Raw genomic sequence first — 51,028 nt, 5'->3', positions numbered from 1 at the left:
AAACGCCCGGTTACATTCCGAACCCGGAAGCTAAGCCTTACAGCGCCGATGGTACTGCAGGGGGGACCCTGTGGGAGAGTAGGACGCCGCCGAACTCCTTTTAGAGCTCTGGCTCTTGGGCAACAAGCCCAAGGGCCAGAGCTTTTTTGCGTTGAGGTAGGGTCAGGGAGCAAAGTTGGCTCGTTTACCACCACAGGAGGCCCCCGGGTGGAGGTCCAGGAGACGCGTGTCCAGACGGACCGGGTCCTCACCATCCCGAACATCCTCAGCATGGCGCGCCTGGTCGGCGTACCCGTCTTCCTGTGGTTGATCCTCAGGCCCGAGTTCGGCGGGCCGAAGAGCGACGGCTGGGCCCTGCTGGTGCTGCTCTTCAGCGGCATCAGCGACTACCTGGACGGCAAGCTCGCCCGGCGCTGGAACCAGATCAGCAGCCTGGGCCGGATCCTCGACCCCGCCGCGGACCGGCTGTATGTGCTGTCGACGCTGGTCGGACTCACCTGGCGGGAGATCCTGCCGCTCTGGTTGACGGCAGCGCTCCTGCTGCGAGAACTGATGCTGTTGGTGATGGTGGGGATTCTCCGCCGGCACGGCTATCCGCCGCCGCAGGTGAACTTCCTTGGCAAGGCCGCCACGTTCAATCTGATGTACGCGTTCCCGCTCCTGCTGCTGAGTGACGGAAGCGGCTGGATCTCGTCACTCGCTGCTATTTTCGGATGGGCGTTCGCCGGATGGGGTACAACGCTGTACTGGTGGGCAGGAGTGCTCTACGTGGTGCAGGTCCGCCGCCTGGTTCGCGCGGACGCCACAGCCGATTGAGCTCGGCGATTGTCCGGACGTAGTGACCTCGATTGCTCTCCATGGTGCTCTCGATGGCCCACGGCGGAAAAGTGCGGGACAATCTGGACGGGTGAAGTCGGCTAGACCGTCGTCTCTTAGAGGAGGACGCTTCCGACATGAAGGCCGTCGTGATGGCCGGTGGTGAAGGCACACGCCTTCGCCCCATGACCTCAAGCATGCCCAAGCCGCTCCTGCCGGTGGTGAACCGACCGATCATGGAGCACGTGCTGCGGCTGCTCAAAAGGCATGGGCTCACCGAGACCGTTGTCACCGTTCAGTTCCTGGCATCACTGGTCAAGAACTACTTCGGGGACGGCGAAGAGCTCGGCATGGAGCTCACCTATGCCAACGAGGAGAAGCCACTCGGTACTGCCGGAAGCGTCAAGAACGCCGAAGAGGCGTTGAAGGACGATGCTTTCCTCGTCATCTCCGGCGATGCGCTGACCGACTTCGACCTCACCGAACTGATCAACTTCCACAAGGCGAAGGGCGCGCTCGTCACGGTCTGCCTGACGCGTGTGCCCAATCCCCTGGAATTCGGCATCACCATCGTCGATGAGGAGGGGAAGGTCGAGCGGTTCCTCGAGAAGCCGACCTGGGGGCAGGTCTTCTCCGACACGGTGAACACGGGCATCTATGTCATGGAGCCCGAGGTATTCGACTATGTCGAGGCCGATGTTCCGGTCGACTGGTCCGGCGATGTCTTCCCGCAATTGATGAAGGAAGGCAAGCCGATCTACGGCTACGTCGCCGAGGGCTACTGGGAGGACGTCGGTACCCACGAGTCGTATGTGAAGGCACAGGCCGACGTCCTGGAGGGCAAGGTCGACGTCGACATCGACGGCTTCGAGATATCCCCGGGCGTGTGGGTGGCCGAGGGCGCCGAGGTGCATGCGGACGCCGTGCTGCGCGGGCCGCTGTACATCGGCGACTACGCGAAGGTCGAGGCCGGCACGGAAATCCGCGAGCACACCGTCGTCGGGTCCAATGTCGTCGTGAAGAGCGGCGCCTTCCTGCACCGGGCCGTCGTCCACGACAACGTGTACGTCGGGCAGCACAGCAACCTCCGGGGCTGTGTCGTCGGGAAGAACACCGACATCATGCGGGCCGCCCGGATCGAGGACGGCGCCGTCATCGGTGACGAGTGCCTGATCGGTGAAGAATCGATCGTTCAGGGAAATGTCCGGGTCTATCCCTTCAAGACCATCGAGGCCGGCGCGTTCGTCAACACGTCGGTGATCTGGGAGTCCCGCGGGCAGGCGCATCTGTTCGGTGCCCGGGGCGTGTCCGGGATCCTGAACGTCGAGATCACGCCGGAGCTGGCGGTCCGGCTGGCGGGCGCGTACGCGACCACGCTGAAGAAGGGCTCGACCGTCACGACGGCCCGAGACCACTCCCGCGGTGCCCGTGCGCTCAAGCGGGCGGTCATCTCCGCGCTCCAGGCCAGCGCCATCGACGTACGCGACCTGGAGAACGTGCCGTTGCCCGTGGCGCGGCAGCAGACCGCCCGGGGCAGCGCCGGCGGGATCATGATCAGGACCTCGCCCGGGGTGCCCGACTCCGTCGACATCATGTTCTTCGACGGGCAGGGCGCGGACCTCTCGCAGGCCAGCCAGCGCAAGCTGGACCGGATCTTCGCGCGGCAGGAGTACCGGCGCGCGTTCCCCGGTGAGATCGGCGACCTGCACTTCCCCGCCAGCGTCTTCGACTCTTACACCGGGTCGCTGCTGCGCAACGTCGACACGACCGGGATCGCCGATTCGGGCCTCAAGGTCGTCGTGGACGCCTCCAACGGCAGCGCCGGGCTGGTCCTGCCCAGCCTGCTGGGCAAGCTCGGGGTGGACTCGCTGACCGTCAACCCCGGTCTGAACGAGGCGAGGCCCACGGAGACGGCCGATCAGCGCCGATCCGGCCTGGTGCGGCTCGGCGAGATCGTGGCGTCCTCCCGGGCCGCCTTCGGCGTGCGGTTCGACCCGGTCGGTGAGCGGCTCTCGCTCGTCGACGAGAAGGGCCGCATCATCGAGGACGACCGGGCGCTGCTGGTGATGCTCGACCTGGTCGCCGCCGAGCGGCGCAGCGGCCGTGTGGCGCTGCCGGTCACCACGACCCGGATCGCCGAGCAGGTGGCCGCGTACCACGGCACCCAGGTGGAGTGGACGACCACCTCGCCGGACGACCTCACCCGCGTCGGGCGTGAGGAGGGCAGCATCTTCGGCGGTGACGGCAAGGGCGGGTTCATCGTCCCCGAGTTCAGCAGTGTGTACGACGGTACGGCGGCCTTCGTACGGCTCATCGGTCTGGTGGCGCGGACGCAGCTCACGCTGAGCCAGATCGACGCGAGGATCCCGCGGGCGCATGTCCTCAAGAAGGACCTGGCGACTCCCTGGGCTGTCAAGGGCCTGGTCATGAGGCGTGTCGTCGAGGCGGCCGGTGATCGCTTCGTCGACACGACCGACGGGGTGAGGGTCGTGGAGACCGACGGGCGCTGGGTGATGGTGCTGCCCGACCCGGCGGAGGCGGTCACCCATCTGTGGGCGGAAGGGCCCGACGACGCCTCCGCGCAGGCGCTGTTGGACGAATGGTCGGCGATCGTGGACAGCGCCGGACGGTAAAACCGCTGCACGCGTGCGTGCCGGACAAGTGTCCCCCAGGGGGCCGGTCCGGCACGCCGGTGGGGCCATTCGGAGGTACCGGTCGCAACGTGCGACGATGTGCGGCATGCCGCAGCAACCCCCCGTTCGGAGCAGCGCCTCCCGGCCGTCGCGCCCGGACGCCTCCATGTCGTTGATCACCAACGTCATGGACCACAGCCTCGACGACGGGTACGCCGAGGCGGCGGCGCGCAAGCGGGCCCGGGGCGAGGGCGGCGGCATGCCGAAGACCCTCCGGGCCAGGCTGGGCCTCGCCGGCGGTCTGGTGCTGGCGGCGCTCGTGGTGACCGTGGGAGCGGCGCAGGCGCGGGTGACGGCGCCCGTCGTGGCCAAGGAGCGCCAGGAGCTCATCGACCGCATCGACCGCGAGACGGCGAGCGCCGACAAGCTGGAGACCAGCGTCGACAAGCTGCGTGACGACGTCAGCGCCCGCCAGCGCGCGGCGCTGAAGGAGAGCGGCGGCAGCGGCCGGGCGGACCTGGTGGGCATCCTGTCCGGCGCCACCGCGGTGCACGGCCCCGGGGTGAAGCTGGTGGTGAACGACGCCAAGGAGGCGTCCTCCGGCGGGGACGGCAGCAACCCCCGTGAGACCTCCGGTTTCTCCGACACCGGCCGGGTCCGTGACCACGACATGCAGCGCGTCGTGAACGGGCTGTGGGCCTCGGGCGCCGAGGCGATCTCCATCAACGGGCAGCGGCTGACGGCCCTGTCCGCGATCAGGGCCGCGGGAGACGCGATACTGGTCGACAACAGGCCGCTGGTACCGCCGTACACGGTGCTGGCGGTGGGGGACGGGGAGAGGCTCGGCTCCAGGTTCCAGGACAGCCCGGACGGGCTCTACCTGCACGCGCTGGAGCAGAACTTCGACATCAGGGCGACGATCTCCACGGAGAGCGACGTCCGGCTGCCCGCCGCACCGAGTGTGATCGTACGTACGGCAGAGCCGTACACGGAGAAGACTGAGAAGGGCACATCGTGATCGCCGTACTTGGCCTCGTCGTGGGCGTCGTGGCCGGACTGTTGGTCCGTCCTGAGGTTCCGGCGGTCGTCGAGCCGTATCTGCCGATCGCCGTCGTCGCGGCGCTCGACGCCGTCTTCGGCGGGTTGCGGGCCATGCTCGACGGGATCTTCGACGACAAGGTATTCGTGGTGTCGTTCCTGTCGAACGTGGTGGTGGCCGCGCTGATCGTCTTCCTGGGCGACAAGTTGGGCGTGGGCTCGCAGCTGTCCACGGGCGTCGTCGTGGTCCTCGGTATCCGTATCTTCTCCAACGCCGCGGCGATCCGGCGGCACGTCTTCCGGGCATGAGTGGCATGAGCGAGCACGAGAAGCGGCCGGAGAACGGGCTGCGCAGAGAACTTCCCGCCGAGGTGGCCCCTACGGTGCCGGAGCCCGACGGCACCGCCGAGACGCGGCCGGACGCCGGGCTCACCGGCCGGCGCCGGCTGGTCCAGGGGCTGTGGCCGCCGCGGGTCAGCCGCGCGCAACTGATCGTCGCCGTGCTGCTGTTCGGGCTCGGATTCGGGCTCGCCGTGCAGGTGGCGTCGAACAGTGACAGCGACAGCGCGCTGCGCGGGGCCCGTCAGGAAGATCTTGTCCGCATTCTCGATGAACTGGATTCGCGTACTCAACGTCTTGAGGACGAGAAGACAGGACTCGAGAAGCAGCGCCAGGAGTTGCAGAGCAGCTCCGACCAGGCGGCGGAGGCACGGAAGCAGACGGCCGAGAAGGAGAGACAACTCGGCATTCTGGCGGGCACCGTCGCGGCGCAGGGTCCTGGCATCACGATGACGGTCGACGACCCGAAGGGCACGGTGCAGGCGGACATGCTGCTCGACGCGATCCAGGAGCTGCGCGCGGCCGGCGCGGAGGCGATCCAGGTCAACGGGGTGCGAGTGATCGCCGGCACCTACCTCACCGACTCCGGGAAGAGTGTGAGTGTCGACGGGAACAAGATCACCCAACCGTTCGTTTTCAAGGTGATCGGCAAGCCGCAGGATCTCGAACCGGCTCTCAACATCCCCGGAGGCGTGGTGCAGACCCTTGAGAAGGAACAGGCGACTGTGACCGTCGAGCGGTCGGCCAGGATCGTCGTGGATGCCTTGCGACCGGCGAAGCAGCCTGACTACGCTCGGTCGTCCTCACAGTGAACCGGCGGTGCATGGGGGACATCCGGTGGGGGCATGAGGATGCGGGGGGTCGGCGCACCGGGGAGCCGGTGCGTGGTGGAAACTGTCTGGTGGATACGGACGTTGTGTGGTTGTCCGGGTCGGCCGGTTTATTCAGTCAGGGTTCGTCCTGCCCCACGGGCGGGTCTGTTTCGGTCAAGGGGAATCGCCCGTGAAGTTGTTTGCGAAGTTGTTCGGCAAGAGCGCGCGAGAGGACAGCGACAACGCGACCGCTCGCCATCGGGCACAGCCCGACGCGGAGGGCCAGCGCCCGCTGTTCCGGGACCAGGTGGCTGGTCCGGGGGGTGACATTTCGGGAGGTCAGGGCGCGCCGTCAGTTGACCCGTCCCAGTCCGGCGGCATAGGTTTCGGGCAACCGTCAACCTCAGGTGCGGGTGGAGGGTTTGCCTCCGACCCGTACGCGTCCAACGCCCCGGCGGGGCAGCCGCGGCAGGAGGATCCGTCCATGTCGGCCCTGGTTTGTACGAGGTGCGGTAACCGCAACGCGGAGAACGCCCGCTTCTGTTCCAACTGCGGTGCCCCGCTGCGCGCGGGCGCTGTCCCCGAGCGGGCGTCGGAGACGACGTCCACGATCTCGATCTCCGGCCTTGAGGCCTACGACGCCGAGGTCACCGGGCAGACCCAGATGCCGTCGCTCTCGCCCGAGGCGCAGGCCGCGGTCGACGCGCTGCCGCTCGGCTCCGCGCTGCTGGTCGTGCGCCGCGGTCCCAACTCGGGCAGCCGCTTCCTCCTGGACAGCGACCTGACCACGGCCGGCCGCCACCCGCAGAGCGACATCTTCCTGGACGACGTGACGGTCTCCCGTCGCCACGTGGAGTTCCGCCGCCAGCCGGACGGCTCGTTCACGGTGGCCGACGTGGGCAGCCTCAACGGCACGTACGTCAACCGGGAGCGCATCGACCAGGTCGCTCTGTCGAACGGCGACGAGGTCCAGATCGGTAAGTACCGGCTGGTCTTCTACGCGAGCCGGCAGGGCATCTGACCCTCCGGACCTCGTCCGGGGGATCCCAGGGGAGAAGGTCCATGCTGCACACACCGAGCGGCGGTACCGGTCACGGCACCGCCGCCACGGAAACCGGGCTGGTGAGTATCGGCACGGTGCTGAACGTGCTGCGCGACGAGTTCCCCGAAGTCACCATCTCCAAGATCCGCTTCCTGGAGTCGGAGGGGCTGATCGAGCCGCGCCGGACCCCTTCCGGGTACCGGAAGTTCAGCGCCAAGGACGTGGAACGCCTCGGACACGTCCTGCGGATGCAGCGGGACCACTATCTGCCGCTCAAGGTCATCCGGGAGCATCTGGACGCCATGGAGCGCGGTGAGGCCGTCCAGCTGCCCGTCGTGGGGCGGCAGCGGGACGGCGAGGCCGTGCCGATGGTTCCCGAGGTGCCGGCGGTGGCGCGGATCGGGCGGGACGAGCTGCTCGCGGCCGCCGAGATCGACGAGAGCTGTCTGGTGGAGTGGGAGTCGTACGGGCTGATCGCTCCCCTGGAGGACGGCGTGTACGACGTCGAGACGGTCACCGTGGCCGTGCTCGTCGCCGAGCTGGGCCGGTTCGGGATCGAACCGCGCCATCTTCGGGTGATGAAGGCCGCCGCCGACCGCGAGGCCGGGCTGGTGGACCAGGTGGTGGCTCCGCTCAAACGCCACCGCAACCCGCAGACCAGGGCCCACGCCGAGGCCCGTACGAAGGAGCTGGCGGTGCTCACGGTGAAGCTGCACGCCGCACTGGTGCAAACGGCACTGGGGGTGCGGCTGCCGTGAGTACCACGACAGGACCCGGGCGGAGGCCGGATCGGGCGCGCGTTCCGGGCCCGACTACCCAAACGTCCCGGGCACGGCCTAGGGTTGCTGTGTGAACGAGCTCGATGTCGTAGGTGTCCGGGTGGAAATGCCCTCCAACCAACCGATCGTGCTCCTGCGCGAAGTGGGAGGCGACCGCTACCTCCCCATCTGGATCGGGCCGGGGGAGGCGACGGCGATCGCCTTCGCCCAGCAGGGCATGGCCCCCGCGCGACCGCTGACCCACGACCTGTTCAAGGACGTGCTGGAGGCCGTCGGCCAGGAGCTCACCGAAGTACGCATCACGGACCTGCGTGAGGGCGTCTTCTACGCGGAGCTGGTGTTCGCCAGCGGCGTCGAGGTGAGCGCCCGCCCGTCCGACGCGATAGCGCTGGCGCTGCGCACCGGAACGCCGATCTACGGCAGTGACACGGTGCTGGACGACGCGGGCATCGCGATTCCGGACGAGCAGGAGGACGAGGTGGAGAAGTTCCGCGAGTTCCTCGACCAGATCTCGCCCGAGGACTTCGGCACCAGCAGCCAGTGAGGCACTGGGAGCGGCCCGTTACCTACCGGAAGGTCGGTGACGGGCCGGTTCGTGACTGGTCACGGCCGTGATTCATGGGCAATTGCCAGCGGCCATTGAGAGCGTCCTACGGCTTCCCGCCAGAGCATTCGGCTAGCCTTTCCCCGCGGTGGGGCACGGGAAACCACTCCTAGGGTGATTATCACTCGGCGTGCCGAGTGTGGCGATCGTTGACGCACCCCTGGTGACTGCCTACCGTCGAGAAGGCAGGTCAAGGACGGAGGTCGGCGTGAGAAGCAGCGGCGACGGTACGGCTGGGGGTGCCCCGGGACACGGTCTCGGGGAGAGTGGTCCGTACCCGCTTCAGAGCAGCACCGCCGGTCACGCTCCGCAGCGGCCGACGGCAGTGCCGAGCGGCGGAGGGGCGGCGTCCATGGCGACCGAGGAGATCGGCTACCGCGGGCCCACGGCCTGCGCGGCGGCCGGCATCACCTACCGGCAACTCGACTACTGGGCCCGCACCGGCCTGGTCGAGCCCAGTGTGCGGCCCGCCTACGGGTCGGGCACGCAGCGTCTGTACAGCTTCCGGGACGTCGTCGTCCTGAAGATCGTCAAGCGCTTCCTGGACACCGGGGTGTCGCTCCAGAACATCCGCACCGCGGTCCAGCACCTTCGGGAACGCGGTTTCCGGGACCTGGAGCGCATGACCCTGATGAGCGACGGCGCCACGGTGTACGAGTGCACCTCCCCGGACGAGGTGCACGCCCTGCTCCAGGGCGGTCAGGGCATCTTCGGGATCGCGGTCGGCGTGGTGTGGCGGGACGTGGAGAGCGCTCTCTCCCAGCTGCACGGCGAGCGCGTCGACACCGGCGAGACACTTGTCGGGCACAACCCCGCGGACGAGCTGGCCCGGCGGCGCAACCGGGCGGTCTGAAAGCCTGGCCCGAAGGCCCTTCAGCCCGCTGGGCCCTCTGAGCCCCTTGTGATGCCCCGGTACGGGTCCGTGCCGGGGCATTGTCAGTGGTGTGGTGCAGCATCGGAGATGTGAGAAACGCGCCCACAATCCTGCATCTCGACATGGATGCCTTCTTCGCCTCGGTGGAGCAGGCATCCAAGCCGAGCCTGCGCGGGAAGGCCGTGGTCGTGGGCGGGCTCGGACCACGCGGTGTGGTGGCCACCGCGTCGTACGAGGCCCGGGTGTTCGGGGTGCATTCCGCGATGCCCATGGCCCAGGCGCGGCGGCTGACGCCGAACGCCGCGTATCTGGTGCCGCGCTTCGCCCTCTACCGGTCGATCAGCGAGCAGGTGATGGGGCTGCTGCGCGAGCTGTCGCCGCTGGTGGAGCCCTTGAGCCTGGACGAGGCGTTCGTGGACCTGGAGGCCGGTGAGGCGGCCTCGGACGCCGCGTCGGCACGCCTGGCGGGGGAGAGGCTGCGCGCGGACATACGGGCCGTCACGGGGCTCTCCGGGTCCGTCGGGCTCGCCGCCTCCAAGATGCTCGCGAAGATCGCCTCCGAGCAGGCCAAGCCGGACGGTCTGGTGCTGATCGAGCCCGGTACCGAGCGGGCCATGCTGGGGCCGATGCCGGTGCGGACCCTGCCGGGGGTGGGGCCGGCGACGGGGGACCATCTGCGGCGGGCCGGGATCACCACGGTCGAGGAAATCGCCGAGGCGGGGGAGGACGAGCTGGTACGGCTGCTGGGCAAGGCCCACGGGCACGCGCTGTACGCGATGGCGCTCGCGCACGACAAACGGCCGGTGGTGGCCGAGCGGGAGACCAAGTCGGTGTCGGTCGAGGACACGTACGACGTGGACATCCATGACCGGATGCGGGTGGGTCTCGAGGTGCAGCGGCTGGCCGACCGGTGCGTGCGGCGGCTGCGGGGGGCCGGGCTCTCCGGGCGGACGATCGTGCTGAAGGTGCGGCGGTACGACTTCTCGACGCTGACCCGGTCCGAGACGCTCCGGGGGCCCACCGACGATCCGGCGGTGGTGCGGGAGGCGGCCGCCCGGCTGCTGGACTCGGTGGACACGACGGGGGGCGTGCGGTTGCTGGGGGTGGGGGTGTCGGGGCTGGCCGACTACACCCAGGAGGACCTGTTCGCGCAGGCGGCGGCCGGGGAGGCGGGGGAGCCGGTGCTGGAGGAGGACGTCGCGGAGCCGGTCGCCGAGCAGGAGGCGGCGGCCGAGCGGCGGTGGCCCGCGGGGCACGATGTGCGGCATGCCGAGTACGGGCACGGATGGGTGCAGGGGAGTGGGCTGGGGCGGGTGACGGTGCGGTTCGAGACGCCGGCGTCGGTGGGGCCGGGGAGGGTGCGGACGTTTCGGGTCGACGATCCCGCGCTGGAGCCTGCGGAGCCGTTGCCGTTGGTGGCGGGAGGGGAGGGGGTTCCCGTGGACGGGGTCGGGGCGTGACCGGGGTGGGGGTGAGGCTGGGGCCGGGGTTTCGCTCGCCCGCGCTCGCGGGGTGCCGCTGCGCCCACCCGTGCCGCCCCTAGCGGCACGCATGCCCGCAGCTGGGTTCCGGTGGTAGCGCGGCACGCGTGCGCGCAGCTGGTCTGCTCCTACGCGTCGGCGTCCTCCGTGCCTGCCAGTTTGCCGAAGTGGTGGTCGGGGTGGGGTGGGGGTGGGGTGGTCGTGTCGAGGCCGTAGTGGTGGTAGAGCTGGAGTTCCTGTTCGGGGGAGAGGTGGCGGCCGACGCCGAAGTCCGGGGCGTCTTTGATCAGGGCGCGGTCGAAGGGGACCTGGAGGGTGCCCTCGACCAGTTCGCTGGGCTCCAGGGGCACGAAGGCGTCCCGGGAGAACAGGCCGGTGCGTATGGCCGCCCACTCCGGCACGCCCGTCGCGTCGTCGAGGTACACCTCGTCGATCGTGCCGATCTTCGTGCCGTTGCGGTCGAACGCCTTGCGGCCGATCAGGTTGCGCGGATCGATGTCGGTCTCCACGGGCCCTCCACTTGGTCGCAACTCATCCGTAAGCACTACAAAAGAGCACATTCAAGGAGGCGGCCACTCGAAGGCCCTGGTGTTGCCCTCGCTGGTAGGCTGGCAAGCGGCTGCTGACCCCGTGCGGGAGAGTCCTCCGGACATCCCGGAGGCGCCGAAGGAGCAACTCCTCCCCGGAATCTCTCAGGCTCACGTACCGCACGGACGAGGTCACTCTGGAAAGCAGGGCGGATGCCGACGCATTCGCTCTCACCGACGGTGAAAGCCGGGAGTCCGCAGGGCGCCCGGTGAAGCTCTCAGGTTGAGATGACAGAGGGGGAGGCCGTCGGGGTACCCGCGCCGGGGTACCCCTCGAAGGTCGCTTCAGACCAGGAGGCCTCCGCAATGACCGTCCACCGCCCTTCGCTCTCCGAACTCGAACAGGGGATTCCGTTCGAGCAGCGTCACATCGGGCCCGACCAGGAGGCGCGGGCCAAGATGCTCGCGCAGGTCGGGTACGGCTCGCTGGACGAGCTGACGGCCGCCGCCGTGCCGGACGTGATCAAGAACGCCGACCGCCTGGAGCTGCCGGGCGCCCGCACCGAGGCCGAGGTACTGGCCGAGCTGCGCTCGCTGGCCGACCGCAACCAGGTGCTCGGCTCCATGATCGGACTGGGCTACTACGGCACCTTCACGCCGCCCGTCATCCTGCGCAACGTGATGGAGAACCCCGCCTGGTACACGGCCTACACGCCGTACCAGCCGGAAATCTCGCAGGGCCGCCTGGAAGCGCTGCTGAACTTCCAGACCGTGGTCGCCGACCTCACCGGGCTGCCCACCTCCGGCGCCTCGCTGCTCGACGAGGGCACCGCCGCCGCCGAGGCCATGGCCCTGTCGCTGCGCATGGGCAAGAACAAGAAGGGCGTCTTCGTCATCGACGCGGACGTCCTCCCGCAGACCATCGCCGTGATCCGGACGCGTGCGGAGCCGACGGGCGTGGAGGTCGTGGTCGCCGACCTCACCGACGGCATTCCCGCGGACCTCGCCGCGCGGGAGATCAACGGCGTGCTCGTCCAGTACCCGGGAGCCTCCGGGGCCGTACGCGACATCAAGGCGCTCGTCGAGCAGGCGCACGGGCTGGGCGCCCTGGTCACCGTCGCCGCCGACCTGCTCGCGCTGACCCTGCTGACCTCGCCGGGCGAGCTGGGCGCCGACATCGCCGTCGGCACGACCCAGCGGTTCGGCGTGCCGATGGGCTTCGGCGGGCCGCACGCCGGGTACATGGCGGTCCGCGAGAAGTTCGCCCGCAGCCTGCCCGGGCGGCTCGTGGGCGTGTCCGTGGACGCGGACGGGAACAAGGCGTACCGGCTGGCGCTGCAGACCCGTGAGCAGCACATCCGCCGGGAGAAGGCCACCAGCAACATCTGCACCGCACAGGTGCTGCTCGCCGTGATGGCCGGTATGTACGCCGTCTACCACGGGCCCGAGGGGCTGCGGGCGATCGCGGGGCGGACCCACCGGTACGCCACGATCCTCGCTGCCGGGCTGAAGGCCGGCGGCGTCGAGATCGTGCACGGCGCCTACTTCGACACCCTCACCGCGCGCGTGCCCGGCAAGGCCGCCGAGATCGTCGCCGCCGCCCGTGCGGGCGGCGTCAACCTGCGGCTCGTCGACGCCGACCAGGTCTCCGTGGCCTGCGACGAGACCACCACCCGCGCCCAGCTGGGTGCCGTGTGGACGGCGTTCGGGGTCGGGGGCGATGTCGAGGCGCTGGACGCGGTCGCCGAGGACACGCTCCCGGAGGCGCTGCTGCGCACCGACGGCTACCTCACCCACCCCGTCTTCCAGCAGCACCGCTCCGAGACCGCGATGCTGCGCTACCTGCGTCGGCTCGCCGACCGGGACTACGCCCTGGACCGGGGCATGATCCCGCTCGGCTCCTGCACCATGAAGCTCAACGCGACCACCGAGATGGAGCCGGTCACCTGGCCCGAGTTCGGTCAGCTGCACCCTTTCGCGCCCGCCGAGCAGGCCGAGGGCTATCTGACGCTCATCCGTGAGCTGGAGGAGCGGCTCGCCGAGGTCACCGGGTACGACAAGGTGTCCCTGCAGCCCAACGCCGGGTCGCAGGGCGAGCTGGCCGGGCTGCTCGCCGTACGCGCGTACCACCGCGCCAACGGCGACGCGCAGCGGACCGTGTGTCTGATTCCGTCGTCCGCCCATGGCACCAACGCCGCCAGCGCGGTGATGGCGGGCATGAAGGTCGTCGTCGTGAGGACCGCCGAGGACGGCGAGATCGACGTCGAGGACCTGCGGGCGAAGATCGAGCAGCACCGGGACGAGCTGGCGGTGCTGATGATCACCTACCCGTCCACCCACGGGGTGTTCGAGGAGCACGTCGCGGACATCTGCGGCCAGGTGCACGAGGCCGGCGGCCAGGTGTACGTCGACGGCGCCAACCTCAACGCGCTGGTCGGACTGGCCAAGCCGGGGCACTTCGGCGGGGACGTCTCGCACCTCAACCTGCACAAGACGTTCTGCATCCCGCACGGCGGCGGCGGTCCGGGCGTCGGTCCGGTCGCGGTGCGCGCGCACCTGGCGCCGTACCTGCCGAACCACCCGCTGCAGCCCGCCGCCGGGCCGGAGACGGGCGTCGGACCCATCTCGGCCGCGCCGTGGGGCTCCGCCGGGATCCTGCCGATCTCCTGGGCCTACGTCCGGCTCATGGGCGGCGAGGGGCTGAAGCGGGCCACGCAGGTGGCCGTACTCAGCGCCAACTACGTCGCCAAGCGGCTGGAGCCGCACTTCCCCGTGCTCTACACCGGGCCCGGCGGGCTGGTTGCGCACGAGTGCATCATCGATCTGCGACCGCTGACCAAGGCGACCGGGGTGAGCGTCGACGACGTCGCCAAGCGGCTCATCGACTACGGCTTCCACGCGCCGACGATGTCCTTCCCCGTGGCCGGCACGCTGATGATCGAGCCGACCGAGTCCGAGGACCTCGGCGAGCTGGACCGGTTCTGCGAAGCGATGATCGCGATCCGCGCGGAGATCGACAAGGTCGGTGCGGGGCAGTGGGCCGCCGAGGACAACCCGCTGCGGGGCGCGCCGCACACCGCGGCCGCGCTCGGCGGGGAGTGGAAGCACGAGTACACCCGTGAGGAGGCCGTCTTCCCGGGCGGGGTCTCCGCCGCCGACAAGTACTGGCCGCCGGTGCGCCGGATCGACCAGGCCTTCGGCGACCGGAACCTGGTCTGCTCCTGCCCGCCGCCGGACGCGTACGAGGACTGACGCGCCACGTACGGCAGAGGCCCCGCTTCGGCGGGGCCTCCCGTGTGTCTACGCCGGGTACGCGTGCGTCTGGGTCGCCTTCACCGTCGCCCAGACCGGGGCGCCCGGGTGCAGCTCCAGGTCGGCGGCGGCGACCGTGGTGAGGTCGGCGGCGAGCGGGAGGTCGCCGGTCAGGTCGGCGCGGATCTGGTCGCCGTGGATCTCCAGACCCGCGACCTCGCAGCGCCAGAGGTTGCGGGCGCTGGCGCCGGTGGGGCGGTCCCGGAAGAGGGTGACCGCGCTCGGCGGGAACGCGACGAAGACCTCGCCGGAGAGCTCTTCCGTGGTGGTGATCGCGGGGCCCGTGTCCAGCTTGACCGTGTGCCCCTCGGCCCGGCCCCGGTAGAGGTTCAGGCCGACCAGGTGGGCGATGTAGTCGGTGCGCGGGTGGCGGGCGATGTCGGCGGGGGTGCCCTCCTGGACGACCCGGCCCTCCTCGATGACGATCAGCCGGTCGGCCAGCACCATGGCGTCCAGCGGGTCGTGCGTGACCAGGACGGCCACCGCCTCGAACTCGGCCAGATGGCGGCGGAGTTGGGACCGTACGTCCAGGCGGGTGCGGGCGTCGAGGGCCGCGAGCGGCTCGTCCAGGAGGAGCAGCCGGGGGCGGGTGGCCAGGGCGCGGGCCACGGCGACGCGCTGCGCCTGGCCGCCGGAGAGGCGGCGGGGTTTGACGCCGGCGTGCTCGGTGAGGCCCATGCGATCCAGCCATACGGCCGCCTGCGCGCGGGACTCGGTCTTCGTGGCGCCGTGGCAGCGGGGGCCGAAGGCGACGTTGTCGAGGGCCGTGAGGTGGGGGAAGAGGAGGTAGTCCTGGAAGACGACGCCCACCGGGCGGGATTCGGGGGGTGTGCGGTCGAGTTCCGTGCCGTCGAGGTGGAGATGGCCGGCGGAGAGGTCGGTGAGGCCGGCCAGGGCGCGCAGGGCGGTGGTCTTGCCGGCGCCGTTGGGGCCGAGGAGGGCGACGACCTCGCCGGGGGCGGCGGTGAGGGTGATGTCGAGGTGGAAGGCGGGGCGGGTGACGACGAGGTGGGCGTGCAGGCCGGTGGGGTGTGCGTGCGGGTGCGGGTGCGTGGGGGGTACCCGGCCTTCGGCCGGGTTCGGGTTCCCACCCGCACCACCCGTGCGGGTATCAGGGGCGGGTGCGGGTGGCCCCTGTGGGGGCTGCGCGCCGTCGGCGGCCGCGGGTAGTGCGCGGGAAGGGCGTGCGCCGTCGGGGGCTTCGGGTTCGGGGCGTGTCATCGGGTGGATGTCCAGCGGGAGGTCGTCGAGGGTGCCGTCGTCCGGCGGATCGTGCTCATGATGCCGTCATCCATCGGTCGCGCAACCCCGCGAGGACCGCGATCGACACGGTCAGGAGGACCAGGCTGAGGGCGATGGCCGCCTCGGGGTCGTTCTGGAGGGCGAGGTAGACGGCGAGGGGCATGGTCTGGGTGCGGCCGGGGAAGTTGCCGGCGAAGGTGATGGTGGCGCCGAACTCGCCGAGGGCGCGGGCCCAGGCGAGGACCGCGCCGGCCGCGATGCCGGGGGCGATGAGGGGGAGCGTGACCCGGCGGAAGGCCGTGAAGCGGGAGGCGCCCAGGGTGGTGGCCGCCTCCTCGTAGCGGGGGTCGGCGGCCCGGAGCGTGCCCTCGACGCTGATCACCAGGAAGGGCATGGCCACGAAGGACTCGGCGACCACCACACCGGCCGTGGTGAAGGGGAGGGTGATGCCGAACCAGGCGTCCAGCCACTGGCCGACCACCCCGTTGCGGCCCAGGGCGAGCAGCAGGGCCACGCCGCCGACCACCGGGGGGAGGACCAGCGGGAGGGTGACCAGGGCGCGGACGAAACCCCGGCCGGGGAACTCCGTGCGGGCCAGCAGCCAGGCCAGCGGGACGCCCAGCACCAGGCTCACGGCCGTCGCCGCCGTCGCGCTGAGCAGGGAGAGCTGGAGGGCCTGCCACACCTCCGTGCTGGTCAGCAGGGACGGCAGGCTGCTCCAGGGGGCCCGCACCAGCAGGGCGACCAGCGGCAGCAGCAGGAACGCCAGAGCTGCCGCCCCGGGGAGGAGGAGCGGCAGCGGCACGGACGTGCGGACGCGCCGGCGCCGGGGGCCGCCCGTGAGGGTGTCGGCCGGGGCGCCGGGCGCGTCGGACTTCGTCACGGCTTGAGGAAGCCCGCGTCGGTCAGGACCTGCTGGCCCTCGGCGGACTGGACGAGGGCGATGAACGCCTTGGCCACGGCCGGGTTCGGGGCGTCCTTCAGCAGGGTGATCGGGTAGTCGTTGATGGCGTTCGCCGACTCGGGGAACTCCACGCCCTCGACCTTGCTGCCCGCGGCCTTCACGTCGGTCTTGTAGACGACCGCCGCGTCGGCCTCCTTGAGGACCACCTTGTTGAGGGCGGACTTCACGTCCTCCTCGTAGGAGACCGGGGTCAGCTTGAGCTTGCTGGCGTCCAGCGCCTTCTGCGCGGCGGCGCCGCACGGCACCGTCTTGTCACAGAGGACGACCTTGAGCGAGGACTTGGTGAGGTCCTTCAGGGAGGAGATCTTGTCGGGGTTGCCCGGCAGGGTGGCGATCTCCAGCTGGTTGCGGACGAAGGTGGCCGGGGCGGTGGCGTTGTCCTTCTTGTCCGTCACGATCGCCATGGTCTTGGGGCTCGCGGAGGCGAAGACGTCGGCCGGGGCACCGCTGGTGATCTGCGCGGCGAGGGTGTCACTGCCGCCGAAGCTGAAGTTGACCGTGGTGCCGGGGTGCGCCTTCTCGAAGTCGGCCTTCAGGGTGGTGAAGCTCTCCTTGAGGGAGGCCGCGGCGAACACGGTGATCGAGCCCGACAGCTTGGGCGAGGCGGACGACGAGGTGTCCGACTTCGTCTTCGCGGACGAGTCGTCACTGGAGGACGAGCAGGCGCTCAGGGCCAGCAGGGCCGCGACCGAGGCACCGGCCAGCTGGAGCGTCCGCCGGGTCCGGCGGACGGAACGGGTCATCACGAGTGAACTCCTCTGAATCCATGGGGAAAAGCTGTCGCGCCCTGCTGCGACCTGTGTATCAGCCGCCAGGCGATGATACTGCCGCATTTGCCAGGCGTAAGTCTTCTGTCACATCGCATGAGCTGCATACTTATGACTTGAGCCTGGCATGTGCGTTTGTACGGTGAGGCGCGGTGGGTACCGTCATCCGGGAGGTGGCCGCACATGACGCTCGCCGAACTCGCGCTCACCGGAGATCTGGCCCGGCCGGCCCGGCTCACCGTGCCCGACCTCCTGCGCTGGCCCCAGCACCGGGTGCGGGTCAGCTTCGACTGCGCGACCAGCGGCACCCAGCACCACGGCTTCACCGGACCGCGGCTGTACGACGTCCTCACCGACGCCGGCCCCGGCTTCGACCCCGTCCGGCGCAAGGACCGGCTGCGCTTCCTCATCGCGGTCACCGGCGCCGACGGCCACCACGCCCTGCTCTCCTGGGCCGAGATCGACCCCGATTTCGCCCATGCCCCGGTTCTGCTCGGCATCAGCATCGACGACACCTCGCTGGACCGGGCGGGCCCGCAACTGGTGCTGCCGCAGGACCGCTGCGGGGCCCGGCACATCAGCGGCATCACGGCGATTCGGGTGGACGGGGCCTACGGCGGCTGGCATCCAGTGCCCGCCACACCCGGTCGCGCGTCAGCGGCAGCTCCGTGAACCGCACCCCGGTCGCGTCCCGCAGCGCGTTGGCGAAGGCGGGAGCGACGGGGTTGAAGGGGCTCTCGCTCATCGACTTGGCGCCCAGCGGGCCGATGGCGTCGGCGGTCTCCATGAAGTGCACCTCGGTGCGCGGCACGTCCGCGTACTGCGGGAGCCGGTAACGGCGGAAGGCCGCGGTCTCGACCGCGCCGCGCGCGTCCAGTCGTACGTTCTCGAAGAGGGTCGCGCCGAGAGCCTGGGCGATGCCGCCCTCGACCTGGCCGCGGCACTGCATCGGGTTCATCACCTTGCCCGCGTCGGCCGCGTGCACGCTGCGCAGGATGCGGATCTCGCCCGTATCGGGGTCGACGGCCACCCGGAACCACTGGGCGTTGAAGGCGACCGAGCGCGGGGTGCCGCCGAAGTGGCCGTCGGCGGCGCACTCGACGCCGACCGCGCGGGCCGCCGCGTACAGCTCCTTGAGCGGCAGCCGCCCGCCGGGGTGCAGCACGGCCTCCTCGGCGAGCCGGCAGTCGGCGCGCGGGACGCGCAGCTGGGCGGCGGCGAAGTCGAGCAGCAGGTCGGCCAGGGCGCGGGAGGCGCGGAGGGTGGCCTTGCCGGCGACCACGGTGCCCGTGGAGGCGAAGGCGCCCGTGTCATGGCGTACGACATCCGTGTCGGACTGGCGGACGGTGATCCGGTCGACGGTGGTGGCGAGTTCGCCGGCCGCGATCTGGCGGTGCACGGTCGTGGTGCCGTTGCCGAACTCGGCGGTGCCGACGGCCAGATCGAAGGAGCCGTCGGGCAGCAGCGAGGCCTTCGCGTCGGCGATGTGGCCGCCGGGCGGGCCCGTCGCGATCATCGCCAGGGCCGCGCCCTCGCCGACCAGCCAGCCGTCGGGCGCCGGGTCGCGGGGCTCCGACCGGGCCCGGCGCACGATCGACACGCACTGGTCGAGGCCGTAGCTCGCGATGTGCAGGTCCTCCTCGTGGCCGCCGGGGGTGAGCATCGACTCGCCCGGCCCGATGACGTTCCGTGCCTTGAACTCCAGGGGATCCAGGCCCAGTCGGCGGGCCAGCTCGTCCAGCGCGGACTCGACGGCGAACATGACCTGGCCCAGGCCGTAGCCGCGGAAGGCGCCCGCCGGGACGGTGTGCGTGTACACGGAGTACGCGTCGACCTTCTTGTGCGGGGCCCGGTACATCGCCATCGACTCGCCGACGCTGTGGAACATCACCGCCGGGCCGTGGTTGCCGTACGCCCCGGTGTTGGAGACCACCCGCAGCTGGAGCGCGGTCAGGGTGCCGTCGCGGCGGGCGCCCGCCTTCACGCGGACGGTGAAGGGGTGCCGGGTGGTGGCGCCGTAGAACTGCTCGGCGCGGGTGTACTCCAGCTTCACCGGGCGGCGCAGCCGCAGGACGGCCAGCGCGACGATGTCCTCGACCAGCATCTCCTGCTTGCCGCCGAAGCCGCCGCCGACCCGGCCCGCGACCACCCTGACCTGCTCCGGCGGCAGGTCGTGGAGCGCGCACAGGGCGCGCCGGGTGAGGAACGGGGTCTGCGAGCTGGTGCGGACGGTGAGGCGGCCGTCCTCGTCGATCCAGGCGAGCGCGCCGTGCGTCTCCAGGCTGGCGTGCTGGACGCGCTGGGTGCGGTAGGTGTCCTCGTGGACCAGGTCGGCCTCGGCGAAGCCCGCCTCGACGTCCCCGATCTCGCCGTGCGCCTCTCCGACGACGTTGGCCCGGGGACGGGAGATGCGGGCGGTGGCGGGGTCCTTGTCGTGGACGACGGGGGCCCCGGGGCGCATCGCCTCCTCGGGGTCCAGGACGGCGGGTGCGATGTCATATACCACCGAGACGCGGCGGCAGCCCTCCTCCGCCGCGGCCTCGCTGTCCGCGACCACCGCCGCGACCCGCTGGCCGATGTAGCGGACGGTGTCGTCGAGGAGGCGGGTGTCGTCGGGGTCCTCCTCGGGGTGTTCGTGGCGGGCGGTGGAGTAGTGGCGTTCGGGGGCGTCGTGGTGGGTGAGGACCGCGTGGACGCCCGGCACGCGCAGGGCGTCCGAGGTGTCGATCGCCGTGATGCGGGCGTGGGCGTGCGGGGAGCGGAGCAGCTTCATGTGGAGCAGGCCGGGCACCTCGATGTCGAAGGTGTAGCGGGCGGTGCCGGTGACGACCTGCGGTCCGGCGGGGGCGGGCAGGTTGCGGCCCACGGACTCGCCGGCGTCCGGCTCCTCGACGTGTGTGACCCCGCGGACGGCGTCCTCGATGGCCCGGTAGCCGGTGCAGCGGCACAGGTTGCCCTTGAACGCCCTCGGGAGGTCGCCGAGTTGGTCCGCGTCCAGGGCGGCCGTCGTCATCAGGAAGCCCGCGGTGCAGAAGCCGCACTGGAAGCCCTGGGCGTCCAGGAACCTCCGCTGCAGCGGGTGGAGTTCGCCGTCGGGGGCGGCCAGGCCCTCGACGGTGGTGACGGTGCGGCCGTCGGCGCGGAAGGCCGGGTAGAGGCAGCTGTGCACCGGTTCGCCGTCGACGTGCACGGTGCAGGCGCCGCAGTCGCCCGCGTCGCAGCCCTTCTTCACACCGAACCAGCCGCGGTCGCGAAGGTAGGTGCGCAGGCACTGGCCGGGGCGGGCGTCCTCGTCGTGGGACCGGCCGTTGACCTCGATCCTCACCGGGTCATCTCCCGTCGGATCTCCTCCGCGAAGTGGAATGTCATATGACACCGCCACTCCGGCAGACCGTGGATGTCGTCGAACCACTCGTCCTCGGCCACGGCGGAGCCGATCGCCGCACGCAGCGCCCCGGCCGTCGGCGGGAGCGGGAACCACAGCCGCACCGGGCGCACGGTGGACGCGGTGACCGTGAGGGCGAAGGAGTGGTCGACGGGGTCCAGGGTGCCGATGACCAGGACGCCGGAGCGGCCGAGGCCGTAGAGGGAGGCCTGGCGGAACGCGGTGCGGCGGCCGAGCGCGCGGGCGGGCAGGGTGACGGAGCGCAGGAGTTCGCCCTCGGCCAGGTCCTTGCGGCCGGCGCCGGTCACGAAGTCGGCGACCGGGACCCGCCGTCGTACCCCGTCCTGGGCGATCAGCAGGCACTCCCCGTCGAGGGCGGCCGTGAGGGAGATCATCGGGCCGGCCGGGAGGGCGTTGCAGAGGTTGCCGCCGACCGTGGCCATGTTCCAGATCTTGAAGGAGGCGAGGAAGGCCCGGCAGCACTGCTCGACGAGCGGAGCTGCCGGGACCTGCCAGGTCCTCGCGTGGCGCGAGAGCTGGGCGACGGTGCAGGTGGCGGCGATCTCCAGGGCGCCGTCCGCGGTGCGGCGCAGGGGCGGCCAGCCGGTGCGGCTCAGGTCGACCAGGCGGCACAGGTGCGGCTGGGGTTCGGAGAAGAGGTACGTCCCGCCGCCCAGCCAGGCGTCGCCGGGGCGCCAGGGGGCCGGGTCCCGGGCGTCGCGGATCTCCACCACCGTGTTCAGGTCCATGACGGTCAGTGAAGCAACGCGCGGGTGCCTCGCACGACTGGTGCGGGGCACGGAAAAAACGAGCCGGGCGGGGCCGGTCCTGGATGATTCACCAAAGGGCGTTCCGTCAGCGAAAGACTTGCATTTACGATGCCGTAACTCGCACTCACCTGGTGAATGCGAGGCTGGCGCGAGGAGTCTGAGTACATGCACGTCGAACACCTCCTGAAGGACGTCTCCCTGGGGCTGCGTCTGCTGTGGGCGCGGGACGCCTTGCTGGCGCGCGAGATCACCGGAGTGACGGTCACCGACCTGGAGGACCCGGCCCGCTTCGTACGGCCGGGGGAGGTGGTGCTCAGCGGGCTGGTGTGGTGGTCACCGGGGAAGGCGGAACGGTTCGTGTCGGGCCTGCGGGAGGCCGGGGCCGCCGCGCTGTTCGCGGGGGAGGAGACCCATGGAGCCGTGCCCGGGGAGCTGGTGGAGGCGTGCGAACGGCACTCCGTCCCGGTCGCCGGGGTGCCCGCGCACATCATGTTCCGGGCGATCACGGACACCGTGTACCTGCGCCAGTGGGGCGAGCTGAGCAGGCGGCAGGCGCTGCCGGAGAACGCGCGGGTACGGCTGAGCCGGCTGCTGGCCCAGGAGGCGGGCCCGGCGGAGATCCTCGCGGCGGCCTTCGCGCATCTGGACCGGATCGCCGCGTATGTGTTCACGGCGTCGGGGCGGACCGTCGCGGCCACGCCGGCCGCGGCGGGACTGCCCGCGCGGGAGGCGGCGGCCCTGGTCGCCGACGGGCGCGGGATGACCGTGTCCGTGGCCGCCGACAGCGTCTCGCCGTACGAGCGCTGGCTGCTGTACCTGCCGGACCCCGACGGCGCGCCGGCCGGGATGCTGCACGAGGTGGCCGCCGCGCTGGGGCGCTGTCAGGAGACGGTGGTCCGGCGCCGGGCGGCCGAGCACCAGGCGGCCGACGAACTGGGCGCGCTGCTGGCCGGGCCGGGCGCGGGGGAGGCGGCCGTCGAGGCCGCGGTGCGGGAGTGCGGGCTGCCGGGCGAGGGGCCCTACCGGGTGATCGTCGCCGCCACCGGGGCGCGGCGGCCGGGGCTCGCCGAGGGGGCGCTGACGGAGGTGGCCGGGCACGCTTCGGCGACGGCGGCGGTGGGCCGGCTGCCGGACGGGACCGCCTTCGCCGTGCTGCCGGCGGGCGACCTCGGTGACGTCTGGGCGCTGGTCGCCGGCTGTGAGCCCGGCGTCCCGCTGCACGGCGGTACCGGTACCGCGGCGGCCGGGACCGCCGGCCTGACCGGCGCGCTGGCGCAGGCGCGTTACGCGCTCGCCTCCGCCCGCACCACCGCCCCCGACGCCTCCGGCCTGACCGACGCGGCCGCGCTCACCAGCCTGGCGGCGCTGCTCACCGGGGTGCCGGCCGAGGTCCGCGAGGCCTACCGCCGTACCGTGCTCGGCCCGCTCCTCACCGGCGAACGGGCCGCCATGGCGGCGCTGTTGAGCACCCTGGAGACCTTCCTGGCCTGCGACGGCTCCTGGGCGCGGACCGCCGAGGCGCTGCATCTGCACGTCAACACCGTGCACTACCGGATGCAGCGGGTGGCCCACTTCACCGGGCGCGACCTGTCCCGGCTGAGCGACCGGCTGGACCTGTCAGCGGCGCTGCTCTGCCGCTGACACACCCCGGTCGGACCTGGCCGGAAACGGTCAGACCCGGTCGATGTGCACGTTCGTGGACTTCACCCGGGCGGTGGCCTCCATGCCGACCTCCAGGCCGAGTTCCTCCACGGCCTCCCTGGTCAGCAGGGAGACCAGGCGGTGCGGGCCGGCCTGGATCTCGACCTGGGCGGCGACATCGCCGAGCTTGATCGCGGTGACGATGCCCGGGAAGGCGTTGCGGACCGAGGTGTAGGAGGCGTCCTCCTCGCCCGAGCCCGCCTTGGCCAGTTCGACGGAGAACGCGGCGAGGTCCGTGCCGTCGATGAGCCGCCGGCCACCCTCGTCGCGGTGGGTGGCCATCCGGCCGGCGTCGGCCCAGCGGCGGGCGGTGTCCGGGCTGACGCCGAGCAGCCGTGCCGCCTGGCCGATCGTGTAGGAAGGCATGCGCTCACGATAGGGCCAGGTGGCAGGGGGCACGGACGGGGGCCCGCGGTCAGGTGAGGCCGGACGCCTCCAGGACCGCGCGGGCGTTCGTGTCGTCGATCTCGTGGCCGAGCTGTGCGAGCACCTCGGCGCCCCGGCGCAGGGTGCCGCGCTCCTGGGAGCGCCGGACCCCGGTGTCCAGTTCGTGCCAGAGCAGCGGGTTGGCGTGCAGGACGGCCGGGTCCAGCTCCAGCCGACTGCCGTGGCTGTCGCGCAGCACCAGATGCGCGGAGACATCGCCGTACTGGCCGACGTAGACGAGGGAGTCGGTACGGACGGTGCGGCGGCGGAACGGGCCGCGTACGGCCAGCCAGCCGGGGCCCGCCGTGACGCGGGCCGGCAGCAGCATGCTGAGGATCACGGCCGACAGGGTGATCCAGAGCAGGGCGCGGGCCGGGCTGAGGGTGCCGGCGTCCCAGTCCACCAGGAAGGTGAGGCCGCCGAAGCCCAGGGCGGCGCCCACGGCCAGGCGGGCGCTGCCGCGCCAGGTGCGGTCACCGGCCGCCCGGCCCCTGCGTCTGCTGTCCTGCACGAGGTCCCGCATGAGGCCGACGGTAGGGGCCGGTGGGCGCGCCGGGGCCGCCGCTGACGGGGTTCTTATGCGGACCGAGCGGTTATTGACGGGATTCTTACGAGGCGGCCGGTCCCCGGGCCCGGGGCGCTCAGCCGGTGTGGACGCGGGGCCGCCGGGAGCGGTCCGGCTCCGCCTCGCGCAGCACCTCCCGGGTGACCGGGGCGACCTCGCCCTGGCCGAAGAGGAAGAAGCGCAGGAAGTTGGCGAACGGGCTGCCCTCGGTCCACTCGAAGTAGATGTGCGGGATGCAGCCGGTCTCGTCCCGGACGTGCAGCAGCAGGGCGGCCAGGGCGTTGGGGATGGAGGCCGACTCCAGGGTGAGGATGCGGTAGCGGTTGTGCAGCACCTCGCCGCGGACGGTCAGGCCGGCCTCGAACTCGGAGGGGTCGGTGACCGTGACCTCGACGAAGACGAAGTCCTCCTGCTCGGGCATGTCGTTGTCGGCCCGGATCTGGTCGATCTTGTCGCGGTACTCGGCCTTGTCGCGCCGGTCCGGCTCGTTGGCGATGAACCGTATCTTGCGGCTGGCCATGTCGCGGATGAATCGTTCAGCCATGTCGTCGAGGGTCACGCTGGTCACGCGCAGCTCGAAGGCGCGGGCGAGGCGGGAGAGCAGCGAGACCAGGATGATGCCGACGATGAAGCAGGCACCGATCTTCACACCGTCGGGCCGCTCGATGACGTTGACGACGGTCGTGTAGAGGAAGACCGCCGAGATGATCCCGAACCCGATCGTCCACTTGCGCTGCCCTGCCTTGCGGGCGGCGATGGTCACCGCGACGGCGGCGGAGCTGATCAGGACCAGCACGCCGGTGGCGTAGGCGCCGCCCTGGGCGTCCACGTCCGCGTCGAAGATCCAGGTGACCAGGAAGGCGATCAGGGTGAAGACGATGACCATCGGGCGGACGGCACGGGCCCAGTGCGGGGCCATGCCGTAGCGGGGCAGGTAGCGGGGCATCAGGTTGAGCAGGCCGGCCATCGCGGAGGCGCCGGCGAACCACAGGATGCAGATGGTCGAGACGTCGTAGACCGTGCCGAAGGCGTTGCCGAGATACTCGTGCGCGAGGTAGGCGAGGGCACGGCCGTTGGCGTCGCCGCCCGACTTGAACTCGTTCTCCGGGATCAGCAGCGTGGTGATGAAGCTGGTCGCGATCAGGAAGCAGCTCATGATCAGGGCGGCCGTGGTGAGCAGCTTCTTGGTGTCCCGGATCCGGCCCGTGGGCCGCTGCTCGGTGTCCTCGGGGTCGCCCTTGACATGCGGCATGACGGCGACGCCGGTCTCGAAGCCGGACAGGCCCAGGGCGAGCTTGGGGAAGACGATCAGGGCGACGCCGATCATCACGAAGACGTTGCCGTGTTCCTGGGTGAGGGCGCTGGTCCAGTCGGTGATGACGTGCTCGGCGGTGATCACGTGGTAGAAGCCGACGATCACGACGACGACGTTCAGCGCGAGATAGATGCCGACCAGGGCGACCGCGACACCGATCGCCTCCAGGAAGCCCTTGAGGAAGACCGCGCCGAGCAGGGCCACCAGGAACAGCGTGATGACCATCTGGTGGCCGTGCAGGGTGCTGGTCAGATGCGGGTTCTCCACCAGGTGGGTGGAGGCGTCGGCGGCCGACAGGGTGATGGTGATCAGGAAGTCGGTGGCGGCGAAGCCGAGCAGGGTCAGGACGAACAGCTTGCCCTGCCAGAAGGAGAGCAGCCGCTCCAGCATGGCGATGGAGCCCTCGCCGTGCGGGCTCTCCTCGGCGACGCGGCGGTAGACCGGCAGGGCGCCGGCCAGGGTGACGATCACGAGCACGATGGTGGCGATCGGCGAGAGCAGACCGGCCGCGAGGGCGGCGATGCCCGGCTGGTAGCCGAGGGTCGAGAAGTAGTCCACACCGGTCAGGCACATCACCCGCCACCAGCGCTGGCCCTGGTGCGCGGGTTCCGGCTCCGCGTGGGAACCGGCGTGGCCGCCGCCCTTGCCCATGTCGGACAGCCCCTCCAGCATCCAGGCGCGCAGGCGACTGGGAGGGGGATGTTCGGTCGTGGCCATGCGGTGGGCTCCTGGTGTCCGGCGCGGTCTGGGTGCGGCGCAGTTCGATTCCGGCCATCACGCGGACGGCGGCACCAGCGTAAGCAGAGAGTGACGCGTGGGCCCACGGATAGGCGCGGGCTGGGCGTCAAGCTTGCGTTAAGAACAGCCTGGCAGGCGGTGGCCGAGCATCAGGAAAGGGTGGCCCGGAGGACGTGACGAGGCGTTCGGCTGTACGGGGGACGGCGAACAGGCGCGGGCAGCCGGACACCGAGCGTTATCGCCTACGACGGTCACGCGCTCCGCCGTTCCCCCACGAACGGGCGCTGTCGTCAGGCGTCCGCCAGCCGCGCCTCCTCCAGGTCCAGGGAGCGCTGCAGCCGCCGTCGTGTCGTGTCGCTGATCGTGTGTGCGTCGTACAGCCGCCGCAGCTCCGCCGCCTCCACCGCGATCAGGTCGCGGCGCAGCTGCCGGTAGACCAGGTCGGCCGACTCGGACGACTCGGCCCCGCGGTCGGCCAGCCGGTCGCGGGCGTCGTCGAGGCGGGCGTGCAGACCGCGCCGGAGCCGGTCGAGGACCACGTCCGGTACCGCCTCCAGTTCGGACAGCTCCTCCAGGCGCCGGATGCCCGCGTCGGCCAGCCGGCAGCGGGCGGCGGCCTCCTCGCGCTCGGTGTGGTCGGGCTCCAGGGCGATGCCGGAACGGCGCACGACCGGGGCCAGGGTGAAGCCCTGCACGACCAGGGTGACGACCACGACGGAGGTGGTGAGGACCAGGACGAGCGGGCGTTCGGTGAGCACGGAGCCGTCCTTCGCCGCCACCGGGATCGACAGCGCGGCCGCCAGCGGCACCACGCCCCGGGTGCCGGCCCAGGTCAGCACCACCGGCACCCGCCAGTTCGGCCGCTGGACGCCGCCCTTGCGCTGCACCACCGCCGACAGCGGGGCCAGCCACAGCAGCCGTACCGCGATCAGCGTCCCGGCCACGGCGAGGGCGTACAGCGGCCAGGCCCGGTCGCCGTCGGACAGCGCCCGCACCTGGGCGGGCAGCGCCAGCCCGATCAGGCTGAAGACCACGCTCTCCAGCAGGAAGACCACCGTGCCGTAGACGGCGTGCAGCTGGAGTCTGATCCGGGCGTCGGTGAGCCGGTCGCCGCGGCCGCCCAGGACCACGCCCGCCACGACCACCGAGGTGACGCCGGAGGTGTGGGCCGCCTCCGCGAGGACGTAGGCCGCATACGGCGTCACCAGCGATATCACCGTCTCCAGGACCGGGTCCTCGGTGCGCCTTCTGATCAGCGCGACGACGGCGGCGACGAGCCCGCCGATCAGCGTGCCACCGCCGGCGAGCAGCAGGAACTCGCCCCCCGCGGCTCCCCAGTTCGCCGCCGCCGAGGCCACCGCCACGCTCACCGCGACCCGGTAGAGGACCAGGGAGGTCGCGTCGTTGAAGAGGCTCTCCGCCTGCACCAGCATCTGCACCCGCGGCGGCAGCGCCAGCCGGCGGCCGAGCGCGGTCACCGCGACCGGGTCGGTGCTGGCCAGGATCGCGCCGAGGACCAGCGCCATCCGCCAGGACAGCGGGGTCACCAGGGAGGCCACCGCGCCGACGGCCGCCGCCGAGGCCAGCACCAGGCCGACCGCGAGCACCCCGACCGGTTTCCAGACCGCGCGCAGCTCGCGCCAGGAGAGCTCCTCGGCGCTGGCGTAGAGCAGCGGCGGGAGGACGACGAGCCCGATCACCTCGGGGCTGATCCGGATCTGCGGGGTGCCCGGCAGCAGGGCCACGGCCAGGCCCGCGACCACGAGGAGGGAGGGGGCCGGTATCCGCCACCTCCGGGCGAAGGTCGCCACGACCGTGGCCAGTACCACGAGAGCGAGAACCGTACCCACGCCGCGCATGCCGTCCCCCAGGGGTCCGACGGGAGCCACCCTGACTCCCGGCCGACCAGACTTCCCGGCACACCGCCTTCACCCTATCCGGCCCAGGAGCCGTCAAGACAGTGTCAACGTCGTCGGCGGCGGCGCCAGAGACGCGTCAAGACGGGCTACCCGGGGCGGTGCCGCGCGCTTCTCTTTGAGGTGATGAACGACGTACCGCGCGGACGACTGAAGGTCTACCTCGGGGCCGCCCCAGGGGTCGGCAAGACCTACCGCATGCTCGACGAGGCCCGGCGCCGCGCGTCCCGGGGCGCGGACGTGGTGGTGGGGTTCGTGGAGTGCCACGGGCGCCCGCGGACCGAGGCCATGACCGGCGGGCTGGCGGCCGTGGGGCGGCTGCGCTGCGGCTACCGGGGCGGCGAGTTCGAGGAGATGGACGCCGCCGCCGTGCTGGCGCGCCGCCCCCAGGTGGCGATCGTCGACGAGTTCGCCCACACCAACGTCCCCGGTGGCGGCCGGCACCCCAAGCGCTGGCAGGACGTCGAGGACCTGCTCGCGGCCGGCATCGACGTGATCACCGCCGTCAACATCCAGCACCTGGAATCCCTCAAGGACGTCGTCGAGAAGATCACCGGGGTGCCGCAGCACGAGACGGTGCCCGACGAGGTGGTCCGGCGGGCCGAGCAGATCGAGTTCGTCGACATCCCGCCCGAGGGCCTGCGCCGCCGGATGGCGCACGGCAACATCTACGCCCCCGAGAAGATCGACGCGGCCCTCGCCAACTACTTCCGCCCCGGCAACCTCACCGCCCTGCGCCAGCTGGCCCTGCTCTGGGTCGCCGACCGGGTCGACGAGGCCCTCCAGTCCTACCGCGCCGAACACGCCATCGGCGGGGTGTGGGAGACCCGGGAGCGGGTGGTGGTCGCGCTGACCGGCGGCCCCGAGGGCGACACCCTGGTACGACGGGCCGCGCGCATCGCCGACCGGTCGGCCGGCGGCGACCTGCTCGCCGTGCACGTGGCCCGCAGCGACGGCCTGGCCGCCGGGGTCTCGCACGCCTCGCTGACCCGGCAGCGCAGGCTGGTCGAGGACCTCGGCGGCAGCTACCACTCGGTGGTCGGCGACGACGTGGCCACCGCCCTGGTGGAGTTCGCGCGCGCCGAGAACGCCACCCAGCTCGTTCTCGGCACCAGCCGCCGGGGCCGCCTCGAACGCTTCCTGACCGGGCCCGGCACCGGGGAGACCGTGACCGCGCTCTCCGGGGACATCGACGTCCACCGGGTCACTCACGAACGCGCCGGACGCGGCACCCTGCTGCCCTCCCGCCGCCGGACCCTGTCGACCCGGCGCCTGATCGCCGGTCCGGTCGCCGGGCTCGTCCTCCCCGTGCTGCTCACCGTCGCCCTCGCCCAGGTCCGCGGCAGCGTCAACCTGACCAGCGAGGCCCTGCTGTTCCTGCTCGCGGTGGTGGGCGTGGCCTGCATAGGCGGGGTGACCTCCGCCCTGATCGCCTCCGTCACCGCGTCCCTGCTGCTCAACTACTGGTTCATCCCGCCCATCGGCGCCTTCACCCTCGACGATCCCAACGCCCTGCTCGCCCTGGGGGTGTTCGCGGTGGTGGCCGCCACCGTCGCCGGGGTCGTCGACCGCTCGCTCAGGCTGTCCCGGCGGGCGGCGCGGGCCACCGCCGAGGCGGAGACCATGTCGTCGCTGGCCGGGAGCATCGTGCGGGGCGGTCAGACCATCCCGGCCCTGCTGGAACGCACCCGCGAGACCTTCGGCATGGACTCCGCCGAACTCGTCGACGAACCGCCGGACGGCGCCGACGCCACCGCGGTGCCGGCCGGACCCGGCAACCACCTGGTCCTGCGCGGCCGTACGCCCTCCGCCTCCGAACGGCGGGTGCTCGCCGCGTTCGCCGCGCACGTCGGCTCGGCCGTCGAACGGGCCCGGCTCGCCCAGGCCGCCGCCGAGGTCGAGCCGGTGCGCGCCGCCGACCGGATGCGCACCGCCCTGCTGCGCGCCGTCGGCCACGACCTGCGCACCCCGCTCGCGGCCGGCTGGGCCGCGGTCACCTCGCTGCGCAGCCGGGAGGTGGAGTTCACCCCGGAGGACCGCGACGAACTCCTCGCCACCGCCGAGGAGTCCATGGCCCGGCTGAGCCGGCTCGTCGACAACCTCCTCGACCTCAGCCGTCTGGAGGCCGGGGTCCTCACCCTCAACCTGCGGGCCACCGCTCTGGAGGAGGTGCTCCCGGCGGCTCTGGCGGACACCCCGGCGGTGGACGTCCACGGCGAGCTGGAGAACCTGCCGCCGCTGTTGGCCGACCCGCCGCTGCTGGAGCGGGTGATCGCCAACCTGGTGGGCAACGCGGCCCGGTACAGCCCGCCCGGCGCGCGGGTGCTGGTGACGGCGAGCGCGCTGGGTGACCGCGCGGAGCTGCGGGTCGTCGACCGGGGCCCCGGGCTTCCGGCGAACGGCCGGGACCGGCTCTTCGAGCCCTTCCAGCGGCTCGGCGACACCGACAACACCACCGGTCTCGGCCTCGGCCTCGCCCTCGCCCGCGGGCTCACCGAGGCGATGGACGGCACCCTGACGCCCGAGGACACCCCGGGCGGCGGACTGACCATGGTCGTCTCGCTGCCGCTGGCCGACCGGGCGCGAACCGTCCGCACACCGCAGCGCGTGGCAGGCGCCTCATGAGCGGGGAAGCCGCTTCCGCCGGTGGCGGTCGCGCCTTCTTGGCATGTTCTTGACGGATATTTGAACGGGTGTCAGCGGCCCGGCAGGAACCGGCGTCACGGCCGGTGCCGTTCTGGCTGATGTGACGTCAACCCTGCCCGCACCAGCGGTATCCGCAGAGCGCACCGGGCACATGGTGATCTGCGGCGACGACGGACTCGCGCACCGGCTCGCCGTCGAACTGGACGCCGTCTGCGGGGAGGTCGTCACCGTCGTGCTGCCGTCCGCCGACGACGTGCACGGCGCCCAGGTCGCCGCCCTGCACCGCGACCCGGACTCCGCCGTCCGGCTCCATGTCTCCGCCCGCCCGGACGAGGCCACCCTGCGCGCGGCCGGCGTCGAACGGGCCGCCGCGCTCGCCCTCACCTACCGCGACGACCAGGTCAACGTCACCGCGGCCCTGCTGGCCCGCGCCGTCAACCCCTCCGTACGGCTGGTGGTGCGCATGTTCAACCGGGAGCGCGGCCGCCATCTGGAACGGCTCCTGGACCGGGCGGCGGGCCTGTGCGACGCGCCCGCGGCGGACACCTCGACCACCGTCCTCTCCGACGCCGACACCGCCGTGCCGGAGCTCGTCGCGGCCGCCGCCGTCGGCCACGGCCACACCCTCCAGGTCGAGGGCAAGGTCTTCCGCGGGGTCGTCCGGCCGGCGGGCACCCCGCGGCACGCCACCGACCTCGCCACCCTCGCCGTGCTCTCCGGCGCCCACGAGGACGACCCGGCCAGCCAGGACAGCGCCGAGACGGCCGGCGAGGACGGGACCCAGCTGCTGCCGGACGACCACACCGCGTACCACCGGCAGTTCACCCACGGCCGGCTGACGCTGGAGGAGGTCGTCCACCTCCACCCGGCCCAACCGGCCCGCCGCAGCTGGCGTTTCCGGCCGGTGCGCTGGGTGCGGGCGCGGTTCGCCCATCTGCCGTGGCGGGTCTTCCTCTCCCGCCAACTGGCCGCCGTCTACGGCTCGCTGGCGGCCGTGGTCGTCGCGCTGACCACCGCCACCGCGCTCTTCGCCGACGAGCACCCCTGGTGGAAGAACGTCTACCTGCCGCTCCTGGACATCTTCACCATGGGCGACCCGGCCACCGAGGAGTCGCCCGCCCGCCGCATACTCCAGCTCGTCGCCGGTTTCGTCGGACTGGCCGTACTGCCCCTCGTCGTCGCGGCGACCATGAACGCCACCGAGGCGTTCCGCACCGCCTCCGCGAACCACCCGCCCGGCGAGGACGTCAGCGGCCACATCGTCCTGGTCGGCCTCGGCATGGTCGGCACCCGCGTCCTGGACCGGCTGCGCACCACCGGACACCGGGTCGTCGCCATCGAGCGCGACCCGCGCGCCCGGGGCGTCGCCCTCGCCCGCGAACTCGGCGTCCCGCTGATCCTGGAGGACGCCGCCGCCCCCGGCGTGCTCGAACTCGCCCGGGTCCGGCAGTGCCGCTCCCTGCTCGTCCTCACCCGCGACGACGGCCAGAACCTCGACATCCTCATGGCCGTCCGGGAGTACAACCCCGGGGTACGGGTGGTGGCCCGGCTCTACGACGACGACTTCGCCGCGACCGTCCAGCGCACCCTGCGGGCGTCGTATCCGGACGCGCTGACCCGGAGCAGGAGCGTTTCCGCGCTGGCCGCGCCCTCGTTCGCCGCCGCCATGATGGGGCGCCATGTGCTGGGCGTGATGCCGGTGGAGCGGGGGTCGCTGCTGTTCACGTGCGTGGACGTGGCCGGGCATCCGGAGCTGGAGGGGCGGTCCGTGCACCAGGCGTTCCGGCGGCGGGAGTGGCGGGTGCTGGCGGTCGGGCCGGTCGGCGGGGACACGGGGGCCTCGGGGACGGGGGCGTTCGACTGGCGGCCGGCTCAGGGGCGGGTGCTGGCGGCGGGGGACCGGGTGGTGATGGCCACCACCCGGCGGGGGCTCGACGTGCTGACGGGGTCTACTCCAGGCCCGACGCCTTGAACACGCCGAGTGCGTTCTCCCGCTCGACCTGTTCGCCGAGGCGGCTCAGCGCGAGCGAGCCGCAGAGCAGGGTGCCGGCCGTGGCGGCCCTGCGGGCGCCCTCGTCCACGCGCAGCCAGAGTTCGGGGTTGTCGACGAGGACCTGGGGGTCCAGGGCGAGGCGGTCGCCGCAGGTGTCGCGGAACAGCAGCCGGGGGGAGATGCCGTCCAGGGGGCGGACGGAGACCAGGCGGTCCGTGCGGACCCTGCGGGTGCGGAGCAGCCGACGGGAGGTGAGCCAGCCGTCGCCGGCACGGACCCTGGCGGGGCAGAGGACCGTGAAGAGGAGCAGGGCGAGGGTGGTCCAGAGGGCGCCGCGCCACCAGGTCAGGGTCCCCGAGCCCACGTCGACGAGGAGGAGCAGGGCGAGGAGGGCGCCTGCGCAACGGGCCGATGCGGAGACGTCTTTGGACCAGCGGTGGTCCTCGGCGGGTGGCATGGGGTGACGGTAGGGAGTGGGGGCGTACGGCGTCAGTAGGTGGGGGGTGTCTTTGATGGGACTCTGACGGGTTGTGGGTCGCTGCGGGGCGGTGGGGGCTGGTCGCGCCCACGCGGCGGTAGCCGCACATCAGATAGAGCCCCGCGCCCCTTTCAGGGGCGTTGCCGTCAAGGGCGTGTCAAAGTCGCTGTCTTCTGCGCGAAGAACGCGCAAGGGATCGTCAGGTGTGGTCGGGGCGGGACAGAACCTTGTCGGGCGTTTGTCCCGTTCTTAAGGAGCACCCCATGTCCGTACTGACCGTCGAACCGGGTGCCGTGCCCGCTGGGGAGGAGCCGCCCGACAGTGGGGAGCGGCATCGGCTGACCGCTGTCACCGGGCTTGCCGCGCTGTCGTTGGACGCGATGGCGTCGGTGGCGTACGGGCCGGAGGCGATCGTGCTGGTGCTGGCCGCGGCCGGGGCGCACGGGCTCGGTTTCACGCTGCCCGTCACGCTGGCCATCGCGGCCCTGCTGGCGGTGCTCGTCGCCTCGTACCGGCAGGTGATCGCGGCCTTCCCGGACGGGGGCGGGTCCTATGCGGTGGCCCGGACCCATCTCGGGGACCGGACCAGCCTGGTGGCCGCCGCCTCGTTGGTGCTCGACTACGTCCTCAACGTCGCCGTGGCGGTCACCGCCGGGGTCGCCGCCCTGACCTCCGCGTTCCCGGCGCTGTACCCGGACCGGCTGTGGCTCTGCCTGGCCGTGCTGGTGCTGGTCACGGGGGTCAATCTGCGGGGCATCGTGGAGTCGGCGCGGGCGTTCATCGTGCCGACGGTGGTGTTCGTCGGGTCGATCCTCGTGCTGATCGTCGTGGGGCTCTTCCGGTCCGCGCCGGCCAGTACCGTCACCGCCGCGGGGCATGCGTCCGTGCTCGCCGACAACGCCACCGGTGTCGGTGCCCTGCTTCTGCTGAAAGCTTTCGCCTCGGGGTGTGCCGCCCTCACCGGCGTCGAGGCCATCGCCAACGCCGTGCCCTCCTTCCGGGTGCCGCGCGTCCGGCGGGCCCAGCACGCCGAGGTCGCCCTCGGGGCCGTGCTCGGTGTGATGCTGATCGGCCTGTCCGTGCTGATCGGCCGCTTCCACCTGCAGCCCGTGGCAGGCGTCACCGTCCTCGCCCAGCTTGCCGACGCCTCCCTCGGTCACAACTGGGGTTTCTACGTCGTCCAGTTCGCGACGATGATCCTGCTGGCGCTGTCCGCCAACACGTCGTTCGGCGGGCTGCCGGTCCTGCTGAAGCTGCTGGCGCGCGACAACTGCCTGCCGCATGTGTTCGCCCTGAAGGCCGACCGCCAGGTGCACCGGCACGGTGTGCTCGCCCTGGCCGTGGTCTCGGCCGCGCTGCTGCTGTTCTCCGGCGGTGACACCAACACCCTGGTGCCGATGTTCGCCATCGGGGTCTTCGTCGGGTTCACCATCGCCCAGGTGGGGATGGTGCGGCACTGGCGGCTGGAGCGCGGCGCCGGGTGGCGGGGGAGGGCGCTGCTCAACGGGTTCGGGGCCGTGCTGACCGGGGTCGCCACCGTCGTGGTCACCGCCAGCAAGTTCACGGAGGGCGCCTGGCTCGTCGTCGTGCTGCTGCCGCTGCTCGTGGCCGCGTTCGTCGCCGTGCGGCGCGCCTACGCGCGGATCGGGGAGCGACTGGGGCTCGGGCGGATTCCCGAGCCGCCGCACCGGGAGCGGTCGGTCGTGCTCGTGCCGGTGTCGTCGCTGTCCCGGCTCACCTCCGAGGCGCTCTCCGCGGCCGCCTCCCTGGGCGACGAGGTCCGGGCCGTCACCGTCTGCCACCCCGATGCCGAGGACCGGGCCCAGCTGCACGCCCTGGAGCGCGCCTGGGCCGAATGGGACCCCGGGGTGCCCCTGGTCCGGCTGAGCTGCGAGCGGCGCTCCCTGGGCCGTCCCATCGCCGCGTACGTCCGTGAGGTGAGCGCGGCCGAGCCGGCCACCCGGGTGACCGTGCTGATCCCGGAGGCCGAGCCGGAGCGGCTCTGGCAGCGGCTGCTGCAGAACCAGCGCGGTGCCGTCGTCGCGCATGCCGTGCGACGGGAGACCGACGCGGTGATCTGCCGGCTGCGGTTCCGGTTGTTCTGAAGCCGGCACGCCTCCGACCTGCGTGATCGTCCCGCCGTAAGAGTCCCGTCAAAGCCGCGTCCACGGCCGTAAGGGAGCCGTCAACGGCGGTCGAAACCGGCCACGAAGGCTGTTTGCTCTAACCGTCCGAGTCCGTTCCCCACCTCATCCAGGAGTTCACGATGGCCGATCTGGCCTTCGTCGTCACCGTCCTCGCGGGTTTCGCGCTGGTGGCGCTCGTCGCCAAGGGGGTGACGAAGCTGTGACCGCCGAGAACATCGTCGGCCTCGTCGTGGCCGTCGCCCTGCTGGGCTATCTCGTCCTCGCCCTGATCTTCCCGGAGAGGTTCTGAGACAGTCATGGGTCCCGTACTCGCAGGCGTGCTCCAGCTGCTCGCGCTGATAGGCGCGCTGGCGCTCTGCTACATCCCCTTCGGCACCTACATGGCCAAGGTCTACTCCTCCGACCAGCACTGGCGGGTCGAGAAGTGGATCTACAAGGGCATCGGTGCCGACCCCGACACCGAGATGCGCTGGCCCGCCTATCTGCGCGGTGTGCTGGCCTTCTCGCTCGTCGGTGTCCTCTTCCTCTACCTGCTCCAGCGGCTCCAGGGCGTGCTGCCCGGCTCGCTCGGCTTCTCGTCCGTGAACCCGGCGCAGTCGTTCAACACGGCCGTCTCCTTCGTGACCAACACGAACTGGCAGTCGTACTACGGCGAGCAGACCATGGGGCACGTCGTGCAGACCGCCGGTCTGGCCGTGCAGAACTTCGTGTCGGCGGCCGTCGGTATCGCCGTCGCGGTGGCGCTGGTGCGCGGGTTCGCGCGCTCGCGGACGGGTGAGATCGGCAACTTCTGGTCCGACCTGGTCCGGGGTGTCATCCGGATCCTCGTTCCGTTCGCCGCCCTCGCCGCGGTGATCCTGGTGGCCTGCGGGGCCATCCAGAACTTCTCCGGCATTCATGAGGTCGGTCAGTTCATGGGCGGTTCGCAGCAGTGGAACGGCGGGGCGGTGGCCTCGCAGGAGGCGATCAAGGAGCTGGGCACCAACGGTGGCGGTTACTTCAACGCCAACTCGGCCCACCCGTTCGAGAACCCGACCCCGTTCACGAACCTGTTCGAGATCTTCCTGATCCTGATCATTCCCTTCTCACTGACCCGCACCTTCGGTGTGATGGTCGGTTCGGTGAAGCAGGGCTACGCGATCCTCGCGACCATGTTCACCATCTGGGTGGGCTTCGTGGCCCTGATGATGTGGACCGAGTTCGCCCACCACGGCCCCGCACTGCAGCTGGCGGGCGGCGCCTACGAGGGCAAGGAGGTCCGCTTCGGCATCGGCGGCTCGTCGATCTTCGCGGTGTCGACGACGTTGACGTCGACGGGTGCGGTGGACTCCTTCCACTCCTCGTTCACGGGTCTGGGCGGCGGGATCACGCTGCTGAGCATGATGCTGGGCGAGATCGCGCCGGGCGGTACCGGTTCGGGTCTCTACGGCATCCTGATCATGGCGATCATCGCGGTGTTCATCGCCGGTCTGATGGTCGGCCGTACGCCCGAGTACCTGGGCAAGAAGATCGGCGCGCGTGAGATCAAGCTGTCGGCGATCTACATCCTGATCACCCCGGCCCTCGCGCTGGTCTTCGCGGCGGCCTCCATGGCGCTGCCGACTCCGCCGCACTCGATGCTCAACCCGGGGGCGCACGGGTTCTCCGAGGTGCTGTACGCGTTCACCTCGGCGGCGAACAACAACGGTTCGGCGTTCGCGGGTCTGAACGCGAACACCGACTGGTTCAACACCATGACCGGTCTGGCGATGCTGTTCGGCCGCTTCCTGCCGATGGTGTTCGTGCTGGCGCTGGCCGGCTCGCTCGCCGAGCAGCGGCCCGTCCCGGCCACGGCCGGCACCCTGCGCACCGAGAAGCCGCTGTTCACCGGCCTGCTGGTGGGCGCGATCCTCATCATCACCGGTCTGACCTACTTCCCGGCCCTGGCGCTGGGCCCGCTGGCCGAGGGGCTGGCGTCATGACCACCCGAACGGAAGCCCACGAGGACACCATGTCCACTCCCACCCTCGCGCCCCACCAGGACGCGCCCACCGGGCACAAGCCGGCCGAAGGCCGTGTCGGCGCGGGCCTGTTCGACCCCAAGCAGCTGGTCAGGTCCCTCCCCGAGGCCTGCCGCAAGCTCGACCCGCGAGTGATGGTCAAGTCGCCCGTGATGTTCGTGGTGTGGGTCGGCTCGATCCTGACCACCGTCTTCTCCTTCAAGGACCCCGGCGACTGGTTCGGCTGGACCATCAGTGCCTGGCTGTGGCTGACGGTGATCTTCGCCAACCTCGCGGAGGCGGTCGCCGAGGGCCGCGGCAAGGCCCAGGCGGACACCCTGCGCAAGGCCAAGACCGACACGGTGGCCCGCCGTCTGGTGGGGGACACCGAGGAGCAGGTGCCCGGCACCGCCCTGCGGATCGGTGACCTGGTCGTCTGCGAGGCGGGCGACGTCATCCCCGGTGACGGTGACGTCGTCGAGGGCGTCGCCTCCGTGGACGAGTCGGCGATCACCGGTGAGTCCGCCCCGGTCATCCGGGAGTCCGGCGGTGACCGCTCCGCCGTGACCGGCGGTACGAAGGTGCTGTCCGACCGGATCGTCATCAAGATCACGACGAAGCCGGGCGAGACCTTCATCGACCGGATGATCAGCCTCGTCGAGGGCGCGGCCCGGCAGAAGACGCCGAACGAGATCGCGCTGAACATCCTGCTCGCCTCGCTGACCATCGTCTTCCTGCTGGCCGTCGCCACGCTGCCGCCCTTCGCCGACTACGCGGGCACCCACCTCACGATGGTCGTACTGGTCGCGCTGCTGGTCTGCCTGATCCCGACCACGATCGGCGCGCTGCTGTCCGCGATCGGTATCGCGGGCATGGACCGGCTGGTGCAGCGCAATGTGCTCGCCATGTCGGGGCGTGCGGTCGAGGCCGCCGGTGACGTCTCCACGCTGCTGCTGGACAAGACGGGCACCATCACCCTCGGCAACCGGCAGGCCTCCGAGTTCGTGCCGGTCAGCGGGACGACGGAGGCCGAGGTGGCCGACGCGGCCCAGCTCTCCTCGCTGGCCGACGAGACGCCGGAGGGCCGCTCCGTCGTCGTACTGGCGAAGGAGAAGTACGGGCTGCGGGAGCGGCACCAGGGCGAGCTGGCGCACGCCGAGTGGATCGCCTTCACCGCCCAGACCCGGATGTCGGGTGTGGACGTGGACGGGCGGAAGATCCGCAAGGGCGCGGCCGGTTCGGTCATCGCCTGGGTCCGTGAGCAGGGCGGCACGGTCGCCGAGGACGCGGACACCCTCGCGGCGGCCATCTCGCAGGCCGGCGGCACCCCGCTGCTGGTCGCCGTCGAGGACGCCGAGGGCGCCCGGATCCTGGGGGTCATCCACCTCAAGGACGTCGTCAAGGACGGCATGCGGGAGCGGTTCGAGGAACTGCGCCGGATGGGCATCAAGACCGTCATGATCACGGGTGACAACCCGCTGACCGCCAAGGCGATCGCCGAGGAGGCGGGTGTCGACGACTTCCTCGCCGAGGCCACCCCCGAGGACAAGATGGCCCTCATCAAGCGGGAGCAGGCGGGCGGCAAGCTGGTCGCGATGACCGGTGACGGCACCAACGACGCACCGGCCCTGGCCCAGGCGGACGTCGGCGTGGCCATGAACACGGGCACGTCGGCCGCCAAGGAGGCCGGCAACATGGTCGACCTCGACTCCAACCCGACCAAGCTGATCGAGATCGTCGAGATCGGCAAGCAGCTGCTCATCACGCGCGGCGCGCTGACGACGTTCTCCATCGCCAACGACGTGGCGAAGTACTTCGCGATCATCCCGGCGCTGTTCGCGGCCGTGTACCCGGGTCTGGACAAGCTCAACATCATGGGCCTGTCCTCGCCGGACTCCGCGATCCTGTCGGCCGTCATCTTCAACGCGCTGATCATCGTCGCGCTGGTGCCGCTGTCCCTGAAGGGCGTGCAGTACCGGCCGGTCAGCGCGGACAAGATGCTGCGCCGGAACCTGACGATCTACGGCATCGGCGGGCTGATCGCCCCCTTCATCGGCATCAAGATCATCGACCTGCTCATCTCCCTCATCCCCGGAATCGGTTGAGCGCCATGAACAACTCCGTAACCAACACCGCCCGGTTGCTCTGGGCGGGCCTGCGGGCCCTGCTGGTGCTGACCCTGGTGACGGGCGTCGTCTACCCGCTGGTCGTCACCGGCGTCGCCCAGGCCGCGTTCCACAGCAAGGCGAACGGCTCCGAGATCAAGGCGGACGGCAAGGTCGTCGGCTCCTCCCTGATCGGCCAACAGGGCTACAGCCTCGACTACTTCCGGGGCCGCCCGGCGGGCGGGCTCGGCAGCAACAGCATCAACACCCAGTACAAGCTGATCCTTTCGGGTGCGACCAACCTCGCCGCCGACAACAAGGTGCTGATCCAGCAGGTGAAGGACGCCAAGGCCGCGGTCGTCAAGGACAACTCGGTGCCCGGCTACACGGTCACGCCGTCCCAGGTGCCGGCCGACGCGGTCACCTCGTCCGGCTCCGGCCTGGACCCGGACATCTCCCCGGCCTACGCCGAGCTCCAGGTCCACCGGGTCGCGGCGAGGAACGACCTCTCCGTCGCCCAGGTGGAGAAGCTGGTGAAGGACCACACCTCGGGCCGTACCCTCGGCTTCGTCGGGGAGCCCCGGGTGAACGTGCTCGAACTCAACATCGCGCTCAAGGAACTGACCAAGGGCAGCTGAGAGGCCGACCGATGACCCGAGTGCTGGTCGTGGAAGACGACCCCCAGCTCGTACGCGCACTCGTGATCAACATGCAGGCACGCCAGTACGGAGTGGACGCGGCGCCCGACGGCGCCACGGCCCTCCGGCTGGCGGCCGCGCGTCAGCCGGACGTGGTGATGCTCGACCTCGGACTGCCCGACATGGACGGGGTCGACGTCATCAAGGCGCTGCGCGGCTGGACCCGTGTACCGATCCTGGTGCTGTCGGCGCGGCAGGCCTCCGACGAGAAGGTCGCCGCGCTGGACGCGGGCGCCGACGACTACATCACCAAGCCGTTCAGCATGGACGAACTCCTCGCCCGGCTGCGCGCGGCGGTCCGCCGTACCGAGGACGTGCCGGTCGTACCGGGGACCACCCTGGTGGAGACGGCCGACTTCACCATCGACCTGCTCGCGAAGAAGGCCGTACGGTCGGGCCACGACGTCCGGCTCACCCCCACCGAGTGGCATCTGCTGGAGATCCTGGTCACCAACCCCGGCCGGCTCGTCACGCAGAAGCACCTGCTGCGCGAGGTGTGGGGTGTGTCGCAGAGCAACAAGACCAACTACCTGCGGGTCTACATGGCCCAACTCCGCCGCAAGCTGGAGGCGGACCCCTCACATCCCCGGTACCTGATCACCGAGCCCGGCATGGGCTACCGCTTCGAAGGATGACATGGCACGCGGCAGGCTCCGGATCTACCTCGGCGCGGCTCCCGGCGTGGGCAAGACCTACGCCATGCTCTCCGAGGCCCACCGCAGGACCGAACGGGGCACGGACTGTGTCGTCGCGTTCGTCGAGCACCACGACCGGCCGCGCACCGAGGTGATGCTGCACGGCCTGGAGGAGATCCCGCGCCGGGAACTGGAGTACCGGGGCGCGGTGTTCACCGAGATGGACGTGGACGCCGTCCTCGCGCGCCGCCCCCGGGTCGCCCTCGTCGACGAACTCCCGCACACCAACATCCCGGGCTCCCGCAACGCCAAGCGCTGGCAGGACGTCGAGGAACTGCTGGCCGCCGGGATCGATGTCGTCTCCACGGTCAACATCCAGCACCTGGAGTCGCTCGGCGATGTCGTCGAGTCCATCACCGGCGTACGGCAGCAGGAGACCGTGCCCGACGAGGTGGTCCGGCGCGCGGACCAGATCGAGCTGGTCGACATGTCCCCGCAGGCGCTGCGCCGGCGCATGGCGCACGGCAACATCTACCAGCCGGACAAGGTCGACGCGGCCCTGTCCAACTACTTCCGCCCCGGCAACCTCACCGCCCTGCGCGAACTGGCCCTGCTCTGGGTCGCCGACCGGGTCGACGAGTACCTGAACGCCTACCGCAGCGAGCACCGGGTGTCGGCGATCTGGGGCTCACGGGAGCGGATCGTCGTCGGCCTGACCGGAGGTCCGGAGGGGCGGACGCTGATACGACGGGCCGCGCGGCTCGCCGAGAAGGGCGCCGGCGGCGAGGTGCTCGCCGTCTACATCGCGCGCAGCGACGGGCTGACCTCGGCCTCGCCGAAGGAACTCGCCGTCCAGCGCACGCTGGTGGAGGATCTGGGCGGTACCTTCCACCACGTCGTCGGCGAGGACGTCCCGGCGGCCCTGCTCGACTTCGCGCGCGGGGTCAACGCCACCCAGATCGTGCTCGGGGTCTCGCGCCGGCGCAGCTGGCAGTACGTCCTCGGACCCGGCGTCGGCGCCACCGTCGCCCGGGACTCCGGACCCGACCTCGACGTCCACCTCATCACGCACGCCGAGGCCGGCAAGGGGCGGCTCCCGCTGGGGCGTTCGGCGCGGCTCGGCCGGTCCCGGATCATCTGGGGCTGGCTCACCGGCGTGCTCGGCCCGGCCCTGCTCACCTGGCTGCTGACCGGCGCCGCACCGGAGGTGGGCCTGGCCAACGACATGCTGCTGTTCCTCGCCCTGACGGTCGCGTCGGCTCTGCTCGGCGGTCTGCTCCCGGCGCTCACCTCGGCGCTGGTCGGCTCCCTGCTGCTCAACTGGTTCTTCACCCCGCCCGTCCACACCCTCACCATCGCCGACCCCGAGAACATCGTCGCCATAGTGATCTTCGTCGGGGTCGCGGTGTCGGTGGCCTCGGTCGTGGACCTCGCGGCCCGGCGCACCCAGCAGGCGACCCGGCTGCGCGCCGAGTCGGAGATCCTGTCCTTCCTCGCCGGCAGCGTGCTGAGAGGGGAGACCAGTCTGGAGGCGCTCCTGGAACGGGTCCGGGAGACCTTCGGCATGGAGTCGGTGGCGCTGCTGGAGCGGGCGGACGACGTGGCGCCGTGGACCTGCGCGGGCAGCGTGGGGCCACGGCCGTGCCGGACACCGGAGAACGCCGATGTCGACATGCCGGTCGGCGACCACCTGACCCTCGCGCTGTCCGGACGGGTGCTGCCCGCCTCCGACCGGCGCGTGCTCGCCGCGTTCGCCGCGCAGGCGGCCGTCGTCCTCGACCGGCAGCGGCTCCGGCAGGAGGCCGGCCGGGCGAAGGAACTGGCCGAGGGCAACCGCATCCGCACCGCGCTGCTGGCCGCCGTCAGCCACGATCTGCGCACCCCGCTCGCCGGCATCAAGGCCTCGGTGTCCTCGCTGCGTTCGGACGACGTCGAGTGGTCCGAGGAGGACCGGGCGGAGCTCCTGGAGGCCATCGAGGCGGGCGCCGACCGGCTCGACCACCTGGTCGGGAACCTGCTCGACATGTCCCGGCTGCAGACCGGCACCGTCACGCCCATCGTCCGCGAGACCGACCTGGACGAGGTGGTGCCGATGGCGCTCGGCGGGGTGCCCGAGGACAGCGTCGAACTGGACATCCCGGAGACGCTGCCCATGGTCGACGTCGACCGGGGGCTGCTGGAGCGGGTCGTCGCCAACGTGGTCGAGAACGCCGTCAAGTACAGCCCGGAGGGCACCCCCGTGCTGGTGAAGGCGAGTTCGCTGGCCGACCGGGTGGAGGTGCGGGTCGTGGACCGGGGGCCCGGTGTCCCCGACGAGGCCAAGGAGCGCATCTTCGAGCCGTTCCAGCGCCACGGCGACTCACCGCGCGGGGTCGGGGTCGGCCTGGGGCTGGCCGTGGCACGCGGTTTCGCCGAGGCGACGGGCGGCACGCTCACCGCCGAGGACACCCCGGGCGGCGGCCTCACCATGGTGCTGAGCCTGCCGCCGGCGCGGGGGCGCGGACCGGAGCGGCCCGAGCTGCCGGCCGCGGTGACGCCGTAACGTCTCAGCAGGGCAACTTCCGTACATCCAGCGGCAGATGCCAGGCATTGCGGCGGTGCGCCGCCGCCAGCGCGTCCGCCAGCGGGGACGGCGGTATCGCGAGGACCGGGCAGTGGGCGTGGGCCAGGCAGTAGCGGGCGACCCGGCCGGAGAAGGCCCGGTGCCAGCCCCGCCGGCCCGCGCCGACGACCAGGATGTCGTCCTCCCGGTCGGCCGTCTCCACCAGGGCCGGACCGGGGGTGGCGCGTACGACCAGACCGTGCAGCGGGACGCCGGACGGCCCCGCCTCGCCGAAGACCTCGTCGAGCACGCCCAGCAGCCGCTCCCGGGCGGTCCGCTGCCACTCCTCGACCAGGAACGGCGGGGCCGGGGCGCGGCGCGCGGCCAGTTCACCGCCCGGCGGTTCCCAGGCCAGCACCGGCCACAGCTCGGCCGCCCGCCGCCGGGCCTCCACGGCCGCCCGGCGCAGGGCCGTGACGCTGCCCAGGGAGCCGCTCACACCGACGACGACCCGACCGGACGCGCAGCTGTCGTAACCGGACATGTATCCACCGTACTTCCGCGGCGGCCGCCGGGCGTCTCCCGGCGGCGGACCGCCTCCATGACACCCCCGGGCCGGGTCACGGGCCAGCCCCGCGGCGGCTTCTTGGCACGCCCCTGACGTGCGCGAGCGGCCTGGGCGGCGCCCGCGTCAGCGTCCCGTCAACGTCGCCGCGATCACCGTCAGCGTCCCGTCAGGAGGTATCTCGCGACCGCCGGGGACGGGCATAGCGTCCGGAGAGAGCCCCGGTCGGCCTCCCCGCCGCCGGGGCGCTCCAGCTCCTTCCTGTGCCAGGAGGCACCCCATGCCAGAGCTCCTCCGCGACGACGATCCGGACCCTGCCGATCGCTCCCCGGCCGGACCCCTGTTCGTACCGGTCCGGCCGGGACCCGTCGGCTTCGCGGCCCGGCTGTTCCGCACCCCTCTCGGTGAACGCACCGCCGTCGGTTTCACCTCGGCCCGTCGACTCGCCGCCACGCTCGGCCCCGGCCAGGCCTGGATCCGGCTCGCCGAACCCGCGCTGCGCGCCCTGGCCGCACCGCTCGGCGTCACCACCGTCACGGTCGACCCCCAGCTGTCGGCGCCGGCCCCGACGCCGGTAACGCCGCTCGCACCCGTCGCCGTGTCCCCGCGGACCGTCCGCACCGCCTGAGAGCGGACCGCCCGCATCGCCCGAGAGGGGAGTGACCCATGACCACCCTGCACGAACCCGTCGTCACCGCCACGCCTGCCGAGCTGTCGGTGTGGCCCGCCTCCACCACCGAGCCCCGGCCCGGCGCCCTGGCCGTGGGCGGTGTCCCGCTCGCCGAGGTCGCCGACCGCTTCGGCACCCCCGTCTACGTCCTCGACGAGAACGAGGTCCGCGAACGCTGCCGCACCTACCGGCACGCCTTCCCGGACGCCGAAGTCCTCTACGCGGCCAAGGCGTTCCTGTGCCGGGCGATGGTCCACTGGGCCGAGGAGGAGGGCCTCGGCCTGGACGTCTGCTCGGCCGGCGAGCTGGAACTGGCGGTCACCACCGGGTTCCCACCGGAGCGGATCGTGCTGCACGGCAACGCCAAGTCGCCGCGCGACCTGGAGACCGCGCTGCGGCTCGGCGTCGGGCGGATCGTCATCGACAGCCCCTCCGAGATCGCCCGGCTGGCCGCCGCCGTCGGACCCGGCGGACACCAGAAGGTCATGGTCCGGGTGGTGCCCGGGATCAGCGCGGGCGGCCACGAGAAGATCCGCACCGGAACGGACGACCAGAAGTTCGGGCTCTCGATCGCCGACGGCTACGCCCAGCACGCCATCGCCCGGATACTGGACCAGCCGCAGCTCGAACTCACCGGCCTGCACTGCCACCTCGGTTCCCAGATCACCAGCGTGAAGCCCTATCTCGCCGCCGTGCGCCGGCTGGTCGGCCTCATGGCCCGGCTGCACGAACAGCACGGCCTTGTCCTGCCCGAGCTGGACCTCGGCGGCGGCCACGGCATCGCCTACCGGCCCGGCGAGCAGGCCCTCGACCTCACCGCCCTGGCCCGGCGGGTCCGCACCGAACTCTCCGACGCCTGCGCGGCGGCCGGACTGCCGGTGCCCCGCCTGGTCATCGAGCCGGGCCGGGCCATCGTGGGGCCCGCCGGGATCGCCGTGTACCGGGTCCTCGCCGTCAAGCGGACCGGCGCGCACACCTTCGTCGCCGTGGACGGCGGGATGAGCGACAACCCGCGGCCCGCGCTGTACGGCGTCCGCTACGCACCCCGGCTCACCGGCCGCGCGAGCGCCGCGCCGACCGCGCCGGTGACCGTCGTGGGCCGGCACTGCGAGGCCGGGGACGTGCTCGCGGCGGACGTGGAGCTGCCCGCCGACCTGCGCCCCGGCGACCTGCTCGCGGTGCCGGTGGCCGGCGCCTACCACCTCTCCATGGCCTCCGGCTACAACCTGGTCGGCCGCCCACCGGTCACCGCCGTCCGCGACGGCCACGCCCGGCTGCTGGTCCGCCGCGAGTCCCTGGACGACATCCGCCGCCGGGACGTCGGGCTGTAGGGCACGGCGCCGCCCGCGGGCTGCGCGGGACCGGTCGGCCCCCGAGACTGGTGGCGACCTGTCCCACCCGGCCGTGATGAGGTCCCGATGGCGTATGGCCTGGCACGTCGTGAACTGCGACCGCGCGTCCCGCTACGCCCCGGTGAAGGCGAGAAGCACCATCTGACCAGCCTGGAAGGGCTGGCCGCGCTCTCCTTGGACGCGCTCAGCTCGGTGGCGTACGGTCCGGAGGCGATCGTGCTCGCCCTGGTGGTGGCCGGCACCGGGGCGCTGTCCGCCACCCTGCCCATCACACTCGCGATCACCTTCCTGCTCGCGGCGCTCGTCGTGTCGTACGGCCAGGTCATCGCCGTTCACCCGGACGGCGGTGGCGCCTACGCCGTCGCCAAGGCCGATCTCGGGGCCACCGCGAGCCTGCTCGCCGCCGCCAGCCTGGTCGTCGACTACGTGCTCACCGTCGCCGTCAGCCTCGCCGCCGGCGCCGACGCGCTCGCCTCCGCCTTCCCCGCCTTCGCCCACGACAAGCTGATCGTCTGTCTGATCGGCCTGGCCCTGCTGACGGCGGTGAACCTGCGGGGGGTCTCCGAGAGCGCCCGGGTGCTGATGCTGCCGACCGTTCTCTTCGTCGTCGCGATCCTCGGCGTCGTCCTGCTCGGCCTGCTGCGCCCGCACCCGGTCGCCGTCGTCGGCACCGCCCAGCCCGTGCACGCGACCGAGGCGCTCACCGCGCTGGTGGTCCTCAAGGCGTTCTCGTCCGGCTGCTCGGCCCTGACCGGCGTGGAGGCCATCGCCAACGCCGTACCGACCTTCCGCGCCCCGAGGGTCAAACGCGCCCAGCGCACGGAGCTGATGCTCGGCGCGCTGCTCGGGACCATGCTGGTCGGGCTCGCGGTCCTGATCCACCGTGACCACGTCGCCCCGCGCGGCGGGGTCACCGTCCTCGCCCAGCTCACCGCGGGCGCCTACGGCACCGGCTGGCCCTACTACGCCACCAACCTGCTCGTCACCCTCGTCCTGGGCCTCGCCGCCAACACCAGCTTCGGCGGCCTGCCCGTGCTGATGAGCCTGCTCGCCCGCGACCACCGGCTGCCCCACCTCTTCGGCCTGCGCGCCGAACGCCCCGTCTACCGCTACGGGGTGGTGGCCCTCGCCCTGCTGGCCGCGCTGCTGCTGCTCGCCACCGACGCCGACACCCACCGGCTGCTCCCGCTCTTCGCCATCGGCGTCTTCATCGGCTTCACCCTCAGCCAGGCCGGTCTGGTCCGGCACTGGGCGACCGGGCGGCCGGCCGGCTGGAAGCACCGCGCGCTCATCAACGGCACCGGCGCCCTGCTCACCACCCTGGCCGGCGTCATCCTGCTGTTCACCAAGTTCCTGGAGGGCGCCTGGGTGGTGGTGATCGCCGTACCGCTGATGATGCTGCTGTTCGCCCGCATCCAGCGCTACTACACCGAGGTCGGCGAGGAACTGGGCCTCGGCCGGATCCCGGAGCCGCCGCCGCGGCGCACCACCAGCCTGGTGATCGTGCCGATCGGCGAGGTCAGCAAGCTGGCCCGGCACGCCCTCGGCGCCGCCCTCGCCCTCGGCGACGAGGTGGTCGCGGTCGCGGTGCACGACGACCCCGGCACCTGCCGTGCGCTGGAGGAGGCCTGGCAGCGATGGAACCCCGGCGTCCGCCTCGACGTCATCGACAGCCCGCACCGCTCCCTGGTCCAGCCGGTCGTCGACTACGTGCAGCGCGCCGCCGCGGACGGCCGCCAGGTCGCCGTCCTGATCCCCGAGGTGGAACCCCGGCACCGCCGTTACGAGATCCTCCAGAACCAGCGCGGCCTGCTCCTCGCGACCGTGCTGCGGGCCCGCACCGACGTCGTGGTGTGCATGCTGCCGTACCGGTTGAAGCTCTGACGGCCGCCTTGTCGGGCCTTCGGCCGCCCCCTACAGTGCGCCCGTAAAGTTCGCCGATCACGCCGAAACTTTCGGCGACTCCTTCGACGAGTCCTTCGGCGACTTCCTTCGGTGAGTTCCTTCAGGGAGGGGCACGCGCGCATGCGGACGTACGACAACCCGGTCATTCCCGGATTCCATCCCGACCCGAGCGTCTGCCGGGTGGGGGAGGACTACTACCTGGTGTGCTCCAGCTTCGAGTACGTCCCGGGCGTCCCGCTCTTCCACAGCCGGGACCTGGTGCACTGGCGGCAGCTCGGCAACGTCCTCGACCGGCCGCTGCCCGGGGACACACCGGCCTCGGGCGGGGTGTACGCCCCGACGATCCGCCACCACGACGGGCTCTTCCACGTCATCACCACCGAGGTCGGCGGTGGCGGCAACCTGCTCGTCACCGCCGAACGGCCCGAGGGACCCTGGTCCGACCCGGTCCGGATCGACCTGCCCGGCATCGACCCCGACCTGGCCTGGGACGAGAACGGCGACTGCTGGTGCGCCGTGGCGGGGGTCGCCGTCGCCCGGATCGACACCCGGAGCGGGAAGGTACTGGAAGGGCCGCTGCCGATGTGGTCCGGGACCGGGCTGCGGGACCCGGAGGCACCGCACCTCTACCGGGTCGGGGAGTGGTGGTACCTGCTGGTCGCCGAGGGCGGCACCGCGCTCGGGCACGGGGTGTCCGTGGCCAGGGCCCGCTCCCCGCGCGGCCCCTGGGAACCGGGCCCCGGCAATCCGCTGCTCTCCCACCGGGGCACCTGGGAGCCGGTCCAGTGCACCGGGCACGCCGACCTCGTCCAGGCGGCCGACGGCAGCTGGTGGGCCGTCCTGCTCGGCACCCGGCCGCGCGGCTGGTTCCCCGAGTTCCACGTCCTCGGCCGGGAGACCTTCCTGGTGCCTGTGGAGTGGGTGGACGGCTGGCCGCGCACGGGTCCGGTGCGGGACCGCCATCCGGCGCCGGCCGCCTGGCACCCGGTCGAACCGCCGCCCGTCCGCGACGACTTCACCGCCCCCGCCCTCGCGCCGCACTGGATCTCCCCGCGCAGCCGGCCGGACGGCTCCTGGTCGCTGGCCGACCGGCCCGGATGGCTGATGCTCACCGCCACCGGGGACAGCCTCGACCGGCCCGGACACACCTTCGTCGGCCGCCGCCAGCAGCACCCCGACTGCCGTGCCGCCGCGCTGCTCGACCCGGGCGCGGGGCGCGCCGGCCTGTCGGTGCGCATCGACGAGGCCCACCACTACGACCTGGAGGTGAGCGGGGGAGTGGCGAGTGTGATCGCCCGGATCGGGCCACTGCGCCAGCAGCTCGCCGCCCACCCCGTGCCCCCGGGGCCGGTCACCCTCGTCGTCGAGATCCGTACGGCCCCGGTGCCGCCGCCCACCGCCTCCGCGCCCGGCGAGACGGTGCCGGGACTGCGCGCCGCCGGCCCCGACGCCGTGACCCTTTCGATCGAAACGCCCGAAAGTGTCGTACGACTGGCCGAACTCGACGGCCGTTACCTCTCCACCCAGGTGGCCGGCGGCTTCACCGGCCGGGTCATCGGCATGTACGTCACCGAACACCGCGCCGCCTTCGACTGGTTCGAGTACGCGCCCATCACCTGATGCGCGACACCTTGACGCTCCTGATCCGCCTTTCTAGAGTCGCCGTTCGGAACGTTCGATGAAAATGCCGAATGTTTCGAACGGCACGACTCGGTTGATCCAACGGCGTGAAACCAGGGCGGCGTCGGTCGTCCCGTAACCCCAAGGAGCGCATCATGGGCGACCCGGCACTGTCCCGTCGCGGGTTCCTGGCGGCCACCGCGGCCGCCGGTCTGGGCATGACCGCCCTCAGCGGCTGTGGCGGCGGCTCGGACGGAGGATCGTCGGGCGGCACTACCACCATCGAGTGGTGGAACATCTCCACGACCAACCCGACGAAGGGCGTGTGGGCAGCCCTCGCCAAGAAGTTCGAGGCGCAGAACCCGAAGGTCAAGATAAAGATCGTCCAGCTGGAGAACGACGCCTACAAGTCGAAGATGACGGCCCTGACCGCCTCCGGGAAGCTCCCCGACATCTTCCACACCTGGGGCGGCGGGGTCCTGCAGCAGCAGGTCGACGCCGGGCTCGTCAAGGACCTCACCGACCCCACCAAGGCCTGGGCGGACGGCCTGCTCCCGGTCGCCAAGGAGCCGTACCTCCTGGACAACAAGACCTACGGCATCCCGTTCGACATCGGCATGATCGGCTTCTGGTACAACAAGGCGCTCTTCAAGAAGGCCGGGATCAGCACGCCCCCGGCCACCTGGAGCGCCTTCCTCGACGCCGTGAAGAAGCTGAAGGCCGCCGGGATCACCCCCCTCGCCCTGGCCGGCAAGGAGAGCTGGACCGGCATGTACTACTGGGCGTACCTCGCCATGCGCACCGCCGGGATCGACGCCCTCAAGAAGGCCGACGACGACAAGGACTTCACCGGCGCCGGATTCGTCGAGGCCGGACAGCACCTCAAGGACCTGGTCGATCTCCAGCCGTTCCAGAAGGGCTTCCTCGGCGCCGCCTACTCCACCCCGACCGGGCAGGCCGCCACCGTCGGCAACGGCAAGGCCGCCATGGAGCTCATGGGCCAGTGGGCGCCGGTCGTCGAGGCCGACGCCGGCAAGGGCGTCGGCGCGAACCTCGGCTTCTTCCCGTTCCCCGCCGTCGAGGGCGGCAAGGGCACCGTCACCGAGGTCTTCGGGGGCGGCGGCGGACACGCGCTGCGCGCCGACGCCCCGCAGGCGGCCGTCGACTTCCTGAAGTTCTTCGCCTCCGAGACCACCGACGTGGAGCTGGTGAAGAAGACCGGCGTGATCCCGGTGGTCCCCGCCGCCGAGAGCGCGCTGACCGATACCAACCTCAAGCTCGTACAGGCCCAGTTGAAGGCCGCCACCGGCTTCCAGCTCTACCTCGACCAGGCGTACGCGCCCGCCGTCGGCCAGCAGGTCAACGACAGCGTGGCCGGGCTGATCGCCGGGTCCAAGTCGCCCGAGGACGTCGTCCAGGCGATCACCAAGACCGCGAAGGAAGAGCAGTAGGCCGCCCGATGACCTCGACCTACCTGCCCGGCACCCGGCCGGGCCCGGACACCGCGCCGCGGCCGGGCCCGGCCGCGGGCCGCGCGCGCTCCCGGCGCCGGCTGCTGCACTGGCTCACCGCGATGGGCTTCCAGCTGCCCGCCCTGGCCCTGTTCGGCGTCCTCGTCCTGCTGCCGATCCTGTTCGCCCTGTACGC

General features: G+C 71.7%; 40 protein-coding genes, 1 rRNA gene and 1 riboswitch (1 of these 42 cut by a window edge). Of the genes, 29 read left to right on the top strand and 12 right to left on the bottom strand.

What is annotated here, in order from left to right; genetic code table 11:
* The 11 genes from rrf to ACGFZS_RS37665 form a co-directional block, all read left to right on the top strand.
* Positions 1 to 95: ribosomal RNA gene (rrf, locus tag ACGFZS_RS37715) — 5S ribosomal RNA — on the top strand; the annotation flags it as partial.
* A gap of 112 nt (positions 96 to 207) precedes the next feature.
* Complete coding sequence (locus ACGFZS_RS37710) at positions 208 to 816, top strand: CDP-alcohol phosphatidyltransferase family protein (protein WP_359216609.1); 609 nt, start codon at positions 208 to 210, stop codon at positions 814 to 816.
* A 137-nt stretch (positions 817 to 953) separates the two neighbouring features.
* Positions 954 to 3,449, top strand: coding sequence for a mannose-1-phosphate guanyltransferase (locus ACGFZS_RS37705; protein ID WP_359216612.1), 2,496 nt, complete (start codon positions 954 to 956; stop codon positions 3,447 to 3,449).
* A gap of 106 nt (positions 3,450 to 3,555) precedes the next feature.
* Positions 3,556 to 4,467, top strand: coding sequence for a DUF881 domain-containing protein (locus tag ACGFZS_RS37700; protein WP_393667089.1), 912 nt, complete (start codon positions 3,556 to 3,558; stop codon positions 4,465 to 4,467).
* Positions 4,464 to 4,796: a small basic family protein gene (locus ACGFZS_RS37695; protein ID WP_046727248.1), complete on the top strand. Its 333-nt coding sequence runs from the start codon at positions 4,464 to 4,466 to the stop codon at positions 4,794 to 4,796. Before ACGFZS_RS37700 ends, ACGFZS_RS37695 begins: the two co-directional genes overlap by 4 nt.
* 5 nt (positions 4,797 to 4,801) lie before the next feature.
* Positions 4,802 to 5,638, top strand: coding sequence for a DUF881 domain-containing protein (locus tag ACGFZS_RS37690; protein ID WP_393798881.1), 837 nt, complete (start codon positions 4,802 to 4,804; stop codon positions 5,636 to 5,638).
* Between the two features lie 190 nt (positions 5,639 to 5,828).
* Complete coding sequence (locus tag ACGFZS_RS37685; protein WP_393798880.1) at positions 5,829 to 6,659, top strand: FHA domain-containing protein; 831 nt, start codon at positions 5,829 to 5,831, stop codon at positions 6,657 to 6,659.
* 41 nt (positions 6,660 to 6,700) lie between these two features.
* Entirely contained in the window at positions 6,701 to 7,438 is a 738-nt protein-coding gene (locus ACGFZS_RS37680; RefSeq protein WP_393798879.1) for a MerR family transcriptional regulator, read from the top strand.
* Positions 7,439 to 7,529: 91 nt separating this feature from the next.
* On the top strand, positions 7,530 to 8,003 hold the full coding sequence (locus tag ACGFZS_RS37675; protein ID WP_026253112.1) for a bifunctional nuclease family protein: 474 nt from the start codon (positions 7,530 to 7,532) through the stop codon (positions 8,001 to 8,003).
* A 268-nt stretch (positions 8,004 to 8,271) separates the two neighbouring features.
* Positions 8,272 to 8,916: a MerR family transcriptional regulator gene (locus ACGFZS_RS37670; protein ID WP_393667100.1), complete on the top strand. Its 645-nt coding sequence runs from the start codon at positions 8,272 to 8,274 to the stop codon at positions 8,914 to 8,916.
* 110 nt (positions 8,917 to 9,026) lie between these two features.
* On the top strand, positions 9,027 to 10,397 hold the full coding sequence (locus tag ACGFZS_RS37665; protein WP_393798878.1) for a DNA polymerase IV: 1,371 nt from the start codon (positions 9,027 to 9,029) through the stop codon (positions 10,395 to 10,397).
* A gap of 149 nt (positions 10,398 to 10,546) precedes the next feature.
* On the opposite strand, the gene ACGFZS_RS37660 is transcribed toward ACGFZS_RS37665, so the two are convergent.
* Positions 10,547 to 10,927: a PRC-barrel domain-containing protein gene (locus ACGFZS_RS37660; RefSeq protein ID WP_359216630.1), complete on the bottom strand. Its 381-nt coding sequence runs from the start codon at positions 10,925 to 10,927 to the stop codon at positions 10,547 to 10,549.
* A 114-nt stretch (positions 10,928 to 11,041) separates the two neighbouring features.
* A riboswitch (glycine riboswitch) is annotated at positions 11,042 to 11,136 on the top strand.
* Between the two features lie 175 nt (positions 11,137 to 11,311).
* Here ACGFZS_RS37660 and gcvP point away from each other — a divergent pair.
* On the top strand, positions 11,312 to 14,197 hold the full coding sequence (gene gcvP, locus ACGFZS_RS37655) for an aminomethyl-transferring glycine dehydrogenase (RefSeq protein WP_393798877.1): 2,886 nt from the start codon (positions 11,312 to 11,314) through the stop codon (positions 14,195 to 14,197).
* A gap of 48 nt (positions 14,198 to 14,245) precedes the next feature.
* On the opposite strand, the gene ACGFZS_RS37650 is transcribed toward gcvP, so the two are convergent.
* Genes ACGFZS_RS37650 through modA form a run of 3 tightly spaced genes read right to left on the bottom strand, consistent with a single transcriptional unit; the run spans position 14,246 to position 17,206 of the window.
* A complete protein-coding gene (locus tag ACGFZS_RS37650; RefSeq protein WP_393798876.1) occupies positions 14,246 to 15,478 on the bottom strand; it encodes an ABC transporter ATP-binding protein in 1,233 nt (410 codons plus the stop codon).
* 55 nt (positions 15,479 to 15,533) lie between these two features.
* Positions 15,534 to 16,382, bottom strand: coding sequence for an ABC transporter permease (locus ACGFZS_RS37645; RefSeq protein ID WP_393798875.1), 849 nt, complete (start codon positions 16,380 to 16,382; stop codon positions 15,534 to 15,536).
* Complete coding sequence (gene modA / locus ACGFZS_RS37640) at positions 16,379 to 17,206, bottom strand: molybdate ABC transporter substrate-binding protein (RefSeq protein WP_393798874.1); 828 nt, start codon at positions 17,204 to 17,206, stop codon at positions 16,379 to 16,381. Before modA ends, ACGFZS_RS37645 begins: the two co-directional genes overlap by 4 nt.
* Positions 17,207 to 17,413: 207 nt before the next feature.
* Here modA and ACGFZS_RS37635 point away from each other — a divergent pair, with 207 nt between their 5' ends.
* Positions 17,414 to 17,902 (top strand): molybdopterin-dependent oxidoreductase, encoded by a 489-nt coding sequence (locus ACGFZS_RS37635; protein WP_393798873.1) that lies wholly within the window; start codon positions 17,414 to 17,416, stop codon positions 17,900 to 17,902.
* Here the strand turns inward: ACGFZS_RS37635 and ACGFZS_RS37630 are convergent.
* Positions 17,817 to 20,555 carry a molybdopterin-dependent oxidoreductase gene (locus ACGFZS_RS37630; protein WP_393798872.1) on the bottom strand — a complete coding sequence of 913 codons (2,739 nt, stop codon included), beginning with the start codon at positions 20,553 to 20,555 and terminating at the stop codon, positions 17,817 to 17,819. The genes ACGFZS_RS37635 and ACGFZS_RS37630 overlap by 86 nt on opposite strands.
* Positions 20,552 to 21,364, bottom strand: a complete 813-nt coding sequence (locus ACGFZS_RS37625) for an FAD binding domain-containing protein (protein ID WP_393798871.1) — start codon at positions 21,362 to 21,364, stop codon at positions 20,552 to 20,554. The genes ACGFZS_RS37630 and ACGFZS_RS37625 overlap by 4 nt, the downstream gene beginning before the upstream one ends.
* A gap of 186 nt (positions 21,365 to 21,550) precedes the next feature.
* Here ACGFZS_RS37625 and ACGFZS_RS37620 point away from each other — a divergent pair, with 186 nt between their 5' ends.
* Positions 21,551 to 23,026 (top strand): PucR family transcriptional regulator, encoded by a 1,476-nt coding sequence (locus tag ACGFZS_RS37620; RefSeq protein WP_393798870.1) that lies wholly within the window; start codon positions 21,551 to 21,553, stop codon positions 23,024 to 23,026.
* A gap of 30 nt (positions 23,027 to 23,056) precedes the next feature.
* Here ACGFZS_RS37620 and ACGFZS_RS37615 read toward each other — a convergent pair whose 3' ends face one another.
* The 4 genes from ACGFZS_RS37615 to ACGFZS_RS37600 all read right to left on the bottom strand — a co-directional run bounded on the left by ACGFZS_RS37615 (position 23,057) and on the right by ACGFZS_RS37600 (position 27,989).
* Positions 23,057 to 23,452, bottom strand: coding sequence for a helix-turn-helix transcriptional regulator (locus tag ACGFZS_RS37615; RefSeq protein ID WP_355714591.1), 396 nt, complete (start codon positions 23,450 to 23,452; stop codon positions 23,057 to 23,059).
* Between the two features lie 49 nt (positions 23,453 to 23,501).
* Positions 23,502 to 24,035: a hypothetical protein gene (locus ACGFZS_RS37610; protein WP_393798869.1), complete on the bottom strand. Its 534-nt coding sequence runs from the start codon at positions 24,033 to 24,035 to the stop codon at positions 23,502 to 23,504.
* Positions 24,036 to 24,153: 118 nt separating this feature from the next.
* Positions 24,154 to 26,109 (bottom strand): APC family permease, encoded by a 1,956-nt coding sequence (locus ACGFZS_RS37605; protein WP_393798868.1) that lies wholly within the window; start codon positions 26,107 to 26,109, stop codon positions 24,154 to 24,156.
* Positions 26,110 to 26,420: 311 nt separating this feature from the next.
* Positions 26,421 to 27,989 (bottom strand): Na+/H+ antiporter, encoded by a 1,569-nt coding sequence (locus tag ACGFZS_RS37600; protein ID WP_365689492.1) that lies wholly within the window; start codon positions 27,987 to 27,989, stop codon positions 26,421 to 26,423.
* Positions 27,990 to 28,172: 183 nt separating this feature from the next.
* On the opposite strand from ACGFZS_RS37600, the gene ACGFZS_RS37595 reads away from it, so the two are divergent.
* The gene (locus tag ACGFZS_RS37595; protein ID WP_393798867.1) at positions 28,173 to 30,671 is read left to right on the top strand and encodes an ATP-binding protein; all 2,499 of its coding nucleotides are present in this window, start codon (positions 28,173 to 28,175) and stop codon (positions 30,669 to 30,671) included.
* A 172-nt stretch (positions 30,672 to 30,843) separates the two neighbouring features.
* Complete coding sequence (locus ACGFZS_RS37590) at positions 30,844 to 32,664, top strand: NAD-binding protein (protein WP_393798866.1); 1,821 nt, start codon at positions 30,844 to 30,846, stop codon at positions 32,662 to 32,664.
* On the opposite strand, the gene ACGFZS_RS37585 is transcribed toward ACGFZS_RS37590, so the two are convergent.
* Entirely contained in the window at positions 32,642 to 33,142 is a 501-nt protein-coding gene (locus ACGFZS_RS37585; RefSeq protein ID WP_393798865.1) for a hypothetical protein, read from the bottom strand. The genes ACGFZS_RS37590 and ACGFZS_RS37585 overlap by 23 nt on opposite strands.
* Before the next feature lie 284 nt (positions 33,143 to 33,426).
* Between ACGFZS_RS37585 and ACGFZS_RS37580 the strand changes: the two genes are divergently transcribed.
* The 7 genes from ACGFZS_RS37580 (at position 33,427) to ACGFZS_RS37550 (ending at position 43,269) form a co-directional block, all read left to right on the top strand.
* Entirely contained in the window at positions 33,427 to 35,268 is a 1,842-nt protein-coding gene (locus ACGFZS_RS37580) for an APC family permease (RefSeq protein ID WP_393798864.1), read from the top strand.
* A 241-nt stretch (positions 35,269 to 35,509) separates the two neighbouring features.
* The gene (gene kdpF / locus ACGFZS_RS37575) at positions 35,510 to 35,599 is read left to right on the top strand and encodes a K(+)-transporting ATPase subunit F (RefSeq protein WP_016434100.1); all 90 of its coding nucleotides are present in this window, start codon (positions 35,510 to 35,512) and stop codon (positions 35,597 to 35,599) included.
* A 7-nt stretch (positions 35,600 to 35,606) separates the two neighbouring features.
* A complete protein-coding gene (gene kdpA / locus ACGFZS_RS37570) occupies positions 35,607 to 37,271 on the top strand; it encodes a potassium-transporting ATPase subunit KdpA (RefSeq protein ID WP_393798863.1) in 1,665 nt (554 codons plus the stop codon).
* Positions 37,268 to 39,394, top strand: a complete 2,127-nt coding sequence (gene kdpB / locus ACGFZS_RS37565) for a potassium-transporting ATPase subunit KdpB (protein WP_393798862.1) — start codon at positions 37,268 to 37,270, stop codon at positions 39,392 to 39,394. The genes kdpA and kdpB overlap by 4 nt, the downstream gene beginning before the upstream one ends.
* Positions 39,395 to 39,399: 5 nt before the next feature.
* A complete protein-coding gene (locus ACGFZS_RS37560) occupies positions 39,400 to 40,032 on the top strand; it encodes a potassium-transporting ATPase subunit C (protein WP_393798861.1) in 633 nt (210 codons plus the stop codon).
* 11 nt (positions 40,033 to 40,043) lie between these two features.
* Entirely contained in the window at positions 40,044 to 40,727 is a 684-nt protein-coding gene (locus ACGFZS_RS37555; RefSeq protein ID WP_393667135.1) for a response regulator, read from the top strand.
* A gap of 1 nt (position 40,728) precedes the next feature.
* On the top strand, positions 40,729 to 43,269 hold the full coding sequence (locus ACGFZS_RS37550) for a DUF4118 domain-containing protein (protein ID WP_393798860.1): 2,541 nt from the start codon (positions 40,729 to 40,731) through the stop codon (positions 43,267 to 43,269).
* 4 nt (positions 43,270 to 43,273) lie between these two features.
* Here the strand turns inward: ACGFZS_RS37550 and ACGFZS_RS37545 are convergent, their stop codons facing one another.
* Positions 43,274 to 43,813 (bottom strand): universal stress protein, encoded by a 540-nt coding sequence (locus ACGFZS_RS37545; protein WP_393798859.1) that lies wholly within the window; start codon positions 43,811 to 43,813, stop codon positions 43,274 to 43,276.
* Positions 43,814 to 44,114: 301 nt separating this feature from the next.
* Here ACGFZS_RS37545 and ACGFZS_RS37540 point away from each other — a divergent pair, with 301 nt between their 5' ends.
* The 6 genes from ACGFZS_RS37540 to ACGFZS_RS37515 form a co-directional block, all read left to right on the top strand.
* Positions 44,115 to 44,462: an SAV_915 family protein gene (locus ACGFZS_RS37540; protein WP_393798858.1), complete on the top strand. Its 348-nt coding sequence runs from the start codon at positions 44,115 to 44,117 to the stop codon at positions 44,460 to 44,462.
* Between the two features lie 38 nt (positions 44,463 to 44,500).
* Positions 44,501 to 45,835, top strand: coding sequence for a diaminopimelate decarboxylase (lysA, locus tag ACGFZS_RS37535; protein WP_393798857.1), 1,335 nt, complete (start codon positions 44,501 to 44,503; stop codon positions 45,833 to 45,835).
* An 87-nt stretch (positions 45,836 to 45,922) separates the two neighbouring features.
* Positions 45,923 to 47,740 (top strand): APC family permease, encoded by a 1,818-nt coding sequence (locus tag ACGFZS_RS37530; protein WP_393798856.1) that lies wholly within the window; start codon positions 45,923 to 45,925, stop codon positions 47,738 to 47,740.
* A 141-nt stretch (positions 47,741 to 47,881) separates the two neighbouring features.
* Positions 47,882 to 49,381: a glycoside hydrolase family 43 protein gene (locus ACGFZS_RS37525; RefSeq protein ID WP_393798855.1), complete on the top strand. Its 1,500-nt coding sequence runs from the start codon at positions 47,882 to 47,884 to the stop codon at positions 49,379 to 49,381.
* A 155-nt stretch (positions 49,382 to 49,536) separates the two neighbouring features.
* A complete protein-coding gene (locus ACGFZS_RS37520) occupies positions 49,537 to 50,832 on the top strand; it encodes an extracellular solute-binding protein (RefSeq protein ID WP_393798854.1) in 1,296 nt (431 codons plus the stop codon).
* 8 nt (positions 50,833 to 50,840) lie between these two features.
* Positions 50,841 to 51,028: the beginning of a carbohydrate ABC transporter permease gene (locus ACGFZS_RS37515; protein ID WP_393667145.1), read on the top strand. It continues 808 nt past the right edge of the window; only the first 188 of its 996 coding nucleotides appear in the window; its start codon is at positions 50,841 to 50,843; its stop codon lies off the right edge, out of view.

The sequence above is a fragment of the Streptomyces sp. NPDC048288 genome, from assembly GCF_043201555.1.
GTDB lineage: Bacteria > Actinomycetota > Actinomycetes > Streptomycetales > Streptomycetaceae > Streptomyces.
The sequence above is the reverse complement of the archived record's forward strand: the minus strand, read 5'-3'. Positions and strand labels throughout refer to the sequence as shown.

Coding starts and splice junctions, on each gene's coding strand:
- kdpA (WP_393798863.1), top strand. CDS start 35,607: ATGGGTCCCGTACTCGCAGGCGTGCTCCAGCTGCTCGCGCTGATAGGC.
- ACGFZS_RS37610 (WP_393798869.1), bottom strand. CDS start 24,035: ATGCGGGACCTCGTGCAGGACAGCAGACGCAGGGGCCGGGCGGCCGGT.
- ACGFZS_RS37550 (WP_393798860.1), top strand. CDS start 40,729: ATGGCACGCGGCAGGCTCCGGATCTACCTCGGCGCGGCTCCCGGCGTG.
- ACGFZS_RS37605 (WP_393798868.1), bottom strand. CDS start 26,109: ATGGCCACGACCGAACATCCCCCTCCCAGTCGCCTGCGCGCCTGGATG.
- ACGFZS_RS37595 (WP_393798867.1), top strand. CDS start 28,173: ATGAACGACGTACCGCGCGGACGACTGAAGGTCTACCTCGGGGCCGCC.
- lysA (WP_393798857.1), top strand. CDS start 44,501: ATGACCACCCTGCACGAACCCGTCGTCACCGCCACGCCTGCCGAGCTG.
- ACGFZS_RS37530 (WP_393798856.1), top strand. CDS start 45,923: ATGGCGTATGGCCTGGCACGTCGTGAACTGCGACCGCGCGTCCCGCTA.
- ACGFZS_RS37620 (WP_393798870.1), top strand. CDS start 21,551: ATGCACGTCGAACACCTCCTGAAGGACGTCTCCCTGGGGCTGCGTCTG.
- ACGFZS_RS37540 (WP_393798858.1), top strand. CDS start 44,115: ATGCCAGAGCTCCTCCGCGACGACGATCCGGACCCTGCCGATCGCTCC.
- modA (WP_393798874.1), bottom strand. CDS start 17,206: ATGACCCGTTCCGTCCGCCGGACCCGGCGGACGCTCCAGCTGGCCGGT.
- ACGFZS_RS37615 (WP_355714591.1), bottom strand. CDS start 23,452: ATGCCTTCCTACACGATCGGCCAGGCGGCACGGCTGCTCGGCGTCAGC.
- ACGFZS_RS37705 (WP_359216612.1), top strand. CDS start 954: ATGAAGGCCGTCGTGATGGCCGGTGGTGAAGGCACACGCCTTCGCCCC.
- ACGFZS_RS37560 (WP_393798861.1), top strand. CDS start 39,400: ATGAACAACTCCGTAACCAACACCGCCCGGTTGCTCTGGGCGGGCCTG.
- ACGFZS_RS37525 (WP_393798855.1), top strand. CDS start 47,882: ATGCGGACGTACGACAACCCGGTCATTCCCGGATTCCATCCCGACCCG.
- ACGFZS_RS37600 (WP_365689492.1), bottom strand. CDS start 27,989: ATGCGCGGCGTGGGTACGGTTCTCGCTCTCGTGGTACTGGCCACGGTC.
- ACGFZS_RS37520 (WP_393798854.1), top strand. CDS start 49,537: ATGGGCGACCCGGCACTGTCCCGTCGCGGGTTCCTGGCGGCCACCGCG.
- kdpB (WP_393798862.1), top strand. CDS start 37,268: ATGACCACCCGAACGGAAGCCCACGAGGACACCATGTCCACTCCCACC.
- ACGFZS_RS37555 (WP_393667135.1), top strand. CDS start 40,044: ATGACCCGAGTGCTGGTCGTGGAAGACGACCCCCAGCTCGTACGCGCA.
- ACGFZS_RS37590 (WP_393798866.1), top strand. CDS start 30,844: ATGGTGATCTGCGGCGACGACGGACTCGCGCACCGGCTCGCCGTCGAA.
- ACGFZS_RS37635 (WP_393798873.1), top strand. CDS start 17,414: ATGACGCTCGCCGAACTCGCGCTCACCGGAGATCTGGCCCGGCCGGCC.
- ACGFZS_RS37690 (WP_393798881.1), top strand. CDS start 4,802: ATGAGCGAGCACGAGAAGCGGCCGGAGAACGGGCTGCGCAGAGAACTT.
- ACGFZS_RS37680 (WP_393798879.1), top strand. CDS start 6,701: ATGCTGCACACACCGAGCGGCGGTACCGGTCACGGCACCGCCGCCACG.
- ACGFZS_RS37585 (WP_393798865.1), bottom strand. CDS start 33,142: ATGCCACCCGCCGAGGACCACCGCTGGTCCAAAGACGTCTCCGCATCG.
- gcvP (WP_393798877.1), top strand. CDS start 11,312: ATGACCGTCCACCGCCCTTCGCTCTCCGAACTCGAACAGGGGATTCCG.
- ACGFZS_RS37700 (WP_393667089.1), top strand. CDS start 3,556: ATGCCGCAGCAACCCCCCGTTCGGAGCAGCGCCTCCCGGCCGTCGCGC.
- ACGFZS_RS37650 (WP_393798876.1), bottom strand. CDS start 15,478: ATGACACGCCCCGAACCCGAAGCCCCCGACGGCGCACGCCCTTCCCGC.
- ACGFZS_RS37625 (WP_393798871.1), bottom strand. CDS start 21,364: ATGGACCTGAACACGGTGGTGGAGATCCGCGACGCCCGGGACCCGGCC.
- ACGFZS_RS37545 (WP_393798859.1), bottom strand. CDS start 43,813: ATGTCCGGTTACGACAGCTGCGCGTCCGGTCGGGTCGTCGTCGGTGTG.
- ACGFZS_RS37580 (WP_393798864.1), top strand. CDS start 33,427: ATGTCCGTACTGACCGTCGAACCGGGTGCCGTGCCCGCTGGGGAGGAG.